This is a genomic window from Streptococcus sp. DD13 (assembly GCF_001578875.1).
In the GTDB taxonomy this organism is placed as follows: Bacteria; Bacillota; Bacilli; order Lactobacillales; family Streptococcaceae; genus Streptococcus.
Genome location: NZ_KQ969507.1, coordinates 142,464 through 192,584, shown reverse-complemented (window position 1 = coordinate 192,584; position 50,121 = coordinate 142,464). Strand labels below are relative to the sequence as shown.

Sequence of the window (50,121 nt, the reverse complement as noted above, 5' to 3'; positions counted from 1 at the left end):
CTACTCCGCTGATTTCATCCGCTTTTACAGCCCTACTCAAGTGTGCGGAGATGGGACGACGAAATCGAATTCTAACGAATGACTGATTTCTGTCCCACTCTCTTTTTTTGCGGGAAATCCCCTCAACCTTTATTATCGAGAAGAATTTCTCTAAAAGGAAAACTCGGTCTTTCTTATCGATTCGTTTTCTCTTATCAATCGGGGACTAGCCAACTGAACCTTCCATTTCGTAACTAATCAAGCGATTAAGCTCAACAGCATACTCCATCGGCAATTCCTTTGTAAATGGTTCTACAAATCCCATCACGATCATTTCGGTCGCTTCTTGTTCCGACAACCCCCGACTCATCAGATAATAGAGCTGTTCTTCTGAGATTTTAGACACTTTCGCTTCATGCTCCAGAGCAACCTGAGAATTGTGGATCTCATTAAACGGAATCGTATCGGACTTAGAAAGATCATCCATCAAAATAGTATCGCACTCAATATGGGAAACAGACTTCTTCGAGTCTTTATTAAAGGTTACTTGACCTCGGTAATCCACTTTCCCTCCATTGCGGGCAATGGATTTCGATACAATCGAAGAGGAGGTATGGGGAGCATTGTGAATCATTTTTGCTCCCGTATCCTGGTGCTGACCAGCATTTGCAAAGGCAATGGAAAGCATGGTCCCTCGAGCACCTTCTCCATCTAGCATAACGGATGGGTATTTCATGGTTGTTTTTGCACCAAGGTTGCCATCAATCCATTCTACCGTTGCGTTTTTCTTAGCAGTTGCGCGTTTGGTGACTAGATTATAGACATTATCAGACCAGTTTTGAATGGTTGAATACCGCATATAGGCTCCATCAAGCGCAAATATTTCCACAATGGCAGCATGAAGGCTAGCTGTCGAATAGGTCGGTGCTGTACAGCCTTCCACATAGTGCACACTAGCTCCTTCATCCACGATGATCAATGTTCTTTCAAACTGGGCAGTCGCTTCATTGTTCATACGGAAATAGGTCTGTAAGGGAATATCTACCTTTACACCTTTCGGCACATAGATAAAAGTCCCTCCTGACCAAAAGGCCGAATTGAGAGCAGCTAACTTATTGTCCGTCGGCGGTACTAGTTTAGAAAAATATTGTCGAAAAAGTTCCGGGTACTCTTTCAAGGCCGAGTCTGTATCTGTAAAGATAATTCCCAGCTTGTCGTACTCCTCTTTCATATTGTGGTAGACCACCTCAGACTCATACTGAGCAGAGGCTCCTGCTAGATAAGCTCGCTCCGCTTCGGGTATCCCAATTCGTTCAAAGGTTTCTTTGATTTTTTCCGGAACATCGTCCCAATCACGTGCTGGCTTGTCCGATGCTTTTTGATAGTAGGTCAGTTCATCAAATTGAATGCCCGACAAATCCGGCCCCCATTCTTGCATTGGCATCTTGTTAAAGGTTTCCAAGGATTTAAGACGAAACTCCAACATCCATTCTGGTTCTCCTTTTTCAGCTGACATCGCTCGAACGACCTCTTCACTAATCCCTTTTTCCGTTGAAAAAACAGGGACAACATCGTCGTGAAAGCCGTATTTGTATTCGCCAAGGTCGATTGGTTTTGGCTCTACCTTTTCATTTGTTTCAGTCATAGTCTTTCCTTCTAAATTTCTCTCCTGTTGTTACAGGACTATTCCTATCTATCCGTTACTGGAGTATCACTTCGTTCGATCGCTTTTTTCAGGGCATTCCAAGAGAGAGTCGCGCATTTAATCCGCTGTGGAAACTTCGAGACCCCAGCCAGTAGTTTGGCTTCTCCCAACTGATTTTGCTCCTCATCTTTGGTCCCTTGTACCATTTTGGAAAAGATTTCCGCCAATTCCAGAGCTTGCTTCTTGGTCTTTCCTAAAACAACATCCGTCATCATACTAGAGGAAGCCGTGGAAATACTACAGCCATCTCCTGCAAAGGCGATATCTTCAATCACATCTCCCTTGAACCGGACAGACAGATTGATCACGTCGCCACAGGTTGGATTATTCAACTGAAGCTGTTCGACATCTGGCAATACCCCATGATGATGAGGATTTTTGGAATGCTCCGCAACGACAGCCATATAGAGGCTATCTAATCTAGAGAGTGCCATTAAAATACTCCTTTGCTGCTAGAATAGCTTGCACGAGCCGATCACAATCTTCTTTGCTATTGTATATCGAAAAACTTGCACGTGCGGCTGAAGAGATCTTTAAATATCGCATAAGGGGTTGCGCACAGTGATGACCAGCCCGTACTGCCACTCCTTCATAATCTAGGGCAGTTGCTAAGTCATGCGGATGAATACCATCCACATTAAATGCGATCACTCCAGCATGTCGGGAGACGTCCTGAGGACCATATACCGTTAGCCCTTCTATTTCCTGAAGTTTAGGCAGGACATAGGCCACCAAATCTTGCTCGTGTCTCCAGACATTTTCCATCCCAAGTTGGCTTAAATAATCCACTGCTGCTCCTAAGCCAATCGCCCCAGCTATATTAGGAGTTCCTGCTTCAAATTTCCATGGAAGTTCCTTCCAATTCGCACTCTGCTCATAGACAAAGTCAATCATTTCTCCACCAAACTCAACCGGATCCATGAGTTGTAAGACTTCTTCTTTTCCATAAAGGACACCCACGCCAGTTGGCGCTAGCATCTTATGCCCAGAAAAGGTTAAAAAATCACAATCCAGATCCTGGACGTCTAATGGTAAATAAGGAGCTGACTGAGCCGCATCTACAATCATATATGCACCCACCTCATGGACCAGTTTCGCTAATTCTTTGACTGGATTTTGGCACCCCAACACATTGGATACATGGGCGACACTGGCAAATTTCGTTTTAGAGGTTACCTTCTGCTGAAAATCCTCTAAATCGAGTTGGCCATCTTTTAAATAGGCATAGACCAACTTCGCCCCAGTTTTTTGGCAAGCTTGCTGCCAAGGGATAATGTTCGAGTGATGCTCCATGACAGTAATTAAGACTTCGTCGCCCGCTTGCAGCAACTGTTCTGCGAACTTCGCAACCCAATTAAGACCAGTTGTTGCCCCTCTCGTAAATAAGATTTCTTTTGAGGACTTCGCATGTATAAACTGAGTTACTTTTTCTCTTGCCGCCTCATATGAAGCAGTCGCCCGCTCCGCCAAGGTATGAACTCCTCGATGAACATTGGCATTGTCTGTTTCATAATAGGATTGAACAGCTTCTAAGACATATTTTGGTTTTTGCGTGGTCGCAGCATTGTCCAGATAAACAAGGGGTTCGTCATTCACACGTTGGTCTAAAATGGCAAAATCCTTTTTTACCTTGTAAACATCCAACTTTGGCATTTATTCTCCCTTCTTCCGATCTGAATTAACGCTTATTTAACTTTTCGTCAATGACAGCAATCATCTCGTCCCGAACTTCTTTGACTGGAATTTCAGTGATCACCGCTCCAAGAAAGCCTCGAATCACCAGACGCTCTGCAGTTTCTTGATCCAAACCTCGACTCATTAGATAGTACATATCCTCAGGATCCACCTGACCGATTGAGGCAGCATGCCCCGCTGTTACTTCATTTTCATCAATCAAGAGGATTGGATTTGCATCCGACCGAGCTGAGTCTGATAACATCAATACCCGACTCTCTTGTTGGGCATCTGCCCCTTTGGCCCCTTTTACGATATGACCGATCCCGTTAAAGGTAAGGGTCCCACGTTCTAAGATTACACCGTGTTGCAGGATATGTCCAACTGTATTGCATCCAAAGTTCGTGACACGTGTATCAATCCCTTGTACTTGACGACCTGACGAAACCCCAATCACTTTGAGATTGGCATGGCTTCCTTCCCCAATTAAGTCGCTATCAAAATCCGCGATGACATTGCCTTCATTCATAATGCCGAGGGCCCAATCAATACTGGCATCTCGTCCCAAATGACCGCGACGACTGATATATGTGGTCAAATTTTCCCCCAAGCGATCGATGGCTGCAAATTTAACCTGCGCCCCCTCTTGGGCAATCACTTGCACCGAAATATTAGCACTTGTTTTTTCAGAACCTTCGCCAATACTTTCAAAGCGTTCCAAATACTGAAAGCGAGAGTGTTTCCCTGCAATAATCAAAACATGCTTATTAAAAGGAACAGCTGACGAGCGATCCTGATAAAAATAGCTCTCGATGGGTTGATCAATCTCTACAGCGTCCGGAACATAAAGAACGGCGGCACTGTTAAAATAAGCATAGTGATACGCAGCTAGTTTGTCTTCGTTGAGGGCAACGGCCTTAGCAAAGTGACGTTCCATCACATCTGGTATGAGTTCAAAAGCTGTTTCAAAGTCAGTGAAGACCACTCCTTGCTGAGCAAGCTCTGCTGGCAACTGCTCTAGAACTGTGTTGGTCCCAACTTGAACCAATTTCGGATTCGATCCAAGGGCTGTAAAATCAGGAACGACCCCAGATGCTTCATTTTCACAAATACGACCATCTCCCAAATTCCAACGATGAAATTTAACACGTTCAATGGCTGGCAAGTCCAACTGATCTAGCTGGTCAAAAGCTGAGAGTCGAAGTTCTTGTAACCAAAGCGGTTCTGCATGGGCTTGGGAGAAGGCGATGATAGATTCTTTAGACATGGTTACTCCTTTTTAATACGTGTTGAGTAACAAACTCAAGCTTCTTCATGGTATTCGTAGCCAAGTTCTTCTGCAATGTTGGCATAGCCTTCTTGTTCTAGACGAGCTGCCAATTCTGCTCCTCCTGAAAGGACGACTTTCCCATCCATCATCACGTGGACAACATCTGGTTGGATGTAATTCAGCAACCGTTGGTAATGGGTGATAATCATTGCCCCAAAACCTTCTCCACGCATAGCGTTGACTCCTTTTGACACGACTTTGAGAGCATCGATATCCAAACCAGAGTCAATTTCGTCCAAAAGAGCGAACCGAGGTTCCAACATTAACAACTGAAGAATCTCATTGCGCTTTTTCTCCCCACCAGAAAAACCTTCGTTGAGGTAACGTTCCGCCATTTCTTCCCGCATCCCAAGCAATTCCATCTTTTCATCCAGCTTTGTAATAAAGTCCAAGACGGAGATTTTCTCCTCGTCTTCTTTTCCTGCATTCATGGCAGCGCGGATAAATTCAGCATTGGTAATACCAGGGATTTCAGAAGGATATTGCATGGCTAAGAAAAGACCAAGCCGAGCCCGTTCATCCACTTCCAAGTCCAAAATGCTCTCGCCATCAAATAGAATATCCCCTTGCGTAATTTCATAGTTGGGATTTCCCATGATAGCAGCGGACAAGGTGGATTTCCCAGTCCCGTTTGGACCCATAATTGCCGCGATTTGTCCTGTTTGCAAGCGTAAATTGACACCTTTTAAGATTTCTTTCTCTTCAATGGATACATGAAGATCTTTTATTTCAAGTACAGTCATTCGATACTCCTTTATCGTTAATCTCTTTATTATATCAAAAAAGAGCCCATCAGGCTCCACTTTTGTTTGAAATCATCTAATCGTCATCCGACGAATTCTTTTTCTTGTCCTGCCCCTTTTTTCGCTCACCTGTCCCAAGACGTCGTAGGAGATTTAGAACGGGAGTTCGATCTTTTCCTAAAATGCCAATCAGCTCACAAAAAATCTCGATGGCCAAAAAGAGACCGATCACTAAAAGCAAACCACCCCAACGGGAAGAAATATTAAACAAGAGAGAAATCATTGCAAAAATAAATGAAATAGCATAGATGACTAAAACAGTATTTCGGTGGCTAAGTCCAAAAGACAATAACCGATGATGGAGGTGCATTCGGTCTGCTTCATATATCTTCTGCCCAGATAAGGTTCGACGGATAATCGCTACCACTGTATCTGTCAGAGGAACACCCAAAATAATCATCGGCGTAAAAACTGCAACTGCCGTAGCATTTTTCAAACCTTGCAAGGAGAGAACTGCAATCATAAAACCAATAAATAAAGCGCCCGTATCTCCTAGATAAATAACAGCTGGATGGTAATTGTAGGGTAAAAAGCCTAAGATGGACACCACGAGGACAAAAATCAAAATAGTGAGGTAAATGTTGCTCTCATATAAGAAAAAATAAGACACAATCCCCATTGTCGTAAGCGAGATGACCGAAACCCCTGATACCAAGCCATCCAAGCCGTCAATCAAATTAACAGCATTTGTAATCGCCACAATCCATAAAACGGTCAGAAAAAAGGACAACCAGTCCGGAAACGACAACATCGGTCCTCCAAACGGAATTTTAAAATCACTAAATCTAAAATCCGTCAAGAACCACACTAGACTCGCTGCAAGCACAATCCCCATTAACTTCGGCAGGGGTTTCAACTCTTTGATATCATCAATCAAGCCCGTCAACACCACAATCCCCGCGATCAAGACAATCGGAAGAGCATAGTCAAAATAACTCCCACGTGGGGATAATCGTGTGACAATCATCGGCAAGAGACATAAACTGGAAAAAGAGAAGGCTAGAAAAATAGCCAAACCTCCTGCCGTCGGCATGGGAACTTTGTTGATTCTTCGTGCATTGGGCTGATCCACTGCTTTGATCTTAAAGGCCAGCCAACGAACCAAAGGAGTTAAAATAGCAGAAACCGCAATCGTAATGAGCAAAACCATCACATATTGCAAAGGAAATGTCGTCATGCCAATTGCACCTTCCTTAACTCCTCTACGGCATCCACCGGTAATAAGAGTCGACCATGCTCTTGAAGAAGAGAGCGACTAACTGCCGCTTCTTCAGCATGCTCTAACATTCGGGCCAAAAGATAAACAGGGTAGTTCTCGGGATGATCTTCAGTATCAACCAAGATGACTAGATAGTAACGATCTTCCAACTTATAGAGCTCAGAAGTACTGGTCTCGTAATTCATAGAATGCGAAAATTCCACTGCCGAGCGCAAATCCGGGAAAACCAAAATATAGTAGATAAATTGGTCTTTTCCTGCTTCTTCCTCTTGATCTCCAGCATGTTCTTCTGCTTCTTCCACTTCCTGCAAATGGCGAACTGCTTCTTGGTCTGCTTGACTGTGCTCCCGAATCGTTTTTTCCATTGTTTTTAGGAAATCTTCCGGATTCATGTTGGCTAAGTCATCTAAGCTATCCAAACCAGCAAAATCAGCTAAGTCATCAAAATTCAGATTTTGATCAATCTCTGATTTCGTTACAAAAATATCGATTTTATCCGGTTTAGGCGTCACACGAAAACTCAACATTCCAGATTCCTTGAAGGTATCCGGGAGATCCAACTCATCCAAGACTCCATAAAAAAATTCTTCTGTTTTTTCCTGAGGGATTAAGAAATCAGATAATTCCATCCCTCGCTCTTCTAAATCTTCCATCATTACAGTAATTTTCAGGGTCGAATCACTGATCTGCTTCATCTTCATACTCGTCCTACCTCATTGCATAGTGTCTATTTATTATACCGGAAAGTGCATTTTTTGACAAAGAAAAAGCAAGTTCCATCGACTTGCTTAAAAGAGGAGCCCTAGCCCAAAATAAATCAAAATAATGATCCCTAGAACGATCCGGTACTTTCCAAAGAGAACGAAGGTATGTTTTTTCACAAAATCTGTAAAGAAGCGAATCACCAAGACCGAAACCCCAAAGGCCGTCACCATCGCAAGTCCCAACAAGAGCCATTGGAAACCTGTCACCGATACTCCGCTTACTAATAGCTTGAGAAGTTTTAAGAAGCTAGCCCCAAACATAATCGGAATCCCCAAAAAGAAGGTGAATTCTGTCGCTACGCTGCGACTCGTCCCCACCAAAATCCCTCCTAGAATCGTTGCCCCTGACCGACTTGTTCCGGGTATCAGCGCTAGCACCTGGAACAAACCAATATACAAGGCCGTCAGATAGGACATCTTACTCAAGCTGGTAATCCGGGGTTCTTGATTTTCCTGCTTTTTCTCAACATATAGAAAGGCCAAGCCATAGAGGATTAACATCAGGGCCACCACAACAAAATTATAAAGGGTCGCATCCAGCCAATCATCCAGAAGAAAACCCAGAACAACTGCTGGAAGAGCCGCTACAGCCACCTTAGCCCAAAGTTGCCAAGTCAATCGAATCTGACGTTTACTCTTTCCTTTTTTAAAGGGATTCAGTCGATCAAAATAGATCACCAAAACCGCCAAGATAGCTCCCAGTTGGATCACGACATTAAACATGGATTGAAAGGCTTGGCTGACGGATGAAAAGCCCAGAAATTGGTCTACTAAAATCAAATGCCCTGTTGACGAAATCGGCAACCACTCGGTCACTCCTTCGACAATTCCAAAAAAGATTGCTTTAAAAATTTCTACCAAAAACATGTCCATCTCCTTTTCTCAACCATTATACCATAAGCCAAGTAGAATTTTATAGATAGCAAGGTTTGAAATATCGGCCAACTTTAGCTACAATAGATAAGATTATTAAAGGAGTTTTTATGAAAAAAAATTATACGCTTTACTTTTCGGAATCCTAAGCCTAGCCCTCGTCTTTGGCCTCTCCTACTTTCTCACTAGACCTTCATCAGACGGTAATCGTTACCTGAGAATTGGGATGGAGGCGGCCTACGCTCCCTTTAACTGGACGCAAAACGACGATTCAAACGGGGCTGTTAAAATCGAAGGAACCAACCAGTATGCCAATGGCTATGATGTGCAAATCGCTAAAAAAATCGCCCAAAGCATGGGGAAGGAACCGCTGGTTGTCAAAACTTCTTGGAATGGTCTGATTCCTGCCTTGACCTCTAAAAAAATCGACCTGATCATCGCAGGGATGAGTCCGACAGAAGAACGAAAGAAAGAAATTGCCTTTTCTAGTAGCTATTATACAAGCAAACCGGTCATCCTTGTGAAAAAAGATGGAAAATTTGCGAACGCTCGGTCTCTAAACGATTTCAGTGGAGCCAAAGTGACCTCTCAACAAGGAGTTTATCTCTACAATCTGATCAGCCAGCTACCGGGCGCACAAAAAGAGACCGCTATGGGAGACTTTGGCCAAATGCGTCAAGCTCTAGAATCGGGTGTCATCGACGCCTATATTTCAGAACGTCCAGAAGCCTTGACTGCAGAAGCAGCCAATTCGGCCTTCAAGATGATCCAACCCGAACCGGACTTTTCAGTTGGATCCGAGGACGCTTCGATTGCGATCGGGATGCGTAAGGACGATGAACGGATCTCCCAAGTCAATCAAGCGATTGCATCCATTACTGCTGAACAGCAGACAAATTTGATGGACAAGATGATCACCGAGCAACCGTCTAGCACCGAGGAGAGCACAAGTAGCAACTTCTTCACTCAAATTCTGATGATTCTTAAAGAAAATGGTCCCGAGTTTCTCCAAGGGACTGGCATGACCCTCTTAATCTCCATTACAGGGACCATTTTGGGACTGATCATTGGCCTTCTCATCGGTGTCTACCGAACAGCCCAACTATCAGGTAACCGCCTCGTCCGCTTCTTCCAACGATTGTTCCAGATGCTGCTGTCTGTCTATATCGAAATTTTCCGAGGAACCCCAATGATTGTCCAATCGATGGTTATCTACTACGGAAGTGCGCAAGCCTTTGGATTTAACCTCAACCGGACCATTGCAGCCATCTTTATCGTCTCCATCAACACTGGAGCCTACATGACAGAGATTGTCCGTGGCGGCATTTTAGCTGTTGACAAGGGGCAATTTGAAGCTGCAACCGCTCTTGGAATGTCTCACGGTCAAACCATGCGAAAAATCGTTTTACCACAGGTCATTCGAAACATCCTACCAGCTACCGGGAATGAATTTGTCATCAACATCAAAGATACGTCTGTACTGAATGTCATTTCAGTAGTAGAACTTTACTTCTCCGGAAATACCGTCGCCAACCAAAACTACCAGTATTTCCAAACGTTTACCGTTATTGCGGTCATCTACTTTATCTTAACCTTTACCGTGACTCGTATCCTGCGAGCCATTGAAAAGCGAATGGATACAGATCATTACACGACTGGTGCCAATCAAATGCAAATTGAGGAGATTTAACCATGACGCAACATATTTTGGAAATTCAACACCTAAAGAAGTCTTACGGGAACAACGAGGTTCTCAAAGATATTTCCCTAACCGTTCAAAAAGGTGAAGTCATCTCAATCATTGGAAGTTCAGGTAGTGGAAAATCCACCTTCTTACGGTCAATCAACCTACTGGAAACCCCGACAGGTGGGGAAATTTTCTATCGCGGTCAAAACGTCCTTGACCCTCACTATGACCGTGCCCAGTACAGAGAGCGCCTGGGAATGGTCTTCCAAAACTTCAACCTCTTTGAAAATCTCAATGTTCTTGAAAATGCCATTGTTGCCCAAACTACTGTCTTAAAGCGAGATCGGGCGGAAGCAGAAGAAATTGCTAAAGAAAACTTGACCAAGGTCGGAATGGGTGCTCAATATTGGCAGGCCAAACCCAAGCAACTCTCAGGAGGGCAAAAACAACGAGTGGCCATCGCTCGTGCCCTCTCCATGAACCCAGATGCTATCTTATTTGACGAGCCAACTTCTGCTCTTGATCCAGAAATGGTCGCAGAAGTCCTGAAAATCATGCAAGAGTTGGCTCAAGAAGGACTGACTATGATAATCGTCACTCACGAGATGGAATTTGCGCGCGACGTCTCTAGCCAGGTCATCTTTATGGACAAAGGATTAATCGTCGAGCAAGGATCTCCAAAAGATATCTTTGAAAACCCAAAAGAAGAACGAACCAAAGAATTTTTACACCGTTTTTTAAAGTAAATCTCGTCCTTCGACTCCAAAGAAGACGAAAAAAGCATTCGAGAGAAATTCTCGAATGCCTTTTTATTAGTCTTCAAACTTTTTATGATTTTTATCGTAGTACTCGATTAATCCGAGTGCTGTTGCAAAGGAAATGTTATCAATTTTTGCACGACCTTGCGCAAGTGCAATGATGGACATTTCTCTAGCGTTTGTTTCCTTGCTGATACGGTATCCTGTAATCTTCTTTTCCCGTACCCATTCTACAACCGCACTGACTTTATCATAACTATTCATTTGACACCTCTTTCTTTTATATTCCAAACTATAATATACAGATATCTCAACTGATTGTCAAGCAAATAAACTTTTCATCTTGAACGTTCCCTTTGTTCCCATACAAGAGAGGACAGACTTGATTGACAAAAAAGAAGAAACCTTCTAGGATAAGAACAACAGTCACTTACCAAAAGGAATCTTCTTCTAGCTGAGATGTCAACATCCGTCCTCGTCTACCGCTTAGGTAACTAAAGGACTATTTTAAGGATCGAAACGGATTGCATTACATCGCTTTTAAAGCGGATAAAACTTGTGACCTTATATCTTCTACTCCTTCTGGGGAACTTGGAAGAAAGAGGGTCTGATTGCCATTTGCTGCAAACTGATTGAGCGTATCTAGGTATTGGTTTGTCAGTAGGATAGACATGATTTGCTCTTCTGACATGCCGATATTGGCTTCTTTAAGCTCTAAAATAGATTCTGCTAGCCCATCGACAATCGCCTTCCGTTGCTGGGCAATCCCAACCCCGTGAAGACGATCTTTTTCAGCCTCAGCCTCAGCAGCGGTCACAATCTTGATTTTGTCTGCATTGGCCAACTCTTGAGCCGCCACACGTTTGCGTTGTGCGGCATTGATTTCATTCATCGATTGTTTGACTTCTGCATCCGGCTCGACACGCGTAATCAAGGTTTTCACGATGATATAACCATAGGTCGACATTTCCTCTGCGACTTGCTTTTGTACTTCGAGGGCGATCTCGTCTTTTTTCTCAAACAATTCATCCAAGGTCAACTTTGGAACGGATGAACGCAAGGCATCTTCAATATAAGATTTAATCTGCTCTTCTGGACGCATGAGTTTGTAAAACGCATCCATAACATTGGTTTCATTGACGCGATATTGGGTTGCAATGTTCAGGGTGACAAACACATTGTCTTGCGTTTTCGTTTCCACCACTAACTCACTTTGTAAGAGTCGTAACTGAATCCGGGCAGCAAGGCGATCGATCCCAAACGGTGCCCGCACATGAATCCCAGATGAGACCGTCTTTTGGTAGCGACCAAAGCGCTCAATGATCACAACCGTCTGCTGACGAACCACAAAAATGGTGCTCAAAACAACTGCAAGAATAATGACAATAAGACCAAAAAGTACCGCTAAGAATTCCATATTCTTCTCCTTTTAAACTAACATTTTATAAAGCGAATCATTTTCATGAAGATTGATAAAGCTAGGATCGAAAGTTTCCAGTCGATCGAGGAAAGATTTATAATCGCGCTTATCGGCTAAGGTGATCCCGATCAGAACCGCTCCTTTTCCGCGAGAAGCCCGTTTCATATATTCAAAACGAGTAATATCGTCATTTGGACCTAGAATATCGTTCACAAACTCTCTCAAGGCACCTGGGCGTTGTGGGAAATTCACGACGAAATAATGCTTGACCCCATCATAGATCAGGGCACGTTCTTCCATCTCTGGCATGCGGTTAATGTCATTATTCCCCCCAGAGATGATGCAGCAAATCGTTTGACCCTTGATCTGATCTTTCACTACTTCTAGCGCTGCAATGGCCGCCGCGCCAGCAGGCTCTGCGACAATCCCTTGTTTGGAATACAGATCAATGATGGTCTCTGAAATCCAGCCTTCATCAACACCGACAAGCTGGTCCACATATTTCCTTGCCACTTCATAAGTAGTTCTTCCCACTTTTTGAACAGCGATTCCATCTGCGAATTTGTCAATATGCTCTAATTTGACTGGTCGCCCTTTGTCAAAGGCTGCCTTCATGGAGCGTGCACCATTCGCCTCTACACCGACAATTTTGATTTCTGGAACTTGATCTTTAAGATAAGTAGAAACCCCCGAAATGAGACCGCCTCCTCCGACTGGCACCAAAATTTGATCAAAGGAAATTCCTTGTTTTTCTGCCTCATCCAAAATCTCCACGGCCACTGTCCCTTGACCTGCTTGAACTCGTTCATCATCAAAGGGATCAATAAAGGTCTTCCCTTCAGACTCTGTATAATCTAAAGCTGCCTTTGCAGCTTCGTCAAAGGTGTCTCCGACCAAGGAAATAGTGACATAATCTCCTCCGAAAAATTTCACCTGTGAAATCTTTTGCTGGGGTGTCGTGACAGGCATGAAAATGGTGGCCGGAATCTTCATTTCATTGCAAGTATAGGCTACTCCCTGAGCATGATTCCCGGCTGAAGCACACACAACTCCTCGCTCTTTTTCTTCTTTATGAAGCTGCGAGATGGCATAGTAAGCCCCTCGGATCTTAAACGAGCGAACTCTTTGTTCATTTTCTCGTTTGATATAAATCTCTGCATCATACTTTTCCGACAAGTGCCGATCATAGTCAAGCGATGTCCGAAGAATGACATCCTTCAAAACGGAATACGCTTTTTCAATCTCTGTTGCTGAAAGCATGGACCGCCCCCCTTTTCTCTAATTACCCTTTATTATAGCAAATTTATCTTTTTTTGACAGCCCTTACACAAACTTGATGAAAAAGAGACAAATCTCAAAATGAAGATTTGTCTCCTCTTATCTTTGACAAGAAGGACCGACTGAACCGGTTCTTTCTTAGTTGTAGATTTTGAAGGCGTCATCGTCGTTTTGACCAACGAATGGCATTGCTTTACGCAATTCAGCACCAACTTTTTCGATTTCAAGGTTAGCAGCTTCTTCACGGTAAGCCGTCAATTTAGGACGTCCCGCTTTGTAGTCGTTCACAAAGTCGTTAGCGAATTTACCATTTTGGATGTCTGCCAAAACTGCTTTCATGTTTTCTTTCACTTGTGCTGTGATCACGCGAGGACCGGATACATAGTCTCCGTATTCAGCAGTGTTAGAAATAGATTGACGCATTTTCTTGAAGCCACCTTCGTAGATCAAGTCCACGATCAATTTCATTTCGTGGAGCACTTCGAAGTAAGCCAATTCTGGAGCATAGCCCGCTTCCGTCAAGACTTCAAAACCTGCTTCGATAAGGGCAGTCAAACCACCACAAAGAACTGCTTGCTCCCCGAACAAATCTTCTTCAGTTTCTTCTTTGTAAGTTGTTTCAAGAAGACCCACACGTGCTGAACCAACACCTTTACACCAGTCCATAGCGATGTCTTTAGCATTCCCTGTCGCATCTTGGTAAACTGCGTAAAGCGCAGGAACACCAAAGCCTTCTTCAAAAGTACGACGTACCAAGTGACCTGGTCCTTTAGGCGCACACATAAAGACGTCGACATCCGCTGGAACTTTGATGAATTCGAAGTGGATGTTAAATCCATGTGCAAAACCAACGGCATTTCCAGCTTCCAAGTTTGGTGCAATTTCAGCTTCGTAAAGCTCTGCTTGGATTTCATCTGGAGCCAAAATCATGATCACATCTGCCAATTTAGTTGCTTCTGCTACGGTGTAAGTATCAAAGCCATCTTCTTTAGCCTTATCAAACGACTTCCCTGGACGAACACCGATAATCACATCGTGACCTGTATCACGCAAGTTTTGTGAGTGGGCATGTCCTTGTGATCCATAACCGATAACAGCAATTTTCTTACCGTCAAGTGCTGGTACTTTTACGTCTGCTTCATATTGCATTTCTACTGCCATAATATTTCTCTTTTCTATTTTCTATTTTTACCTAAGTGGTTATTGAGGTACAGTTGCTAAGGGGGAACTAGTCCCGGCTAAATCCAGTGGTTCCTGTCCGTGCGATATTTTTGATCCCATAGGGTTCAATCACTCGAAGAAGGGCTTCGATCTTATTACTATCTCCTGTCATCTGGATCGTGATCGAGTGGGGAGCCACATCGACAACAGATGCTCGGAAAGGCTGAATGAGAGCGAGAATTTCAGCACGTTTGGAAAGAGGGGCTGAAATCTTAATCAAAATCACTTCTCTCTCCAAATGAGGAATATCCGTAATATCTCTCACACGAACAACGTCGATCAAGCGATTCAACTGTTTCACAATTTGCTGAGCCTCTTCAATCGTCTCGACATCAATAATAATTGTAATGCGCGAGACATCTGGTTCAGAAGTTCGACCGACGGAGATAGACTCGATATTCACTTGTCTCCGTGAGAGGACACCCGTGAAGCGATTCATCACTCCCGTCGCATCTTTCATCTTAGCGGTTAACATTCTACGCATTGAACTTCACCCCCAGCATTTCTTCATTACTCTTTCCAGACGGAACCATCGGATAGACATGTTCCCGATTGGAAATGTTGATTTCAATCAGCATTGGTCTTGGTTCTGTAATCACCTTCAAATCCTCTTCCAAGCTTGCTGGATCAGAGAACTTGTAATGAGGGATGCCATAGGCCTCTGCCATTAATTGGAAATTAGGCTCTGCATCGAAGGTTGATTCGCTCCGGTGTTCGTTGTAGAAGGACTCTTGCCACTGACGAACCATCCCTAGAGAGTGGTTGTTAATCAAGACCACCTTGATCGCAATACCGTAGCCATTCAAGATCGCCAATTCCTGATTGGTCATCTGAAAGCCTCCGTCCCCTACAAAAAGAACAACTTCTTTGTCAGGGTTGGCTAATTTTGCTCCGACCGCTGCTGGGATCCCAAATCCCATCGTTCCTAGTCCGCCTGATGTGATGATCTGACGTTCGTGCTTGTAAGGATAAAACTGGGCAGCCCACATTTGATGCTGACCAACATCCGTGACCACAATTGCATCCCCTTTGGTCAGCTCACCGATAATTTCAATCGCGCGTTGTGGTTTGATGATCTCTTCACTTGGCTTGTAGTAGAATGGTGCCCGCTCCTTGTTGTGCAAAACTTGCTCAGTCCAGGAAGCATGATTGGTGGCTACGGTTTCATATGCCAAGAGTTTTTCCAAGGTCCGTTTGGCATCTCCAACGATCGGTACATCCGTTTTCACAACCTTCCCAATCTCTGCCGGATCAATGTCTACATGCACGACTTGACATTTTTTCGCAAATGTCGCTGGGTTCCCAGTTAATCGATCAGCAAATCGAGAACCAAAGTTGATCATTAAATCACACTTGGCTAGGGCCATATTGGAGGCATAAGAACCATGCATCCCTCCCATTCCAAGGGAGAGACGGTGCTCTATCGGCATCACTCCAAGACTCAATAAAGTTGAAACTACCGGAATATCATACCGTTCTGCAAAGGCAATCAACTCTTTCGATGCCCCAGCATAGTTGACTCCACCTCCAGCAATGAGAACTGGTCTCTTAGAGGTTTTTAGGAGCTCCATCAGCTTTTCGATCTGCCGTCCATTTGGCTCGAGATTTGGCTGATAGCCAGGTAGTTGAAGACTTGGATCATTGTATTCTGATACGATCGCTTCCTGGATATTTTTTGGAACATCAATCACCACCGGTCCCGGCCGACCTGTCGTCGCAATATGAATCGCTTCTGTCACGATGCGAGGGATATCTGCGGCTTCTCGAATCTGATAATTGTATTTGGTAATCGGGGTGGTAATTCCAACGATATCTGCTTCTTGAAAGGCATCCTTCCCAATTCCGGACGTCCCAACTTGACCAGTAAAGACTAGCATGGGCACACTGTCACTCATCGCATCTGCAATCCCGGTAATGGCATTGGTTGCACCCGGACCACTCGTTACGATGGCGACTCCGATACGGCCTGTAGACTTCGCAAAACCTTCCGCTTCATGTGTCACACCTTGCTCGTGCCGGCCCAAGATATGTCGAATCTCTTTGTGCTGATAGATCGCGTCATACAGGGGCAATACTGCGCCACCAGGGTAACCAAACACGGTATCAATCCCTAGCTCAAACAAGGTATCCAAAATCAGGTCAGCACCCGTTTTTGAACTCGTTAGCTTTATTTTCTTCACAAGCGCCTCCTTTTCGTAAAATTGTCTAAAAATTCAAACACTATATCTATCTTACCACTTAAAGGTAAAAATGCAAGCCTATTTCGTCAATTTCACTGAATTTCACTCGTTTTGTCCTCTATTATAGCAATTTCCCCTTATTTTAAAAGAATTTTCTAGAAGAATCTCTGTTCTTAATCGAAAATCCGAATATTACCTTTTGGATTAAATTGTCAGACTTTTCTAAAATAATTAGAGAACAGGAAAATTTTTCCCAGAACTATGCTATAATTAAATAATATAGAAAAGAATCTGCTTTTTTGCTGGAAGAACAGAAAAGGGGTTCCCCTCCTATCTTCTATGCTTTAGATCAGTTAATGGAGAAGAAAAACAATGACAGATAAAGAAACATTAAAAAATCTCCGTCATCGGAGTTCTGTCTACGACAGCATGGTCAAATCCCCAAACCGGGCCATGCTTCGTGCGACAGGGATGAAGGACGATAACTTCGAGACCCCGATTGTCGGTGTTATTTCGACTTGGGCAGAAAACACCCCTTGTAACATGCACCTGCATGATTTTGGTAAAGTTGTAAAAGAAGGTGTCAAATCCGCTGGAGCTTGGCCTGTCCAATACGGAACCATTACCGTTGCGGACGGAATTGCCATGGGAACACAAGGAATGCGCTTTTCTCTTACATCACGGGATATCATCGCAGACTCCATCGAAGCGGCCATGGGCGGACACAATGTCGATGCCTTTGTCGCCATCGGTGGCTGTGATAAGAATATGCCTGGATCTGCCATCGCGATTGCCAATATGGATATCCCCGCCATCTTTGCCTATGGTGGAACGATTGCTCCAGGAAATCTCAACGGCAAAGATATCGATTTGGTTTCCGTTTTTGAAGGGATTGGAAAATGGAACCATGGCGATATGACTGCCGAAGAAGTCCGTGAAATCGAGTGTAATGCTTGTCCAGGACCTGGTGGTTGTGGAGGAATGTACACTGCAAACACCATGGCAACAGCCCTGGAAGTGATTGGAATCAGTCTACCAGGATCTTCTTCCCACCCGGCTGAATCACCAGAGAAAAAAGCAGACATCGAAGAAGCTGGTCGTGCGGTCGTACGGATGTTGGAATTAGGGATCAAGCCATCGGATATCATGACCCGTGAGGCCTTTGAAGATGCGATTACTGTGACCATGGCATTGGGAGGTTCAACCAACGCCACTCTTCATTTGCTCGCCATTGCCCATGCAGCCAATGTTGACTTATCTCTTGAAGACTTCAACACCTTCCAAGAAAAAGTCCCTCATTTGGCTGACTTGAAACCATCTGGACAATATGTCTTCCAAGATCTCTACAATGTTGGAGGAGTCCCAGCGGTCATGAAATACTTGCTCAAAAACGGCTTCCTTCACGGAGATCGCATCACTTGTACAGGTAAAACGGTCGCTGAAAACTTAGAAGACTTCGCAGATCTGACACCAGGTCAAAAAGTTATCATGCCTCTGGAAAATCCAAAACGGGCTGATGGACCACTCATCATCCTCAAAGGAAACCTCGCACCAGATGGAGCTGTGGCCAAGGTTTCAGGCGTAAAAGTCCGAAACCACACTGGACCAGCTAAGGTCTTTGACTCTGAAGAAGAAGCCATTGAGGCTGTTTTGTCTGACGATATCGTGGATGGCGATGTGGTTGTCGTGCGCTTCGTAGGGCCTAAGGGTGGACCTGGTATGCCAGAGATGCTCTCTCTTTCTTCTATGATTGTTGGTAAGGGACAAGGGGACAAAGTCGCCCTCCTGACAGACGGTCGCTTCTCCGGCGGAACCTATGGATTGGTCGTCGGCCATATCGCACCAGAAGCTCAAGATGGTGGACCAATCGCCTACCTACATACAGGAGATCTGGTCACAGTTGACCAAGATACGAAAGAAATCACCATGCACGTATCCGAGGAAGAATTAGCCAAACGAAAGGCGGAGACCACATTACCGCCACTGTACAGCCGTGGCGTTCTTGGAAAATACGCCCACATGGTTTCCTCAGCTTCGAAAGGAGCTGTCACAGACTTCTGGAAACCAGAAGAAACTGGAAAAGCATAATTCAAAAGAGGCTGGGACAAAAGTCCTAGCCTCTCCATTGTTTTTGGATTGTCGAGCAAGACGCAGTGGTTGAGTGGGCTCTACTCCGCTGATTTCATCCGCTTTTACAGCCCGACTCAACTGTGGGGAGGTGGGACAGAAATCGAATTCTAAGAAATTCCCGATTTCTGTCCCACTTTTTTTTTTCTACCTCTTTTTAGACGCTACTGCCTTCACACAAAAAGTTATGCTAAAAAGCAAGGGTTCTGTCCCCCTTGCTTTGGAATTTCTGTATGGTCAGAGTGATTTCTTTTTTAGACCGAATAGACTCCGCCAAATCACTAGCAGATATTAGTGGAGCTCCTTCTTTCGAAGGAGGAAGAAACCAAGAACCATCCCTACGAGACCACTGAAAACCAGAGCATCATTTGAGGTAGCACCCGTCTTAGGAAGAACCTTCTTAGAGCTAGGTGGTGGAGTCGTTTCTTTTGGAGGAATCGCCGGAATTTGCTCGTTCACAATATTCCCCTTGTCGACTAGTTGGTCCGTCGCAGCTTCTAACTCGGCAGCTGTTACAGAAATGACCTCTGTCGTCAATTGGTAGCCCGCCGGAGCTGTTAGCTCCTTGATGATATAGTCTTTGGCTTCAACCCCTGTAAAGGTGATCAGCCCCTCGGCATCCGAAGTTGCTGTTGCTTGGCCTTCTCCGTAAGGATTGGCAACTGGAGTGGTGCCATCTGCTTCAAAAAGACCAAAAACAGCACCTGCCAGGGCATTCCCTTTATTGTCCACCTTGTGCAATTGAACATTGTAGAGTTTCAATTCTGGTTTCTCAACAGTCGGAGGAGTTGGTGGGATTTCAGTCGTCACCACTGTATTGGTGAACGTTTTCTTGTCTCCATAGCTAGCCACGGCCTTTATGGCATGGTTAGCTTGGTCTTTAGAGACGGCTACAGTTACCGTTATATTTTCTTCATCATAGGTGACTCCTTTTGCTTTGTTTTCTGGAATCACTTCTTTAATGGTGTAGGTATAGGTTTGGCCTGCGTCTGCTTCTGTATAGGTGAGTTCATCAAAGACGATACTGCCGTCTGCAGCATTGGTCTTGGTTTGTAGAACATTGCCATTTTCATCCAACAATTGGAAACTGAATTCCCCCTCTACAAGATCACGCCCTTCCAATATTTTTTGACTCTTGAATTGGACACTGCCTGGTGTTGGGGCTGTATAGATGTTGGCAAAAACGGTGTTATTCGGGTATTCAACAGTTGCCTTGAGAGAATCGCCTTCTCGTGTTACCTTGATAGTGACTTGCTTTTCGGTCGTATCATAGGTAATTCCTGGAACATTTGCAACAACTTCCTTGATGGTATAGGTGTGCTCTCCCTCTGATTGGTAAGAAATGGCTTCGAAAGTGACCTTCCCGTCTTTGTTGGTAGCCGTCTGAAGTTTGTCCCTTCCCTCATACAATTCAAAACTGAACTCCCCGTCTTTTAAGTCTCGGCCAGATAGTGTTTTACTTAATTCAATTACCGCACTGGTCGGGGTCGGTTCTTTGACAATCGCTTTGTTGGTAACCGTTTTTTGAGCGATTTTCGTCGTCCCAAAATCAGCTGGTTTGATGTCGATTGGTGTTGCATCCAATTCATAGCCTTCTGGCGCTTTGGTTTCCACCAATTGATAGTCCGCATTTAACAAACCTTCGACGCTCGCTAGCCCTTGTGCATCCGTTGTGACAGTCTGTACGACCTCACCAGTAGCTACACGAACAACATTGAACGTCGCCCCTGCAAGAGCAAGAGAATTATTCGCTTCATCTACTTTCTTGATGGTCACACCATAGTTGTAGCCTACTGCTTCTCCGCCAGCCGTCTGGTAAACGAATGGGTTGCTTTTGGTTTGCAATTCTTTGTCAGCTTTCAGGACAACGTTGTTGAGGAAACTTTCCCCATTCGCAGGTGTGTATGAGATTTTTACTTTATAGACGATGGAGTAGCCTTCCGATTGATTGACCGTTCCTAACTGAACTTGGAAACTCTTTTGGTCCGCTCCAAATGTGACTGGAAGGTCCACCGTGGTTGCATTTTGCAATTCCAATTTGTGTTGGCTATTGACAACCCATTTCCCCTTTTTGATCACAAAGGAACCTTGCACATAGCTCATACCCGCTGTCCCTAAGCTATCCGAGACCAATGTATCTCTCAGCGTATCACCTGAAGCATTCACCCGAACTTCATACTGACGAGTAATCCCTCCTTCAGCGAGCGATTCTGTTCCCCAGCTCACCTTGTCTAAGATTTTTTTCGTATCTCCTGGGTCGACTACAAAGTCTACTTCCCCAATCGGAGTAGGATTGTTATCCACGTCCAGAGTAATCGGTACCTTACTTGGCGAGGCCGTTCCTGCTTCGACACGGACATCAAAAAAGAGGTGGCCTGTAATATCTGATTTTGTGCTGACATAATCCGTATAGGTCAAAGTGATGGTCTTATCACTCGCTCGAATGACCGCCTTCGCAACAACGGAACTTCCATCTGGACTCAGCACATCAAAACTTTGATCTTTTATAAACTTCAGATTTTGGGGCAAGGTAATGACCGCTTGATCCCCCGTCTGTGTATCGTTTGGAACTGAAAAGTCTAGATCTACTTTGATATTGGTATATTGGTCAACTGGAGATTGTTCAGGTGTGATCGATTTATTCGTGATGGAAATCTTTCCTGAACTACCCGCAGCATGGACAGTTTGCATCCTGTCCCAACCAAAAATGACGGCAAAAAAAAGTAGTAGTGACAATCCTACGCTAATCTTTTTCTTCATTTTTTCTCCTATTTTTAACATTAAGTCACTGTTTTGTCACCATTTCGTAACAAAATAGCAATCAAATGGTATCATATTGTCTTGAAAATTGCAAACAAATTCTTACTTTTTGATAAAACGTTCGGTATTTTCGAACCGCTTTCAAAAATAGTCGCATTTTTTCCAAAAGCTCATTCTATAGGATATAAGAAGTTACTCCAGTCTATTTATAGATGCATTTTTATTGAAACAAAAGCAAACATCAGAGACTATCCCAAAATCAAATTTATAGGACGCAATATCAGCAATCGGTCTTTTTTAATAGTTCTCTAGGAATTTGGGTCTTTACTAGCGTCTGTCTCCTCTTAAATCTTGCACTAAAAGGGTAAAAAAAGAAGGCTGAAAGCCTACTTTGGGTATATGCGTGTTTTTTTATTCCTTCTATCTCGGGCTAATCCCAAGGGCAATTCGACCATACCGGCTAATTCGCGTCATTTGCCACACCGGTGACCACACCACCTCTACCTTGGCGTCTGTGACTCCATCAATCTTCTTCAGCGCTTCTACCAGATCAAGCGGAAGCGTGTCTGCACAGTTGCATCCCATATCGGTAAAAGTCATCACAACTCGACAAAAGCCCGACTCATCCAAGTTGATTTCATAGATCAAGCCTAAATTGTAAACATCTAATTCAATTTCTGGATCATATATGGTCTGTAAAGTAGCGATAAACTGGTCTTCTATCGCTTTTACACGGTCATTAATTTTGATATCGTCTCTCATATTTCGCTCCTAACCATCCTTTGCTCTACTTCCTCTGAAGCACAGATGTATGGGTCCAATTTTCTCATAATCTGAGACAAATAGCAAGAAAAAATGAAAAGGACATTGAAAATGAGCAGATATTTTCCATCATTCGGATCTTACTCCCCCAAAAAAGCTTAGAAGCTTTCCAAGCATCATGTAGATGACACATAGAAAGTCCTAAGCTTTGATAAATTATAGTTGTTGAAGGAGATGAACGACATTTTCAACCGTAAATCCGTACTCAGCCATAACTGTCGCAGCTGGTGCAGAAGCTCCGAACTGGTCAATTCCAAGAACAGCTCCGTCTAAGCCAACATATTTGTACCAGCTTTGGGTAGCTCCCATTTCGATAGCAAGGCGACGACGAACCGCATTTGGAAGGATTTCTTCCTTATAACTTGCATCTTGCGCATCAAAGAGCTCTGTTGATGGCATGCTCACCACACGGATTTTCGCGCCAGATGCTGCCAAGGTCTTCGCTGCGGCCACCGCAAGATTTACCTCAGAACCTGTTGCAATCACAATCGTGTCAAATTCTGGTGACGATTCATAAACGACATAAGCTCCCTTAGAAACCTTCTCAAAGTCTGTCCCCTCTTCGACAGTCAGATTTTGACGGGTCAAGACAAGAGCAGATGGAGTAGATGCACTGGTCGCTGCCAAGTACCAAGCCGCCTGTGTTTCACGGGCATCAGCAGGACGGAAAACGTTCAAGTTTGGCATCGCACGAAGACCTGCCAAGTGCTCAATCGGCTCATGCGTTGGACCATCTTCTCCAACTGCAATCGAATCATGTGTAAAGACATAAGTCACAGGCAGTCCTTGGAGGGCAGAAAGGCGGATGGCAGCTTTCACATAATCAGAGAAGACAAAGAAAGTTCCACCATACACACGAAGACCACCATGTAGAGCAAGTCCATTTAAGATTGTTCCCATTGCAAACTCACGAACTCCGAATTGGATATTCCGGTTGAGCGGATTGATGGCATCTTGCAATCCTTCTGATTTGATATAGGTCATATTGGAATGAGCCAAGTCGGCCGATCCACCAAGGAAGGTCGGAACCTTATCAGCGATGATATTCAAGGCGTCTTGGCTTGAATTACGAGTCGCTTGTGAAAATCCATTCTCTAAGGCAGGGAAATCTTCTGGGCTGACTTGGACTGGATCCCGCCCTTCGATGATAGCTTCGACTTCTGCAGCTAATTCAGGATAGGCTTTTTTGTAAGCCTCTACTAGCTCAGCCCAAGCCTTGTAGGCAGAGCGTCCGCGATCCGCAGTGTTTTCTTTAAAGTCTTCATAAACTTCTTCAGGAATTTCAAATGGCGCGTAATCCCACCCTAGCTCTTTCCGGGTCGCTTCTGTTTCATCGGCACCTAGAGGTGCACCGTGAACAGCATTGGTTCCTTGCTTATGAGGAGCACCGTATCCAATTACGGTCTTGACTTCAATCAAGGATGGCTTACCAGATTGCTTAGCCGCTTCAATCGCTTGGTTGATGGCCTCTAAATCTGTCCCATCGCTGACCAATTCTGTATGCCAACCATAAGCTTCATAGCGTGCACGAACATTTTCTGTAAAGGAGTCTTTGGTTTCTCCATCCAAGTTGATATCATTTGAATCATAGAGAACAATCAGTTTTTCCAATTGTTGAAGACCTGCATAGGAAGCTGCCTCTGCAGAAACACCTTCCATCAAGTCTCCATCCCCACAGATGACATAGGTGTAGTGATCAAAGATTGGGTAGCCATCCCGATTATACTTAGCCCCTAGGAAACGCTCTGCTTGCGCAAATCCAGTCGCTGTCGCAATCCCTTGTCCAAGAGGTCCTGTCGTCGCATCTACACCAGCTGTATGCCCAAACTCAGGGTGACCAGGTGTTTTTGAGCCCCATTGACGGAAATGCTTCACTTCTTCAAGACTAACATCTGCATAACCAGAAAGATGCAAGAGAGCATAGAGCAACATCGATCCATGTCCAGCAGATAAAACAAAGCGGTCTCGATTGATCCAATTTGGTTGGTCAGGGTTGATGCGCAATTGTTTGGTAAATAAGTCATAGGCCATGGGCGCAGCCCCCATGACAACCCCAGGGTGACCAGAGTTGGCCTGATTAATCGCGTCGATCCCTAAAAAACGAACAGCATTAACAGATAATAGTGACATAGTGTTCTCCTTAAATTGATTTATGTCTATTATATCACAAAAACGTTTTCATAAAAAGACCGACTTGCTTTCTCGTGTAAACTAAATTTTGACAGGACGAATCGACTCCCCTATCTATACAATGGACACACTCTGGAAGAAAAAATAAACACTGAATTGGATAAGGTCCGAAAATTTTTGTCATTTTTTGGAGCAAATTTGGTTTGAACAAGCAAAAAAGCCCGTCAAATCAGGCTTTTTCTTCTCTATTTCGATGCCGACTGCAGGGATCGAACCTGTGACCTACGCGTTACGAGTGCGTTGCTCTACCTACTGAGCTAAGTCGGCTTGTGAGACTATTTTACCATTCTGTCGAAATATGTCAAGACTCGTCAGATCTTCTCTTTAGATAAACAAAACACCAAACATTCCTTCTATGTTTGGTGTTTGAGTGGGAAACATCTACCCATCCGTCTTCACTCGCTAAACTCGACTGAAATCTTGATTTCTGGGTCAATCGCTTGGAACAAACTAGTATAATAGGTTATCGCAGACTCTTTGATATCCTCTTTGTAATTTTCCAAAATTGCTTTTTGACGTTCATTTGTCAATTGTTGCATCGCAAGGGCACCGGTATCCACATCTTTTGTGGTAGCACTCAGCAACTCACCTTGACGGTCATATAATTCATATGGATGGTCTTTTGCTAGCTCGACGCCGATAACCTCTAGCTTGGGAATGATAACCTTATATTTCTTCTCTTTCTCCTTTTGGATTTCGACCGCATTCTTGATTCCAAACTTAGCTTTATAGTTCAAGATGACCAAAACCTTCTTTTCTGTAAATGGTATTTGGATGCCAAAAATATCTGAAACGTTTGAATCCGTGACGACCTCTTTGATCCCCGTATTCAAAAACACGACCTCGTTGACCTTTTCGAGATATTCGATAGTAATCCTAGCTCGCGAATTGTCTGCTATAAACGTCCGGTATCCAAAATTCCAACAAACGAAGCCACCTAAAACAGCAAGCAATAACCCCCAAACAGGCACTTTCTTCGCTAAGAAGGCTAGTATTACGCTTTGCTTTCTTTTTCCTCTTCCCATGCTATCCTCCTACCATTAGACTGTCTTGTTTTTAACAGTTTCATTATATATATATATATATTGTCAAGACTTTTAAAAATGTGGAATCAACTCTTTCAAATCCTCACATCGAATATGCTGATAATGCCTGGATTGCCCAGACCATGATTTTAGGCGGAGTCGGCCTTGCCATCATGCCTCATTTTGCCGTCCAGCAGAGCGACCAGTTAGTGAGCATCCCCGTGGAAAACCTCCCCCTCCTGTCCTACGGCATCACCTGGCACAAACAAAACCCCAAGAATATTCCCCATTTTATCAAGGAAATCGCCTTCTTGTTTGACACATAAACTCCGCATCATAGCCCTCCAAAAACTTCTCTTCGTCCTTTCTTCCCAATTCGATCAAGTGAGACGAAAAAGAAAAAGCCCATCACTCAGTTGGGCTTTCTCGTTTCTTTTTTGTTGGTAAAATCGTTGGTAAAAGCTCTCTGCAGGTATCTAAAAATCGCTCTACTGCTGGCGACCGGCGGTCTTTTTTGGGTAAGGCAATTCCAAGTGATACATAGCGCTTGGGATGAAGAGGGATCTGAACGACGTCTGATTTCCAGTCTCTTGCAATCATAGACTGGTTGAAGCTGACCCCTAACCCTGCTTTGACCAGCTGATAGGTCGTAAAGCCATCCTTGGTGGTAAAGCGGGTGGTTAACGTCAACTTTTCTTGTGCGATCAAACGGTCCTGATCTGTATCTTGATCTGGCAGGGTGTGGATGAAAGCCTCCTGCTCTAGGTCCTTGATGGCATAGGTCTTTTGCCTGGCCTTGGGATGATCCGTCGGCAGCCAAACGACCAACGGGTCTTGGTAGAGTTCTTCCCAGTCATAGGCACTTTTATCCTCTGGCTGAGCACAGAGACAGATATCGACAGACTGCTCCATCAACCACTTGGCAATCTCTTTGTTGCCCCCTTCCATAAGCTTGATATGGATCTGAGGATAGGCTTCGGAAAAAAATTTTAATAAAACTGGCATCCACATAGACGACACACTGAAGTAACATCCGATAGTGATAGCCCCTCGGACAATCCCCTTAATATCCTCACTTACTTCTCGTGCCAATTGCTGACTTTCAACGATTTCTCTGAAATAAGGCAACATGAGCTGGCCGTTTTCGGTTAGTCTCACTCCTTTTTTACTGCGAATAAAGAGCGGAAATTCTAGTTCTTCTTCTAGACTAGATATCATACGGGTGATTCCCGATTGGGTGTAATTCAGTAGGGCTGCAGCTGCGGAAAACGATCCTGTCTCACTCGCAGCTATAACCGCTTGGCATTTGCTAGCATCCATGGCTTCCTCCTTCTCGCGATGTTTCATTCCATTTTATCATAGATATAATGATTTTTTGCCATTTGTGTAATGTATATTTTTGATCTATACTAGAATTATCTAGAAAAACGAAAGAGAGCAGAGCCATGACAAGCCAAAAGATAAATGTCGCCAATGATTACCTCCAAGGAACACATCCTGCCATCCTCAATCGTATGGTAGAAAGCAATGAAATGGAACTAACAGGTTATGGGACCGATCCGATCACTGCGAGTGCGGTAGAGAGGATCCGTCAAGCTTGTGCTTGCCCTAAAGCGGAGGTCCGCTTCCTCCTAGGTGGAACACAGACCAATCAGATCGCCATCGCTTGCCTGCTAAAGTCCTATCAAGGCGTCATCGCAGCGAAAACGGGTCACGTCAGTGTACACGAGGCGGGTGCCATCGAGTTTGGTGGTCACAAAGTGCTAGAGCTCGATACCCCTGATGGCAAACTGACAGCTGATCAGATCCAGCAAACCATCGAAGACTACTGGGCAGACGGAAACCATGAGCACATGGTCATGCCAGGTATGGTCTATATCTCACAGCCGACAGAACTAGGAACCCTCTACAGCAAGGAGGAGCTAACAGCCATTTCACAGGTTTGTAAGGAGCAAAAAGTGAAACTGTTCGTTGACGGGGCGCGTCTCGCTTATGCTCTTGCTTGTCCTGAAAATGATACCAGTCTAGCAGATATCGCTTGTCTTTGCGATGCTTTCTACATTGGTGGAACTAAGTGTGGGGCTATGTTTGGTGAAGCCTTGGTCATCCCAGATCCTAGCCTCATCCCCCACCTTACAACCATTATCAAGCAACACGGAGCACTTCTCGCCAAGGGTCGTCTTTTGGGAATCCAGTTTGACGAACTGTTCAAGGATAAGCTCTATGACAGAATCGGACAAGAGGCTATCCACTATGCCAATCAGATCCGCCAGGCTTGTAAAGAAGCAGGACTGCCCCTTTATTTTGAAAACCCGACCAACCAAGTCTTCTGCATCGTAACCGAAGAGGAAAAAGAAAAAATAGCGAAAGATGTTCTCTTCTCCTTCTGGGAAAAATACGATGACCACCATACCGTTATCCGTTTTGCGACCTCTTGGTCCACTCGAGCTGAGGATGTAGAAAAGCTATGCCAGATTTTAAGCTCATTTGCTTAAAATCAATCCCTCCCTTGCCTTTTATCCCTTTTCGTTTTCTCGCGTCCCGACTCGCAATCTTCTCGTAGGAACGTTCAAGCTTTAGTTGCCTACATTTCAGAGAAGCTGACGGACTGATAACATTGAAACAAGAGAGGGGGACAGAAATCGGTCATTCGTTAGAAGTCGATTTCGTCGTCCTACCTCCGCACAGTTGAGTAGAGCCCACTCACCCACTGCGTCTTGCTCGACAATCCAAAAACAAACAAGAGGCTAGGACTTTTGTCCAGCCTCTTGCTTTTTTAGCTTCCATCACTCAGCTTCCTAGATGATTTCGCAGAAGTTAGGGAGCACCTTTTTAAGCTACTTCCTTTATCAAAAGCGCAGACCTGCTGATAAACAGTGGAAGATTTGCGCTACAAAAAGGCTTATATCATCGGCAATAGATCATGCTTTGTTTGCGCTACCTCTATAATCGAAAAGTACTGAAATTTCCATAATCGGGAGCAAATCGGGGACAAAATCACCAAAAAAGGCTCTATCCAAGTGGATAAAGCCTTTCATATCAAGGTTTTGTAGCCTAATTAAGCTTTGTTTGCTGAACCGAATACATCGATACGTTCTTCAACAGCTTCTGTGATCGCGTCAAATCCTGATTTCAAGAATTTACGTGGGTCAAAGAGTTTTTTCTTATCGTATTCTGCTTCGTTTGCATCGTATTCTGCTGCAAATTTACGAGTTGCGTTTGCAAATGCGATTTGGCACTCAGTGTTTACGTTAACTTTCGCAACACCAAGTTTGATTGCAGCTTGGATTTGATCATCCGGAATACCTGAACCACCGTGCAACACGATTGGGAAACCTGGAACGGCTTCTGTCAATTTCTTCAAGTGGTCAAGGTCAAGACCTTCCCAGTTTTCTGGGTAAGGGCCGTGGATGTTTCCGATACCTGCTGCCAAGAAGTCAATACCTGTTTCAACCATTGCTTTTGCATCTTCGATTGGAGCCAATTCACCTTTACCGATGATTCCGTCTTCTTCTCCACCGATTGTACCAACTTCAGCTTCTACTGAGATACCTTTTGCATGTGCTTTTTCAACAACTTCTTTTGCCAATTTAAGGTTTTCTTCCACTGGAAGGTGTGAACCGTCAAACATGATTGAAGTATAACCAACTTCGATACATTCAAGGGCGTCATCGTAGTGACCATGGTCCAAGTGAATTGCAACAGGAACAGTAATGCCCATGGAGTCTACAAGGTTTGAAATCAATTCTTTACAAAGTTTGTAACCACCCATGTATTTCGCAGCACCCATTGAGGTTTGGATAAGAACTGGAGCTTTTTTAGCTTCTGCTGCACGCAAGATAGCTTGAGTCCACTCAAGGTTGTTTGTGTTAAATCCACCAACAGCGTATCCGTTATCACGCGCTGCTTGGACAAATTTTTCTGCTGAAACGATTGCCATGTTAAAGGCCTCCTAATGTTTTTTAGGTGTTTCCACCTATTGATACGTTAATCATATCACATTTTCGCTAAAAACACTAGCCCCAACAAGTAGGTGAAGCGTTTTCAGGACTTGAATCTTAAAAACTACCGCCCAGTCCACCATGGCTGGTGCCCGAGGAACTCGTGTGGGTCGTGGAGCCCCCTCCCCCTCCTCCACCGCTACCACCAGAATCGCTACTCCGCTCGATGCGCGTTTGATGGAGGGTCCGATAGAGGAATAGGCGCTGTTTATCTTCCAAAGAAAAGGAATGAGGAACCAGGTAGTCACTTGCTCCCGTTTTCTGAAAAACGGTCCGGAGTTGCCTTTTTTTGAATTGTAACCAGCTATAGGCTATAAAAGCTGCTAAAAGTACGGACCCGATCGCTCCGATGACCCAAAATTGCAGGGTGACAGGGAGATGACCTTTATCATAGGGCTTTCCGGACCTTGCTTCCGTCACAAAACGATCTACCCACCGGCCATAGGTCCGAAAGGCTTCCATATATTTACCAGCCGACAAATAGCCTTTAAAGCGATCTCTGATAAAGACAAGTCCCGCATCTGTCAAAGCAGTGATCCCATATCCTGTGGTTGTGATATGCCAGTTCCGTTGGCCCATATCGACCAGTAAAAGCGCTCCATCAGCAGTAGTCCCATACCCATAACCATTCTGATCAAAATAGTCATCTGCATACGCTTCTGCTGTCTTGCCGTCTGTTGAGTTAACTGTTACAACGACAATATCGAATCGCTGACGCTCGCTTATTTCATCTAGCTCTTGTTCCAATTCTTGTTTTTCCTGACTGGTTAGGAGATGGGCATGATCCACTACATGCGTGTCATTCTCTGCATAGACTGTTCCTGCAAAACCGAAAGAAAGAACCATCAGAACGCCCAAGAATAAAATCTTTTTCATCAGAAGCCACCTCCTAACCCAAAAAGTCCGATTAAGCTATATAAGAGCATCAATACAAGGGCTACAAGGGTAGCAAGTAAAGCAAACGTTCGTCGATAGACCTGCTTGTCCACAGGTAAATCTCCAACGAATTTGCCCGTCTGACCATTCATGGCAAAGAGGTAACGTTGTCCCTGCCAGGTCGTCGTCAGAAGCCATACAGGGTAGAGGGCATAATGGTAGGTCCCTTCCTCCAGTGAAACCTGCTCCGACTCAATGCTCGACGCTTGATAGACCGTTTGCCGTAACTGTTCTTTAGCCGTTTCTTGGATTCGCTGATTGGCCACCTCCTGGCTCTCATCCGCTTCTACGTCATACTTATCTGCCAGATAACCTGCTAAATAGGCTGATTGAAATGGGACAGCCTCCGTAAAGTCAAAGGGCTCGATGGATTGCATCAAGTCATCCGCTAGGCTACTAGATCCATCCACCGCAAGGTGTTCGAATTGCATGTTTCCCTTGCGGATTTCCAGATAGTAGGTCACCTGTGTATAGACATAATCAAAATCAGACCATTCTCGTATCTCTTGCGTCGTGTAGTGGCCATCGATCTGTGCCTTTGCATCAAAGAGCCAAAAAGGGACATACAGTGCCTTCATTTCATCTAGATGACTTTCTTCTTTAAAAACCTTTGGAAGGAGAAACTTGTCTGTTAAAAATGCTTCTAAGGCTGCCTTTGCCTCTTCCTTACTAATCTTAAAAGGAATGACAAAGTCTGGCTTCTGGTCCCCCTGCACATTTTCCGTTAGAACGACAGGGTTGTCACAAAAAGGGCAAGAGGTGGCAATGGTGTGCTCAGAGGTTAAAATCTCTCCACCGCAGGATTGACAGCTGTACTGACGCATCGCTCCAGCTTCTTCTTGAGACCAGTTATGGGTCGAGGCTGACTCCCATCTCATCTTCCCTTCTTGGGAGCCTTCCTTCATTGCTTCATGATAGAAAGCCATGGAGTCGAGAGAAAGCTCAGCATCACAATAAGGGCAGTGCAGCCGCTGGCTTTCTGAATCAAAATAAACCGCTCTCGAACAATTCGGACAGGTATAGGTTTGCAATGGTTGGGTCTGTGTCATATCCTACTCTCCTAGCTTCTAGGCGCCCCGCATTCTGAACAGAATTTCCCTGTACTTTCATGACCATTTGGGCAAATCCACGCTTCGGGAGTTGCAGTTTGAGGACTAGCTGGTTCTTGTGGCTTTGTAAAGGGTTGCTGTCCCATAGCAAAGAGGGAATTGGCATCAATGCCCCCAGCTTGATTAGCCATCCCCATCCCCATAAATCCGGTCATCGCTCCAGCTTGATTGGCAGCAGCAGCTTTCATCGCATCCGCTTGGGCCGCTGTCAAGGTTGCAGCCGCCATCGTTGGGTTTTGCAACATCGCCACTCGTTGTGCTTCTTTGATCAAGTCAGCATCTTCATCTGGAAGATTAATCGTCGAAAGGGCAATGCTCATCAGCTTGATTCCACGGCTTTCTTGCCATTTTTGACTAAGAACAGCATTTAGAGAATTCTCCAACTCGGTCGCATGGGCTGGTAACTGACTAGGGCGCATCTCCAAGGCAGAGAGTTGACCCAAAGCCGGTTGCAAGGCGCTAATCAATTCTGCTTTCAGCTGGCTATCAATGTCACTGCGAGTAAACTGACTGGCAACATTCCCCGCGAGTACCGTATAAAAGCGAATCGGATCTACAATTTGATAGGAATAGACCCCCGAACAGCGAAGGGAGACATCGATATCTAGTCCGATCTTACTGTCAACCACTCGAAAGGGAACCGGAGAGGGCGTCCCAAATTTGTTGTCGAGCAATTCCTTGGTATTGATATAATAAACCCGCTGATCCTTGCCCGCATCCCCTCCATAAGTCAACCGACGACCCATGGTCTTAAAGGCTTCCAGAAGAGATGGCCCAAACTTGCCAGAGAAAACGCTGGATTCACTAGAGGTATCAAAAGTATATTCTCCTGCTTCAGCCGCTACTTCGACGACCTTCCCCTGGTCTACGATGATCATACACTGACCATCTGCCACCACAATCCCACTTCCATTTGAAATGACATTGTCATGACCTTTGGTATTAGAAGAGCCTCTCCCGATCTGTTTTTGACCGCGTGTCATCAATACATCACTGCCTAAGGAATCACAGTAGAAAAACTCCTTCCATTGATCGGCTAGAGTTGTACGTGTCGCTGTCAATGCCGCTTTGATTAGTCCCATAGTCCTACTCCTTTGATTTCTTGTTTTTATTATTTTACCATATTTAGCACAAAAAAAAGCTAGTCCAATGACTAGCCTTGCTACCGATGCGGAAAGGGGGACTTGAACCCCCACGACCTAAAGCGGTCACAGGATCCTTAGTCCTGCGCGTCTGCCAATTCCGCCATTTCCGCTGGTTAACAACAGAAATAATTATATCAGACTCCCCAATACTTGTCAACACTTTCTTGCTTTTTTCTTTTGCGGTCCAACAGGGTTAATAAAAAAAGGGAGTATTTGAATCTTGTCCCTCGCAGGGATGCGGGTGAAAAACGAATTTTAATCCAGAAAACAAGACCTTTCCTAGCGAAATCCTTCACCAGGTAAATGGCTATTCCTGAAAATAGGATAGAATCCAGATTGAAATAAATCTTTAAAATAGAATCCTGGTATGGCATCAGTGAGTGGATTGGTCTGAATGTGTTCTCGATCCATCATCCCCCTCACCATAGAAAAGCAAGCCTTGTCATGAGGCGTACTTATTTTCTACGCTTAGAAAATGTGCGGAGAAATCGCTTGATACTATCTACCCAAACAAAAGAAAAGCCACTCTACAACAGAGCGACTAATCTTCTTGTATTCAATCGAACACGGCCTAAGCACTGAGCAAAAAAGATAAAATCTCCTAGAAACGAGCGTTTCTTCGTGAATGAAACCAGAACTAAAAAAGCTCTCCATATCGGGAGAGCTGATTTGAGCTCGGGCTAAAATCCTAGTGAAAAAGAAAAGCCGCTCTACAACAGAGCGACTAAACTTCTTGTATTCAATCGAACACGGCCTAAGCACTGGGCAAAAAAGATAAAATCTCCTAGAAACGAGCGTTTCTTCGTGAATGAAACCAGAACTAAAAAAGCTCTCCATATTGGGAGAGCTGATTTGAGCTCGGGCTAAAATCCTAGTGAAAAAGATGAAACTCCTTGTGTTCGTCGAACACGATGTCGTTTCCCTATTTTCATACGGATTTTCACGCCCTCGGCATCATAATTATCGGCGAAGTCCGAGTGAGTTGATCAACTCACGGTAACGGTTGACGTCAGTGGTACGCAAGTAAGCCAAGAGGTTACGACGGCGACCGATTTTTTTCATCAATCCACGGTAAGTTGCGTGGTCTTTTTTGTGTTGTTTGATGTGGTCATTGAGGTGGTTGATTTCCCAAGTCAAGACAGCTACTTGAACTTCTACTGAACCAGTGTCCCCTTCGTGACGTGCATATTGAGCAATGATTTCATTTTTTTTCTCTTTTGAGATTGCCATGATATTCTCCTTTATTTTACGCTTCATCTGAGTGACAGGGTTGGCAAATCCTGCAACCAAGAAGAAGTTATTTGTCTTTTAGACTTCTACTATTCTATCAAGTGGGCCTCTTTTTGTCAACTAATTATATGTCCTACAGAAGAGATCTTCAGACTGAAAGAGCGTATCGTCCGAAGTAAACGCCCCCTTATTGCCTTTGAGGTTATTCCTTGGGGACTTGAGTTTGGATGGCCTCGTTTGCATCCTGGACCACTTGCGCAAGGCTTTGCTCGGCCAATTGCGTCTCCAAGGCTGTCTGCGCCGCCACCAAAGTCCCATCCAAAACAGTATGAATGTTCCGTCCAATCGGACACTCTGGATTGGGGTTTTCATGAAAACTAAAGAGCTCCCCACTAGGGGCGATGCTATCGACTGCCTGATAGACCTGATAGAGATTGATTTCTTGAGGCGAACGCGTCAGTCTCACGCCTCCAGCCCCTCTCTGAACTGTTACGAGACCCGCATTTCTCAACTGGGATAAGGTTTTTCGTATAATGACCGGATTCACTCCAACACTCCCAGCAATGTAATCACTAGTTAAGCGTACAGAGGGATCATCCTGCTGGAGCGCCACCAATGTCAATAGGTGACTAGCAATGGTAAATCGACTAGATATTTGCATGAGGATTCCTTCTTTTGATTGGATTATTTTTTCTGTCTACTCCCATTATACCGAAAGAGGTTGTAATGTCAAATGTTACACCAAAACCCGATACGCAACTGCCTCTTAGAGTTCCACCCCAATTCCTGCTAGAGCACTTAACTCCTGAGAATGGAGGCGGCGATACTCTCCTAGCTGCAAGCTCTCATCCAATGTCAGGGGGCCCATACTCAGTCGCTGGAGGTCTAGAACTTCCTTGCCACACGCAGCAACCATGCGCTTTACTTGATGGTACTTGCCTTCTGCTACAGTAATCTCAACCAACGAGGTCTCTGACACCTCATCTATTTCCAGGATCTGCAAGTGGGCTGGAAGCGTTGTAAAATCCTTTAGGGAAATCCCGCGTTCAAAGCACTCCTGGTCTTCAACCGTCATAATTCCTTGGACCTTAGCCCGATAGACCTTGCTGACATGCTTTTTGGGGGACAAGAGGGCATGAGCGAGCGCGCCATTGTTGGTCAGTAACAATAAGCCATGCGTGTCTTGGTCCAGACGACCTACTGGAAAAACGTCCTTTTGCCTAGCTGCTTGATCCAAGAGATCGAGAACCGTTTGTTTGCGGGCATCCTTGGTAGCAGACAGCACCCCTTTGGGCTTATTTAACAAATAATACACAAACTTTTCGTAGGCCAAGTCGACACCATCCAACTGGACGCGATCCTTTGTCTCTTCTATGTGCCGCTTAGGAGACTTTTCTGGCTGGTCGTTCACCAAGACGCGTCCATCCTTCAAAATCCCTTTGACCGTGGTACGACTTCCTACACCACACTCTACTAAAAATTTATCTAGTCTCATACGAACCTCTTTTCATTCCTATTATATCATAAGAAGGAAAGAGCGAACGCGTCCTTGGCTAGTAGCCTTTCGACAAGAAAACCACTCCTGAAAGGAAGGAGCGGTCCCAACGAGCTATGAAGCTGAAGACTTCCCAGACCTTCTAAATAAGAAGGCGAGGAAAGCCGATCCCAAGAGAAGGCTTGCTGCAAAGAAGAGGAAACTTGTGAAGCCGGTCCAACCAAAGCTAGCGAGAATCTTGAGAACGATAGGAGTCAAGGCTGAACCAAAATTACAGCCCACCAAGACGATAGAGGTAGCTCCATTCAAGAGCTGCAAGGAAATCCTCTCTGACAGTTGACTGAAAATACAGGTCAAAATAATGCTATAAAAGAAACCAGCAATCACTTCAGAGAGTCCTAACACCCAAATCGTCGGAGAAAAACCGATTCCTAGTAGTCCCAGCGCGAGTCCGAGATGGGCCAAGACCAACAGATTCTTCTGGAAATGGCGAAGGAGACCCGCAAAGCTAAGACCCGCTAAGATCCCCACTAGCTGCTGTAAACTTAGGATAAAACTCGCTTCTTGCTCGCTTCCAAAGCCGGCCGACAAGACCAGGTCTGCTGTTCGCAGGCTAATACTGGAATTGATACAAATAACCCATCCCGCTACCAAAGCCAGGCCCATAGAAAGAAGGCGCTCCCTTGAAGAAAGGCGAGCCGACTTTTCCTTTTTGGATGTCTTTTTCTCAGATGATTCTCGGGGGACAAAGAAGAGATAAGCCAGCAGGATCAGCAGGGAAACGCCATAAATCCCGAAGGACCAGGTCCAATTATGGGGAACCAAAAGTCCGACTACAAAAGTCAGACAGGCCGATCCGACCACTTCCGCAGATCCTCGGTAGCCCAACATTTGTGTTTTTTCTCTTCCCTTGTAGCGCTCACTGATGATGCTAATCGCAGTAGCATTGATCAATCCTGTCCCAACTCCAAAAGCCATCCGTGTCACCAAGACAAGGAGATAGGTCTGATTGAAGAGGGGAAAGAGTCCTGCCACAGTCATGGTCAGAAGTCCCAGGATAATCGTTTGATGCTCCGTCAACCAGCGACTCAGAAAACGATTGAGCAACAAGGTCGCCACCACAAAAAAGGAGGGGATTGACACCAAGAGCTCCACCTGGTCTACTGGATAACTGCTGTAAAATTCCTTCATCTTGGGCAGAATGCTTGAGATGGAGAAAGACGAGATGAGCATAAAGGACAGGCCTAAAATGCTGACTTTTTCTAAAATTTTTCTCATAGGAGACTCCAACTTGATTTTTTTCTTCTAATCAGTATAATAAATTCATCCCTAAAAAAATAGGACATATGTCCTAGTGAGGTCCTATGAAAAACTATTCTTGCCCACCAGAATTATCCACCCTCCTCAATGACTATCACTTGCAGACGATTTTCCCGGTAGAGTCCCTTCCTCATCTACAGCTTGTCACCTATCGTACAGGCCAAGTGATTTGCCAACAAGGGCAGATCCAGACTGTCCTTCCTTATCTGATAGAGGGAGAGTTAACCATTTCTCATAGTCTGGAAAATGGGGTCGACACGATTTTGCAAACCCAACGCGAGCCTGGTCTCATCGGAGAAATCGAACTGATTCTCAATCGGGTTTGCATTTCCTCCGTTGTCGCTACCAAACCGACTACTGTCGTCCAACTAGCTGTCGCTCCTTGGCGAGAACGCCTGCTATCAGACCCAACCTTCCTCCTTCATACCAGCCAAACTCTAGCTGAAAAGCTACATTATATCAATCACTCGACTCCCACGCACCTTCACTATACGGTCAAAGAGCGTTTGGCTACCCATCTCCTCCAACAGGAGACCTACTCCCCTATCTTTCCACTATCCTTAACTGCCCTTTCTTCTCGCTACGGGGTCAGCTACCGCCACTTGAGCCGTGTGGTAAAAGAATTGATCGATGAGGGCTTGATTGCTCGAGACAAAAGACGCTACCAAATCCTCGATCCTAAAGGACTGAGCCGTTATCAGATTCAGAACTAGCTTTCTTTTCTTCTAGTATATTTCGTGCTATACTAATAGCATACCAAAGGAGGATACAATGACTGCTATCGAACACATTAGCAAAGCTGCGCATCAAATTGATATGAATGATATCATTCGCGAAGGACATCCAACCCTGCGCATGAAGGCCGAGGAAGTCACCTTTCCGCTATCCGATCAGGAAGTAATCCTGGGTGAAAAGATGCTCCAATTTTTGCATCATTCGCAAGATCCTGTCATGGCTGAAAAAATGGGCCTTCGTGGGGGAGTGGGTCTAGCTGCACCTCAGTTAGATATTTCCAAGCGAATCATTGCTGTCTTAGTGCCAAACCCTGAAGATCCAGAAGGGAACCCTCCTGCTGAAGCCTACGACCTAAGGGAAGTCATGTACAATCCCAAAATCGTTTCCCACTCTGTCCAAGAGGCTGCACTAGCAGACGGAGAAGGATGTTTATCTGTCGATCGTGAGGTCCCTGGTTTGGTCGTACGTCATGCCCGTATCACGGTAGAGTATTTTGATAAAAATGGAGAAAAACACCGCCTGAAACTTAAGGGCTACAAGGCCATCGTCGTCCAGCATGAGATCGACCACACAAATGGGATCATGTTTTATGATCGGATCGACCCAGAAGCTCCTCTCAAAGTTAAAGAGGACCTCTTGATTATCGAATAAGGGCTTGTTCCCAAGCAAGAAGAAGAGAGGGGGACAGAAATCGGTCATTCGGTAGAATACGATTTGGTCGTCCCCCCTCTGCACAGTTGAGTAGGGCTGTAAAAGCTGATGAAATCAGCCTAGTAGAGTCCACTCAACCACTGCATCTTGCTCGACAATCCAAAAACAATGGAGAGGCTAGGACTTTTGTCCCAGCCTCTTTTTGATTGTGATTTTGCTGTCCTTGGAATGCTTTCGCACCATTTTTGCAATCTTGCTTCCAAAAACGGCTAAGGGCAACAGGTTTTTCTATTCGAAAGGCTTCCTCAGCCAATCCCTTCTACTAATAAAAAAGCAAACAAACGAGTATTCTGCAGATCAGAAAACAAAGTTTGTTTGCTTTTTCTTTACATCCGGACAGTTGCCCAGCCTCATTTAGTCCCGGTCCGTAAAGAGGACCAGAAGCAGGATCGCCCCAAGGATAGAGGGGATGACAGCCATATCGGCTACGATTGGTCCCCAGTTACCAAAGAGGGCCTGACCGACCCAGGCTCCTAGGAGTCCGACAAGGACCCGACCGATACAGCCGACTCGATTTTCTCGATCCGTCAAGCTACTCGCAATCAAGCCAATCATGGCTCCCGTTAAAATCGACCAGAGCATCTTAAATCGCCCAGTCGCCTTGGCGGAAGATTGGCACCACTGTACCATCTTCACGGATACCATCGACGTCCATCTGGTCAGAACCAATCATGAAGTCGACGTGGACATCGGAGCGGTTAAGGCCAGCTGCTTCCAGTTCTTCTTCGGACATCTCCGTTCCCCCTTCGATAGAAAAGGCGTAGGCCGCCCCAATCGCCAGGTGGTTAGAGGCATTTTCATCAAAGAGCGTGGTAAAGAAAGTAATATTGGATTGGGAAATGGGACTCTTATCTGGAACCAAGGCAACTTCGCCCAAGGCGCGTGCTCCACGGTTTTCAAAGACCAATTTCTTGATGACTTCATCACCTTTTTCTGCTGAAGCTTCAACGATTTCTCCATCCTTGAAGACAACCTTGATGCCTTCGATGATGTTTCCGTTGTAGCTGAGGGGTTTGGTCGAAGTCACGTAGCCGTCTGCCACGCGATAGTCTGGCGCGGTAAAGACTTCTTCAGTCGGCATGTTGGCCACAAAATGCTCGCCTCGAGAGTTGATAGACCCAGCTGCTTCCCAGAGATGATTCTTAGGCAAACCAAGCGTCAAGTCAGTACCTGGTGCAGTATAGTGGAGTTTGACAAATTGTTCCTTGTTTAGCACAGTCGCCTTTTCTACCAAGCGATCCTCATGGTCAATCCAAGCTTGAACAGGATCCGCTTCATAGACGCGACAGGTTTTGAAGATTTGGTCCCACAAAAGGTCCACAGCTTCTTCTTCAGTTGCTGCGTCTGGAAAGACGGTTTTGGCCCAAGCAGGACTCGCTGCAGCCCCCAGAGTCCAGCTCATCTTGTTGGCTTGGCTCGCCAAGCGAAGAGGCTTCAAGGCAATCGCTGCGGCACGTGCGGCACGAGATGTCTTGTCTGGGTCAATGCCGTCCAAGTTTCCTGGATCATCGGACAAGATCACCAAACGACTAGCCCCTGTTTCTAAGATATAATTCATCTCTTCCACACGATGGGCAGGAACCTTCTCCAAGCGTTCCACAGGGACATGGAGGTAACGTTCCCGTGTGATGAAGTCGTCTTCCCACTGGAGAAGAACTTCACTTGCACCAAGAGCATACGCTTCTTTGACAATCAAGCGAGCCAAGGGTGCCTGATCTACAGCAATCCGAAGGGCCACTGTGTGACCTGGTTGGACATTGATCCCTCGTTTGACCAAGAGGTGGGCGTATTTTGCAAGATGTTCGTTAAAATTTGGTAAGACCATGAAATACTCCTTTAAAAACTAACTTTCTATCCTAGTATACCATAGATTGGAAGGAGACGGCCGGCAAAAGTAGGAGGAAGATGAGCTGACAAGATAGCTTTCCGATATTCTGTTAGACAGGGTTACTGGTTTCCTTTAGCTTGTGAGACTTCCAACATCACTGCTAGAATATGGCTGGCTGCCGCTTGTAACTCTGCTCTAGTCAATGGATACGGAACGTCTGCCTGATCCAATGCTCCTAAAATGTCCTCCAGATCCCGCTTGCCACCGGGCATGGTCAAGTCATTTCCAGCTTTGACATGACCTGAGGCAAAGGCGACAGGATATTTTTCCTCTCCTGTCTCCATCCCTCCTGTCACAAACCAATCACTCATAACAAAGCCTGTAAATCCCCACTCATCCCGCAGGGTCGAGACCAGAAGGTCCTTCTCTTGACTGGCGTGTTCTTGATTGATCAAATTATAAGATGTCATCACTACTTTTGGATCCGCTTCCTTCACACAGATTTCAAATCCTTTTAGGTAGATCTCTCTTAGGGCCCGCTGAGATAAGACACTATTAGAGTTGTAGCGGTTGGTTTCTTGATTGTTGGCCGCAAAGTGTTTGATGGTCACCAGCCGTCCTGGATGAGATTGGACTCCCTGGACCATGGCAGCTGCCATCTTCCCGCTCAAGAGGGGGTCTTCTGAAAAGTACTCGAAATTCCGTCCGCAAAGAGGGGAGCGATGGATATTAAGAGCAGGAGCCAGCCAGATATCGATGCCAAAGAGATCCATTTCAGAACCGACTAAATCTCCAAGTTGGTGAGCAAGATCTGTATTCCACGACTGAGCAAGAGCCGTCCCAATGGGAAAGGCTGTACAGTATTGATAATAGAGGATTTCGTCTTCCGATTGTTCTTGCAAAGGGGATACGGCAAGTCCCGATTGAGCCAACTCTTCCGCCGTCAGGGCTTCCTGGTAGGCTGCTTTAAAGCTCTGATCACGAGAAACAGGCTTCCCATCCTGTAAGGTATACCTTCTGGACAAGCGTAGTCCTGCTGGTCCATCGGCCATGACGAACTCCGGAATCTGGTAGGCTCGATTAAAATGAGTGGTTTCTCCTGCTCCACCTGCTACTTTCTCCGAAGCATTCCCCACAACGGAGGTTCCTGCTTGCGTACTAAACTGACCGATACAAAGATGGGCCAATTCTTCATTGCTTAGCTGGGCGATAAAGTCATCTAAGCAAACCCTGCTTTTTACGACATCTGTCCAAGTACTGCTGCAGTTCGTTTTCATTTCGATAGGGGAACTCGTATAGGTGGGGATTTTTTGGGTAAAACGACTGGCTTGTAGGTTGAAGACGGAATGACTTGCTGATTTTTCCACCATCTGGATCAATCCTAGCTGATCGGGAACCTGATCCAATCCCTCTTGCTTGCTCCCGATCGGTCTCAGACTCTCTACTGCCACTGTCTCGTCTAAGCGGAGAATGGCAATCTGTCGTGTATCTCTCGAGGAATTCCCTATAGCCAACTGATAATCTCCCTGCTCTAAGACAAACGCAGAGGCTGTTTCATCAAAGGAAGCTAGACTAGAGGTTGAAATATGAAGGATGAGAGTTTCTGACTGACCAGGCTTTAATTCGCTGGTTTTGGCAAAACCTTTTAACTCTTGGTAAGGCTTGTCGAGATCAGTCTGTGGGGGGCGAACATAGGCTTGAAGGACTTCTTTACCTGGTCGGTTCCCTGTATTTTTGACCAGAACTTCTATCCGGATTTCCTCTTCATCAGCTAGGACCTTGCATTCTTGCCAGTCAAAGGTCGTATAAGACAAGCCAAAGCCAAAAGGAAAGGTCGGTTGTTGATTCGTTCGGTCAAAGTAACGATATCCTACATAAATCCCTTCTTTGTAATAGGTGTCATCCATGGCTCCAAAACCATCGGTACTGGGATAGGAAGCAAGAGGTGCCCAGCTGGTCGTCAGCTTTCCAGATGGAGTCGCCATGCCAAACAAGACATCTGCCAAACTATCCCCACTGGCCATTCCCAGCTGGCTCATCAAGAGAATGGTCTCGACCTCCAAGACAGGGGTCAAATCCACCACTCCCCCGACATTAAGGACTAGTACAAACTGCTGGTAAGTCTGATGCAACTGTAAGATATCCCGGATTTCCTCCTCTGTCAGTTGGAAATCTCCTGGCTCTGCCGTCCGGTCTACCCCTTCACCGCTACTACGCGAGAGAACATAGACTGCGGTATCTCCTGCTCCATCTAATTCAAATTGGTAGGAGGGTTCCGGTGCTGTCAGCCACATCAATGACAGGGCCGCCTGCTCTCCCCTAGCTAGACTTTCTGCGAGTTTTCTTTTGAAAAAGGCACGGTTGCTCGCTTGACGAGCTGCATCATATTGGTCCAACCAAGAGGTGCTGGTAATCTTTATCCCCGCTCGCTTGATCCCTTCTTCAACCGTAGTGAAGTGACGGACATTGACATCCCCGGATCCCGTACCTCCCTTCACAGTATGGCGGACCCCACTTCCATATAGGGCAATCTGCTCTGGCTTTTCCATGGGAAGGAGACCCCGGTCGTTCTTCAAGAGGACCATACACTCCGCCCCTGCCTTTCGGACCATATCGATACCATAGTGCTCAAACTCTGAAATTGTACTTGTCTTTATTCTCATGACGATACCTTTCTACTGTACAAAAGACCGTCTATCTGTATCGAGACGGGCGTGCTATTAGTATAGCATGATTGAGGTCTAAAGTGAGACCTGGGCCAGACGATTTTGTATGAAAAAAGAAAAGAATAGGCTTCCGACACCTAGACCAGAGTGCCTAGGGACAGGAGAGCATATTCTTGCTTGGATTAAAACAAATCATCAAAGAGGCTAAGTTGGTTGTCTTCTGGCATATTTCCTAAGATACCCATCTCATCCATCTTTTCGACAATGGTACTAGAAGCCCCGCCTCGTTTTCGGAGCTCAGTTTTAGAAAGAAACTCCCCTTCTGAACGGGCTGCAACGATCTGCTTGGCCACGTTTTCCCCCAGGCCATCCATAGCCACAAAAGGAGGAATCAAGGTATCCCCTTCAATCTGAAACTCAGTCGCATCCGATTTGTAGAGATCTAGCTTGCCAAATTGGAAGCCACGCTCCAGCATCTCGTTGACGATTTCAAGCGTGGTATAGAGGTCAATTTCCACATTGGAGGCTTCGTTGTTTTTCCGTTTGAGGGAGATTTCCTCCATCTTGGCCTTGACGCGACTTAACCCGCCGGACATAGTCGCTAGATCAAAAGCCTTGGCCCGGATAGAGAAGTAGGCACAGTAGTAATAAAGCGGATGGTGGACCTTAAAGTAAGCCACGCGCAGGGCCATCATAACATAAGCCGCCGCATGGGCCTTAGGGAACATGTACTTGATTTTTCCACAAGACTCGATATACCAGTCAGGGACATTGTTGTCCTTCATAGCCTGAATGTAGCCACCGCGCTCCTCCTCGGAGATCTTAAGCCACATGCCTTTTCGCACCCGCTCCATGATGTTAAAGGCCATCTTAGGTTCGAGACCTGCGTGCATAAGGTAAACCATGATATCATCCCGACAGCCGATAACGGTCGATAGATCGGCAATTCCCGCCTTGATCAGATCTTGGGCATTGCCCAGCCAGACATCCGTCCCGTGAGAGAGTCCTGATAGCTGTAGAAGCTCCGCAAAGGTCGTTGGATGGGTCTCTTCAACCATCCCGCGAACAAAGTTAGTCCCAAACTCGGGAATCCCCAACATCCCAGTTGGTGTCCCGATCTGCTCCGGTGTCACCCCCAAAATCTCCGTCCCTGAAAAGAGGGCCATGACCCCGGGATCATCTGCCCGGATGGTCTGTGGATCAATCCCAGATAAGTCTTGGAGTTTTCGGACCATGGTCGGATCATCGTGTCCTAGGACATCAAGTTTGAGGATATTTTCATCGATATCGTGGAAGTTGAAGTGGGTCGTCTGCCACTCTGCTGTCACATCATCCGCCGGATACTGGACTGGAGTAAAGTCATAGACATCCATGTAATCTGGAATCACGACGATCCCCCCTGGATGCTGACCGGTCGTCCGCTTGACACCTGCTGCTCCAGCGGCCAGTCGTTCCACCTCGACATCACGGTAAAACTTGCCATAGTCCCGCTCATAGCCTCGAACGAAGCCATAAGCGGTCTTGTCCGCTACGGTACCGACTGTTCCTGCCCGGTAGGCATATTGCTCCCCAAAGATATCCCGGACATCCAAGTGGGCGTAGGGCTGGTCGTCTCCTGAGAAGTTGAGATCGATATCGGGGACCTTGTCCCCATCAAAACCAAGGAAAGTCTCAAAGGGAATATCCTGTCCGTCCTTGCGGTATTCGCTACCACATTCCGGACACTGTTTGTCTGGCATGTCAAAACCTGAACCATAAGAACCATCTGTGACAAATTCACTGTGCTGGCAAGACGGGCAGACATAGTGGGGGGGCATCGGATTGACCTCGGTAATCCCAATCATGGTCGCCACAAAGGAAGAGCCGACAGAACCCCCTGGACCCCACCAGGTAGCCTCGCTCGTTGGAGCGGTTGACCAACATCTGGGAAGCCAGGTAAATCACGGCAAAGCCATTTCCCAAGATGGACGTTAACTCCTTTTCAATCCGCAAGTCAATGATATCAGGAAGCGGATTGCCATAAATCTCAAAGGCTTTTTGATAGGTCATCTCAGCGACCCGTTCCTCGGCCTTTTCGATATAAGGGGTATAGAGATCCTTTTTGACGACCTCGATCTCTTCAAATCGATCCACCAAGGCATTGGGGTTGGTAATAACAATTTCCCTCGCTAGAGCTTCTCCCAAGAAAGCAAACTCGTCCAGCATTTCATTGGTGGTACGAAAATGCGCCTTGGGTAGCGGAGCCGGCTGGGCTGCTTCTCCGTGTCCAATCGGTCGATTGATCATGGCTCCTTGTCCAAGTGAACGCACGATAATCTCCCGGTAAATCTCTTCTTCAGGGTCCAGATAGTGGACATTTCCTGTAGCTAGGACAGGCTTATCCGCCCGACGTCCGACCTCAATGAGATTTTGGATGAGACTCTGGATTTCCTCCCGATCCTTAAACTGCTCTCGAGCAATCAGGGGTTCATAAAGAGCCGGAGGCATGACTTCGATAAAATCATAATAGCGAGCCACCTTGACCGCCTCATCGATCCCTTTGGACACCAGGACATCGAAGACTTCGCCTTCCGAACAGGCCGTTCCTAGAATGAGCCCTTCTCGGTGGGCATCTAGGACCGTCCGCGGGATACGGGGCAACCCATCAAAATATCGAGTATTGGAGAGAGAAACTAATTTGAAGATATTTTTGAGCCCGACCTGGCTGACTACATAAAGAGTCGCGTGTTTGACACGTGCTTTTTTGTAAGAATCCTCCGCGATCAGCTGGGTATTGAGCTGGTTGAGATGGGTAATCCCATGCTTTTCTCTGGCTTCCTCTAGGAAGATAAAAAGTAGACGGCCGGTCGCTTCCGCATCATAGTTGGCCATGTGATGGTGTTCTAGAGCCACGCCAAAGCGTTTGGTCAGGGGACCAAGACCATGTCGCTTGTACTCCGGATAAAGATTGCGGGCAAACTCCAGCGTATCAATGACAGGTTGGCTGATTGTTGGAAGGCCATGCCGCTCATAATTGACATCCATAAAGCCAACGTCAAAGGTCGCATTGTGGGCGACTAGGACACTATCTTGACAAAACTCCTGGAAAGCTACCAGCACATCTGCTAAAGGCTTGGCATGGCGAACATGCTCGTCCGTAATCCCCGTCAAATCTGTCGTAAAGGCCGACAAAGGATGCCCCGGATTGATAAACTCATCAAACTCCGCAATGACATTGCCCTTGTACATTTTTGAGGCCGCAATTTGAATCAAGTCATTGTAGACTGCAGAAAGACCTGTCGTCTCCACGTCAAACACAACATAAGTGGCTTCTTTAAGGTCAACATCCGCTTCGTTATAGGCAATCGGAACACGATCCTCTACAATATTGGCTTCCATCCCAAAAAGAGGCTTAATCCCAGCTTTACGAGCCGCATGGTAGCCATGAGGGAAAGACTGAACATTGCCGTGGTCAGTGATGGCAATGGCCCGATGCCCCCATTGGGCTGCACGAGCAATCAGGTCCTCCACAGGAGGAAGAGCATCCATGGTCGACATATTGGTATGGGCGTGAAATTCGACCCGCTTCTCCCCCTCTGGCATCAGGTCCTTTCGGATGTCGTGCTTCACTTCCTGGATATCTCGGACATTCATGGTCAAATCCCGAGTAAAGTTATTGGTTTCGATGTCCCCTCGCACCCGGACCCAATTTCCCTTTTTGATCATGTCAAACTGCTGCGCTTCTTCTTCATTTTTAGCCCATTTTTGCAGGGCAAAAGAGGAAGTATAGTCTGTCATCTTAAAGTTAATAATCACCCGTCCTGTCCGGGTTACCTTGGTCTCTGCCGCAAAAATCAAACCTTCAAAAGTAATCCGGTTTTCTTCGGTGGTGATTTCCACCATGGGCGTAATGGTTTCCTTATCTAGCTTTACCTTGGTTGGAGATTTTTTCTTGAAATCAAAACTAGGTGGAGCTTGAGGAACCTGTGCAGGCGCAGCCTGACTCAGCTGTTCGAGCGCCTCCAGACTTTCCAGATTCGCTTGCTCATAAATAGATTCACTATGGACCTGAAAGGCAGCTTCTCTCTCTGCGGTCATCTCTTGACTCACTGAAATAGCGATTCGCATTTCCCCAAATCCAAAACGCTTCATCTGTTCTGCTAATTGAGACAGATTTTTCTTTTTAAAATGAGGGGCGTCGATGGTTTCCGGCCCATGAATCACCAGTATGCCTTCCCGGTAGTCTACTTCCAAATCTTGAAAAAGAGAGCAAAAAGCAGCACTCTCCTGGCATATCTCCTCTTCAAAAGCTTCCCGATAGTAGGCTTGTAGGAGATCTTTTTCAAAAATAGGCTGGTCCACTCTTATCTGGAAGACTGCTTGATTGCCTGTTTTTGCAAACTCCTGTGTGAGCCTAGCTTTCAAGAGTTGATACTGGGAGATCTCAAGGATCTGAGGGAAGCGGAAGGTGAAGTCCCAAATCTTACTAACTTTATGAAGGGTGACCTGCTCCATCTTTCCATCTGAAAAAGCCTTGGCCTCTGGGCGGTCAAGTGGCAATCCGATTTGTTCGAGCAAGAGTAGAAACTTATCTGACATAGCTATTCCCCTGTTTTTCTTATCTTTCCCCATTTTACCAAAAAGGAAGGACATTTTCTAGGCAGGGGCGTAAGAGCTAGCTACCAGACCCCCTCTTCCTTTCGAACCTCGTCTCAATCCTTGCCCATCCAAAAAAGACAGACAATAACTGCCTATCTCGATTCTGCATCGGACTCGTTCTTAACAAATCGGGTCCATATATAAGTCCGGAATGATCCGGGTCAAAAACTGCTTGGTCCGTTCTTCCTTTGGCTTGGTGAAAAAGACATCTGGATGACCCTCTTCAACAATATAGCCATTTTCCATAAAAATAACGTGATTGGCTACATCGCGGGCAAAACTCATCTCGTGGGTCACGACGACCATGGTCACTCCTTCTAGCGCCAACTGCTTCATGACGGCTAAGACATCGCCTATTAACTCCGGGTCTAGGGCCGACGTTGGCTCATCAAAGAGAATGACATCTGGCTTAACCGCAATCGCGCGTGCAATTCCAATCCGTTGCTGCTGCCCCCCCGAGAGCTGGCTTGGGTAAGCATCCCGATAGTCCAGAAGGCCGACTTTTTCTAGCGCTTCTTCTGCGATCTTCACGGCTTCTGCCTTGGGGACCTTCCGAGCGATGACCAGTCCTTCTAAGATATTTTCGATAGCCGTCTTATTGACAAAAAGGTTGTAATTTTGGAAAACAAAGGCTGTCTTTTTACGGATTTCTAAGATCTCTTTACTGTGCAGCTTAGATAGATCATAAGACTTTCCATCTAACGTTAACTGTCCACTATCTGCTGCTTCTAAGTGATTAAGGCAACGCAAGAAGGTGGTCTTCCCCGAACCGGATGGTCCTAAGATAGCCACAACATCCCCTTGATTCACTGTCACGGAGACGTCCTTCAAGACCTCCTTGTCTCCAAATCGTTTTGAGATATGGTCTACTTTTAGCATGATTTCTCCTTTTGTGCGTGCTCAAACAGAAGTTGCTCGGTTTCTTTTTTGATCCGAATCATAAAGCGAATTGTCTCTTCTGAAAAAGGATGACGAACCACGCATCCCGGTGTTAGAATGACCCCTTTCCCACCTGTATCGGTCAATACACGGTAGATCTGGTGGTATAAGTCATTGTAGTTTTCCTGTGTCACATCCATCCGATTTAGCCCTCCAAGAATCGTCTTCCTTGTGTAAAATTGGGCCTGTTTTGGCTCTGGAAGGCTCTCCCAGACATGCCAATTAAAGAGGGCGACAGGATAATCGCTCAAGAGTTCAAATAAGATATTCGTTCCATGAGCGTGGAGAGCATTTGCCCAACCTTCCTTAGCAGCAGCCAGCACCTGTAAATCATAAGGTCGACCGTATCTCTCATAGTCCTGGCTCCCAATGAGATCATACGAAGACATCTGGCTGGCAAAGTAAATCCCTGCTGCCCCGAGTCGAATAGCCTCTGCTGCCAGGGCAGCAGTAATGCTGGTAATCCGTTCAAGAGCTTGGTGGAGATAGCCCTCACGATCCTGTGCAATATAATCTGAAATGTTGCCCTTGGCTAACTTGGCTGCCGTTGTTAAGGGGCTAAAAATCGTCATCAAAACCGGCACTTCGCCATCCAACAAGTCCAGTGTCCGCTTGAGATAATCAAGCTCCCTTTGCAAAACGGCTGCCGTTTCCAACTCCAGTTCAGGCAAGTTTGCCCAATCTTCGTAACAAGTGATCGGGCTTTTTACAATCTTTGCGACACCACCTGTTGCAACCGCTGAGTAGTCTACCTCACACCCATAATCCTCTGTCGCATACATCCCGTTATTCAAGGTTTTGATCAGATCCAAATCGTATTTCCGATAAAGATCAACCGTTGCTTGGGCAAGTTGTTCCGGATTTCGATCAATTTCAGGCAAATGAGTCCAGAAGGAAAAGGGCACTTCTCCGATCCACTCCCCCTCGATAACCCGTCTGATTTTTTCATTTTTATCCACGTTTCTTCCCCCATTTTTGAATTTCCAGATGATCAAAAACTTGTTGTAAAATCCCACAAATCCCCCAATAGACAAGAGCTGCGGCTACATAAGATTCGATATAGCGGTTGTTGAGAGCTGCGGCATAGCGAGTGGTTTGCATGATTTCCACAAACCCGACTGTAAAAGCAAGAGATAGACTCTTGATATTCTTGAGGTAGGCATTGAGAACGACAGGAAGTGCGACTACCGCCACCTGAGGAAGGACAATCCTGCGAAAAACCTGGAAGGTCGTCATACCAATAGACAGGCCGGCCTCCATCTGGCGACCATCAAAAGATTGAAAGGCTCCACGAATATTTTCTGTTTCGATCGCCGCTTCATATAAAATATACGTCACCAAGATGATGAGCAAACTAGGTATGGTCGGTTTGACCTGGGAGACCCCGACCAAACCAAGAAAAGCTGTAGCAAATTTGGGAATAAAAGTATTGACCACTAAAAGATGAACGACCAACGGAATCCCACGGACATAGGAAATATATAGGCCAACCAAGGAATACAAAACGGGAACCCGTCGCAAGCGAATCCAAGCAAAAAGACTGCCTAAGCTCA

At 45.6% G+C, this 50,121-nt stretch carries 40 protein-coding genes, 2 tRNA genes and 1 pseudogene; 7 read left to right on the top strand and 36 right to left on the bottom strand.

Annotated features, from left to right (window positions below):
• Nucleotides 1-205: 205 nt before the first annotated feature.
• The 8 genes from sufB to STRDD13_RS07140 all read right to left on the bottom strand — a co-directional run bounded on the left by sufB (nt 206) and on the right by STRDD13_RS07140 (nt 8,341).
• The gene (sufB, locus tag STRDD13_RS07175; RefSeq protein WP_067103499.1) at nt 206-1,624 is read right to left on the bottom strand and encodes a Fe-S cluster assembly protein SufB; all 1,419 of its coding nucleotides are present in this window, start codon (nt 1,622-1,624) and stop codon (nt 206-208) included.
• Nucleotides 1,625-1,668: 44 nt separating this feature from the next.
• Complete coding sequence (sufU, locus tag STRDD13_RS07170) at nt 1,669-2,118, bottom strand: Fe-S cluster assembly sulfur transfer protein SufU (protein WP_067103497.1); 450 nt, start codon at nt 2,116-2,118, stop codon at nt 1,669-1,671.
• On the bottom strand, nt 2,105-3,337 hold the full coding sequence (locus tag STRDD13_RS07165; protein WP_067103495.1) for a cysteine desulfurase: 1,233 nt from the start codon (nt 3,335-3,337) through the stop codon (nt 2,105-2,107). The genes sufU and STRDD13_RS07165 overlap by 14 nt, the downstream gene beginning before the upstream one ends.
• 25 nt (nt 3,338-3,362) lie before the next feature.
• Nucleotides 3,363-4,625, bottom strand: coding sequence for a Fe-S cluster assembly protein SufD (gene sufD / locus STRDD13_RS07160; RefSeq protein WP_067103493.1), 1,263 nt, complete (start codon nt 4,623-4,625; stop codon nt 3,363-3,365).
• 35 nt (nt 4,626-4,660) lie between these two features.
• The gene (gene sufC / locus STRDD13_RS07155; protein ID WP_067103491.1) at nt 4,661-5,431 is read right to left on the bottom strand and encodes a Fe-S cluster assembly ATPase SufC; all 771 of its coding nucleotides are present in this window, start codon (nt 5,429-5,431) and stop codon (nt 4,661-4,663) included.
• 76 nt (nt 5,432-5,507) lie between these two features.
• Nucleotides 5,508-6,668, bottom strand: a complete 1,161-nt coding sequence (locus STRDD13_RS07150; RefSeq protein WP_156471289.1) for a glycosyltransferase family 4 protein — start codon at nt 6,666-6,668, stop codon at nt 5,508-5,510.
• A complete protein-coding gene (mecA, locus tag STRDD13_RS07145; RefSeq protein ID WP_067103487.1) occupies nt 6,665-7,411 on the bottom strand; it encodes an adaptor protein MecA in 747 nt (248 codons plus the stop codon). The genes STRDD13_RS07150 and mecA overlap by 4 nt, the downstream gene beginning before the upstream one ends.
• Before the next feature lie 87 nt (nt 7,412-7,498).
• Nucleotides 7,499-8,341: an undecaprenyl-diphosphate phosphatase gene (locus STRDD13_RS07140; protein WP_067103485.1), complete on the bottom strand. Its 843-nt coding sequence runs from the start codon at nt 8,339-8,341 to the stop codon at nt 7,499-7,501.
• Nucleotides 8,342-8,489: 148 nt separating this feature from the next.
• On the opposite strand from STRDD13_RS07140, the gene STRDD13_RS07135 reads away from it, so the two are divergent.
• Nucleotides 8,490-10,037 (top strand): ABC transporter substrate-binding protein/permease, encoded by a 1,548-nt coding sequence (locus tag STRDD13_RS07135; RefSeq protein ID WP_067103483.1) that lies wholly within the window; start codon nt 8,490-8,492, stop codon nt 10,035-10,037.
• A gap of 2 nt (nt 10,038-10,039) precedes the next feature.
• The gene (locus STRDD13_RS07130) at nt 10,040-10,780 is read left to right on the top strand and encodes an amino acid ABC transporter ATP-binding protein (protein ID WP_067103481.1); all 741 of its coding nucleotides are present in this window, start codon (nt 10,040-10,042) and stop codon (nt 10,778-10,780) included.
• Nucleotides 10,781-10,846: 66 nt separating this feature from the next.
• Here STRDD13_RS07130 and STRDD13_RS07125 read toward each other — a convergent pair whose 3' ends face one another.
• From STRDD13_RS07125 to STRDD13_RS07100, 6 genes are all read right to left on the bottom strand, one after another.
• Nucleotides 10,847-11,056: a capsule biosynthesis transcriptional regulator gene (locus STRDD13_RS07125; RefSeq protein ID WP_067103479.1), complete on the bottom strand. Its 210-nt coding sequence runs from the start codon at nt 11,054-11,056 to the stop codon at nt 10,847-10,849.
• Between the two features lie 265 nt (nt 11,057-11,321).
• Nucleotides 11,322-12,209: an SPFH domain-containing protein gene (locus STRDD13_RS07120; RefSeq protein ID WP_067103477.1), complete on the bottom strand. Its 888-nt coding sequence runs from the start codon at nt 12,207-12,209 to the stop codon at nt 11,322-11,324.
• A gap of 12 nt (nt 12,210-12,221) precedes the next feature.
• Complete coding sequence (ilvA, locus tag STRDD13_RS07115) at nt 12,222-13,472, bottom strand: threonine ammonia-lyase IlvA (protein ID WP_067103475.1); 1,251 nt, start codon at nt 13,470-13,472, stop codon at nt 12,222-12,224.
• A 156-nt stretch (nt 13,473-13,628) separates the two neighbouring features.
• The gene (gene ilvC, locus STRDD13_RS07110; RefSeq protein WP_067103473.1) at nt 13,629-14,651 is read right to left on the bottom strand and encodes a ketol-acid reductoisomerase; all 1,023 of its coding nucleotides are present in this window, start codon (nt 14,649-14,651) and stop codon (nt 13,629-13,631) included.
• A 67-nt stretch (nt 14,652-14,718) separates the two neighbouring features.
• Nucleotides 14,719-15,195: an acetolactate synthase small subunit gene (ilvN, locus tag STRDD13_RS07105; RefSeq protein ID WP_067103471.1), complete on the bottom strand. Its 477-nt coding sequence runs from the start codon at nt 15,193-15,195 to the stop codon at nt 14,719-14,721.
• On the bottom strand, nt 15,188-16,891 hold the full coding sequence (locus STRDD13_RS07100; protein ID WP_067103469.1) for an acetolactate synthase large subunit: 1,704 nt from the start codon (nt 16,889-16,891) through the stop codon (nt 15,188-15,190). The genes ilvN and STRDD13_RS07100 overlap by 8 nt, the downstream gene beginning before the upstream one ends.
• Before the next feature lie 372 nt (nt 16,892-17,263).
• On the opposite strand from STRDD13_RS07100, the gene ilvD reads away from it, so the two are divergent.
• Entirely contained in the window at nt 17,264-18,979 is a 1,716-nt protein-coding gene (gene ilvD, locus STRDD13_RS07095) for a dihydroxy-acid dehydratase (protein WP_067103467.1), read from the top strand.
• Between the two features lie 330 nt (nt 18,980-19,309).
• Here ilvD and STRDD13_RS07090 read toward each other — a convergent pair whose 3' ends face one another.
• The 5 genes from STRDD13_RS07090 to STRDD13_RS07070 all read right to left on the bottom strand — a co-directional run bounded on the left by STRDD13_RS07090 (nt 19,310) and on the right by STRDD13_RS07070 (nt 25,815).
• Nucleotides 19,310-21,778 (bottom strand): SpaA isopeptide-forming pilin-related protein, encoded by a 2,469-nt coding sequence (locus tag STRDD13_RS07090; protein WP_067103465.1) that lies wholly within the window; start codon nt 21,776-21,778, stop codon nt 19,310-19,312.
• Nucleotides 21,779-22,198: 420 nt separating this feature from the next.
• Nucleotides 22,199-22,540, bottom strand: coding sequence for a metal-sulfur cluster assembly factor (locus STRDD13_RS07085; protein WP_067103463.1), 342 nt, complete (start codon nt 22,538-22,540; stop codon nt 22,199-22,201).
• 216 nt (nt 22,541-22,756) lie between these two features.
• Entirely contained in the window at nt 22,757-24,730 is a 1,974-nt protein-coding gene (gene tkt / locus STRDD13_RS07080; protein ID WP_067103461.1) for a transketolase, read from the bottom strand.
• 254 nt (nt 24,731-24,984) lie between these two features.
• Nucleotides 24,985-25,057, bottom strand: a tRNA-Thr gene (locus tag STRDD13_RS07075).
• A gap of 128 nt (nt 25,058-25,185) precedes the next feature.
• Complete coding sequence (locus tag STRDD13_RS07070; protein ID WP_067103459.1) at nt 25,186-25,815, bottom strand: DUF4230 domain-containing protein; 630 nt, start codon at nt 25,813-25,815, stop codon at nt 25,186-25,188.
• 80 nt (nt 25,816-25,895) lie between these two features.
• On the opposite strand from STRDD13_RS07070, the gene STRDD13_RS08530 reads away from it, so the two are divergent.
• Entirely contained in the window at nt 25,896-26,141 is a 246-nt protein-coding gene (locus STRDD13_RS08530; RefSeq protein WP_156471288.1) for a type 2 periplasmic-binding domain-containing protein, read from the top strand.
• 82 nt (nt 26,142-26,223) lie between these two features.
• On the opposite strand, the gene STRDD13_RS07065 is transcribed toward STRDD13_RS08530, so the two are convergent.
• Nucleotides 26,224-27,135, bottom strand: a complete 912-nt coding sequence (locus STRDD13_RS07065) for a LysR family transcriptional regulator (RefSeq protein ID WP_082781219.1) — start codon at nt 27,133-27,135, stop codon at nt 26,224-26,226.
• A gap of 125 nt (nt 27,136-27,260) precedes the next feature.
• Between STRDD13_RS07065 and STRDD13_RS07060 the strand changes: the two genes are divergently transcribed.
• Nucleotides 27,261-28,310: a threonine aldolase family protein gene (locus tag STRDD13_RS07060; RefSeq protein ID WP_067103457.1), complete on the top strand. Its 1,050-nt coding sequence runs from the start codon at nt 27,261-27,263 to the stop codon at nt 28,308-28,310.
• A 563-nt stretch (nt 28,311-28,873) separates the two neighbouring features.
• Here STRDD13_RS07060 and STRDD13_RS07055 read toward each other — a convergent pair.
• The 9 genes from STRDD13_RS07055 to STRDD13_RS07010 all read right to left on the bottom strand — a co-directional run bounded on the left by STRDD13_RS07055 (nt 28,874) and on the right by STRDD13_RS07010 (nt 37,009).
• A complete protein-coding gene (locus STRDD13_RS07055; protein WP_067103455.1) occupies nt 28,874-29,755 on the bottom strand; it encodes a class II fructose-bisphosphate aldolase in 882 nt (293 codons plus the stop codon).
• A 118-nt stretch (nt 29,756-29,873) separates the two neighbouring features.
• The gene (locus STRDD13_RS07050; RefSeq protein ID WP_067103453.1) at nt 29,874-30,692 is read right to left on the bottom strand and encodes a TPM domain-containing protein; all 819 of its coding nucleotides are present in this window, start codon (nt 30,690-30,692) and stop codon (nt 29,874-29,876) included.
• Nucleotides 30,692-31,801 carry a TFIIB-type zinc ribbon-containing protein gene (locus STRDD13_RS07045; RefSeq protein WP_067103451.1) on the bottom strand — a complete coding sequence of 370 codons (1,110 nt, stop codon included), beginning with the start codon at nt 31,799-31,801 and terminating at the stop codon, nt 30,692-30,694. Before STRDD13_RS07045 ends, STRDD13_RS07050 begins: the two co-directional genes overlap by 1 nt.
• 11 nt (nt 31,802-31,812) lie before the next feature.
• Nucleotides 31,813-32,943: an SPFH domain-containing protein gene (locus STRDD13_RS07040; protein ID WP_067103449.1), complete on the bottom strand. Its 1,131-nt coding sequence runs from the start codon at nt 32,941-32,943 to the stop codon at nt 31,813-31,815.
• 87 nt (nt 32,944-33,030) lie between these two features.
• A tRNA-Leu gene (locus STRDD13_RS07035) sits at nt 33,031-33,116 on the bottom strand.
• Between the two features lie 850 nt (nt 33,117-33,966).
• Entirely contained in the window at nt 33,967-34,236 is a 270-nt protein-coding gene (gene rpsO / locus STRDD13_RS07025; RefSeq protein ID WP_067103445.1) for a 30S ribosomal protein S15, read from the bottom strand.
• 202 nt (nt 34,237-34,438) lie between these two features.
• Nucleotides 34,439-34,897: an Rrf2 family transcriptional regulator gene (locus STRDD13_RS07020; RefSeq protein ID WP_067103443.1), complete on the bottom strand. Its 459-nt coding sequence runs from the start codon at nt 34,895-34,897 to the stop codon at nt 34,439-34,441.
• Between the two features lie 105 nt (nt 34,898-35,002).
• Entirely contained in the window at nt 35,003-35,731 is a 729-nt protein-coding gene (locus STRDD13_RS07015) for a pseudouridine synthase (RefSeq protein WP_067103441.1), read from the bottom strand.
• Nucleotides 35,732-35,845: 114 nt separating this feature from the next.
• Entirely contained in the window at nt 35,846-37,009 is a 1,164-nt protein-coding gene (locus STRDD13_RS07010) for an MFS transporter (RefSeq protein ID WP_067103439.1), read from the bottom strand.
• Nucleotides 37,010-37,095: 86 nt separating this feature from the next.
• Here STRDD13_RS07010 and STRDD13_RS07005 point away from each other — a divergent pair, with 86 nt between their 5' ends.
• Nucleotides 37,096-37,764, top strand: coding sequence for a Crp/Fnr family transcriptional regulator (locus tag STRDD13_RS07005; protein ID WP_067103438.1), 669 nt, complete (start codon nt 37,096-37,098; stop codon nt 37,762-37,764).
• 58 nt (nt 37,765-37,822) lie between these two features.
• The gene (gene def / locus STRDD13_RS07000) at nt 37,823-38,437 is read left to right on the top strand and encodes a peptide deformylase (protein WP_067103437.1); all 615 of its coding nucleotides are present in this window, start codon (nt 37,823-37,825) and stop codon (nt 38,435-38,437) included.
• 414 nt (nt 38,438-38,851) lie between these two features.
• On the opposite strand, the gene STRDD13_RS06990 is transcribed toward def, so the two are convergent.
• From STRDD13_RS06990 to STRDD13_RS06960, 7 genes and pseudogenes are all read right to left on the bottom strand, one after another.
• Nucleotides 38,852-39,079 (bottom strand): GlsB/YeaQ/YmgE family stress response membrane protein, encoded by a 228-nt coding sequence (locus tag STRDD13_RS06990; RefSeq protein ID WP_067103433.1) that lies wholly within the window; start codon nt 39,077-39,079, stop codon nt 38,852-38,854.
• 1 nt (nt 39,080) lies between these two features.
• A complete protein-coding gene (locus tag STRDD13_RS06985; RefSeq protein ID WP_067103431.1) occupies nt 39,081-40,322 on the bottom strand; it encodes an aminopeptidase in 1,242 nt (413 codons plus the stop codon).
• A 122-nt stretch (nt 40,323-40,444) separates the two neighbouring features.
• Nucleotides 40,445-42,988: a beta-glucosidase gene (locus tag STRDD13_RS06980; RefSeq protein WP_067103429.1), complete on the bottom strand. Its 2,544-nt coding sequence runs from the start codon at nt 42,986-42,988 to the stop codon at nt 40,445-40,447.
• Between the two features lie 185 nt (nt 42,989-43,173).
• Nucleotides 43,174-47,569, bottom strand: a pseudogene (locus STRDD13_RS06975) (PolC-type DNA polymerase III).
• 180 nt (nt 47,570-47,749) lie between these two features.
• The gene (locus STRDD13_RS06970) at nt 47,750-48,508 is read right to left on the bottom strand and encodes an amino acid ABC transporter ATP-binding protein (protein WP_067103427.1); all 759 of its coding nucleotides are present in this window, start codon (nt 48,506-48,508) and stop codon (nt 47,750-47,752) included.
• On the bottom strand, nt 48,502-49,527 hold the full coding sequence (locus STRDD13_RS06965; RefSeq protein ID WP_067103424.1) for a uroporphyrinogen decarboxylase family protein: 1,026 nt from the start codon (nt 49,525-49,527) through the stop codon (nt 48,502-48,504). Before STRDD13_RS06965 ends, STRDD13_RS06970 begins: the two co-directional genes overlap by 7 nt.
• The coding region (locus STRDD13_RS06960; protein WP_082781222.1) for an ABC transporter permease subunit at nt 49,520-50,121 on the bottom strand (602 nt) is incomplete at its 5' end. The genes STRDD13_RS06960 and STRDD13_RS06965, both read right to left, overlap by 8 nt.

Bases quoted from the DNA above. Each gene is read 5' to 3' on its own strand.
- sufB (WP_067103499.1), bottom strand. From the start codon at position 1,624: ATGACTGAAACAAATGAAAAGGTAGAGCCAAAACCAATCGACCTTGGC.
- sufU (WP_067103497.1), bottom strand. From the start codon at position 2,118: ATGGCACTCTCTAGATTAGATAGCCTCTATATGGCTGTCGTTGCGGAG.
- STRDD13_RS07165 (WP_067103495.1), bottom strand. From the start codon at position 3,337: ATGCCAAAGTTGGATGTTTACAAGGTAAAAAAGGATTTTGCCATTTTA.
- sufD (WP_067103493.1), bottom strand. From the start codon at position 4,625: ATGTCTAAAGAATCTATCATCGCCTTCTCCCAAGCCCATGCAGAACCG.
- sufC (WP_067103491.1), bottom strand. From the start codon at position 5,431: ATGACTGTACTTGAAATAAAAGATCTTCATGTATCCATTGAAGAGAAA.
- STRDD13_RS07150 (WP_156471289.1), bottom strand. From the start codon at position 6,668: ATGACGACATTTCCTTTGCAATATGTGATGGTTTTGCTCATTACGATT.
- mecA (WP_067103487.1), bottom strand. From the start codon at position 7,411: ATGAAGATGAAGCAGATCAGTGATTCGACCCTGAAAATTACTGTAATG.
- STRDD13_RS07140 (WP_067103485.1), bottom strand. From the start codon at position 8,341: ATGTTTTTGGTAGAAATTTTTAAAGCAATCTTTTTTGGAATTGTCGAA.
- STRDD13_RS07130 (WP_067103481.1), top strand. From the start codon at position 10,040: ATGACGCAACATATTTTGGAAATTCAACACCTAAAGAAGTCTTACGGG.
- STRDD13_RS07125 (WP_067103479.1), bottom strand. From the start codon at position 11,056: ATGAATAGTTATGATAAAGTCAGTGCGGTTGTAGAATGGGTACGGGAA.
- STRDD13_RS07120 (WP_067103477.1), bottom strand. From the start codon at position 12,209: ATGGAATTCTTAGCGGTACTTTTTGGTCTTATTGTCATTATTCTTGCA.
- ilvA (WP_067103475.1), bottom strand. From the start codon at position 13,472: ATGCTTTCAGCAACAGAGATTGAAAAAGCGTATTCCGTTTTGAAGGAT.
- ilvC (WP_067103473.1), bottom strand. From the start codon at position 14,651: ATGGCAGTAGAAATGCAATATGAAGCAGACGTAAAAGTACCAGCACTT.
- ilvN (WP_067103471.1), bottom strand. From the start codon at position 15,195: ATGCGTAGAATGTTAACCGCTAAGATGAAAGATGCGACGGGAGTGATG.
- ilvD (WP_067103467.1), top strand. From the start codon at position 17,264: ATGACAGATAAAGAAACATTAAAAAATCTCCGTCATCGGAGTTCTGTC.
- STRDD13_RS07090 (WP_067103465.1), bottom strand. From the start codon at position 21,778: ATGAAGAAAAAGATTAGCGTAGGATTGTCACTACTACTTTTTTTTGCC.
- STRDD13_RS07085 (WP_067103463.1), bottom strand. From the start codon at position 22,540: ATGAGAGACGATATCAAAATTAATGACCGTGTAAAAGCGATAGAAGAC.
- tkt (WP_067103461.1), bottom strand. From the start codon at position 24,730: ATGTCACTATTATCTGTTAATGCTGTTCGTTTTTTAGGGATCGACGCG.
- STRDD13_RS07070 (WP_067103459.1), bottom strand. From the start codon at position 25,815: ATGGGAAGAGGAAAAAGAAAGCAAAGCGTAATACTAGCCTTCTTAGCG.
- STRDD13_RS07065 (WP_082781219.1), bottom strand. From the start codon at position 27,135: ATGGATGCTAGCAAATGCCAAGCGGTTATAGCTGCGAGTGAGACAGGA.
- STRDD13_RS07060 (WP_067103457.1), top strand. From the start codon at position 27,261: ATGACAAGCCAAAAGATAAATGTCGCCAATGATTACCTCCAAGGAACA.
- STRDD13_RS07055 (WP_067103455.1), bottom strand. From the start codon at position 29,755: ATGGCAATCGTTTCAGCAGAAAAATTTGTCCAAGCAGCGCGTGATAAC.
- STRDD13_RS07050 (WP_067103453.1), bottom strand. From the start codon at position 30,692: ATGAAAAAGATTTTATTCTTGGGCGTTCTGATGGTTCTTTCTTTCGGT.
- STRDD13_RS07045 (WP_067103451.1), bottom strand. From the start codon at position 31,801: ATGACACAGACCCAACCATTGCAAACCTATACCTGTCCGAATTGTTCG.
- STRDD13_RS07040 (WP_067103449.1), bottom strand. From the start codon at position 32,943: ATGGGACTAATCAAAGCGGCATTGACAGCGACACGTACAACTCTAGCC.
- rpsO (WP_067103445.1), bottom strand. From the start codon at position 34,236: ATGGCAATCTCAAAAGAGAAAAAAAATGAAATCATTGCTCAATATGCA.
- STRDD13_RS07020 (WP_067103443.1), bottom strand. From the start codon at position 34,897: ATGCAAATATCTAGTCGATTTACCATTGCTAGTCACCTATTGACATTG.
- STRDD13_RS07015 (WP_067103441.1), bottom strand. From the start codon at position 35,731: ATGAGACTAGATAAATTTTTAGTAGAGTGTGGTGTAGGAAGTCGTACC.
- STRDD13_RS07010 (WP_067103439.1), bottom strand. From the start codon at position 37,009: ATGAGAAAAATTTTAGAAAAAGTCAGCATTTTAGGCCTGTCCTTTATG.
- STRDD13_RS07005 (WP_067103438.1), top strand. From the start codon at position 37,096: ATGAAAAACTATTCTTGCCCACCAGAATTATCCACCCTCCTCAATGAC.
- def (WP_067103437.1), top strand. From the start codon at position 37,823: ATGACTGCTATCGAACACATTAGCAAAGCTGCGCATCAAATTGATATG.
- STRDD13_RS06990 (WP_067103433.1), bottom strand. From the start codon at position 39,079: ATGCTCTGGTCGATTTTAACGGGAGCCATGATTGGCTTGATTGCGAGT.
- STRDD13_RS06985 (WP_067103431.1), bottom strand. From the start codon at position 40,322: ATGGTCTTACCAAATTTTAACGAACATCTTGCAAAATACGCCCACCTC.
- STRDD13_RS06980 (WP_067103429.1), bottom strand. From the start codon at position 42,988: ATGAGAATAAAGACAAGTACAATTTCAGAGTTTGAGCACTATGGTATC.
- STRDD13_RS06970 (WP_067103427.1), bottom strand. From the start codon at position 48,508: ATGCTAAAAGTAGACCATATCTCAAAACGATTTGGAGACAAGGAGGTC.